General features: G+C 56.1%; 52 protein-coding genes, 1 other RNA gene and 2 pseudogenes (2 of these 55 cut by a window edge). 17 read left to right on the forward strand and 38 right to left on the reverse strand.

Annotated features, from left to right (window positions below):
* The 5 genes from HBN68_RS06690 to hmpA all read right to left on the reverse strand — a co-directional run.
* Positions 1-142, reverse strand: the 5' portion of a protein-coding gene (locus HBN68_RS06690) for a cytochrome o ubiquinol oxidase subunit III (protein ID WP_094993072.1). Its footprint begins 485 nt before the window's first position; only the first 142 of its 627 coding nucleotides appear in the window; the start codon lies at positions 140-142; its stop codon lies beyond the left edge, outside the window.
* A gap of 3 nt (positions 143-145) precedes the next feature.
* Positions 146-2,170, reverse strand: coding sequence for a cytochrome o ubiquinol oxidase subunit I (gene cyoB / locus HBN68_RS06695; RefSeq protein ID WP_094993071.1), 2,025 nt, complete (start codon positions 2,168-2,170; stop codon positions 146-148).
* Between the two features lie 3 nt (positions 2,171-2,173).
* The gene (gene cyoA / locus HBN68_RS06700; protein WP_047273807.1) at positions 2,174-3,112 is read right to left on the reverse strand and encodes a ubiquinol oxidase subunit II; all 939 of its coding nucleotides are present in this window, start codon (positions 3,110-3,112) and stop codon (positions 2,174-2,176) included.
* Positions 3,113-3,913: 801 nt separating this feature from the next.
* A complete protein-coding gene (locus HBN68_RS06705; RefSeq protein ID WP_094993070.1) occupies positions 3,914-4,423 on the reverse strand; it encodes a disulfide bond formation protein B in 510 nt (169 codons plus the stop codon).
* 245 nt (positions 4,424-4,668) lie between these two features.
* Entirely contained in the window at positions 4,669-5,850 is a 1,182-nt protein-coding gene (gene hmpA / locus HBN68_RS06710) for an NO-inducible flavohemoprotein (RefSeq protein WP_169963110.1), read from the reverse strand.
* A gap of 162 nt (positions 5,851-6,012) precedes the next feature.
* Here hmpA and norR point away from each other — a divergent pair, with 162 nt between their 5' ends.
* From norR to HBN68_RS06740, 6 genes are all read left to right on the forward strand, one after another.
* The gene (gene norR, locus HBN68_RS06715) at positions 6,013-7,560 is read left to right on the forward strand and encodes a nitric oxide reductase transcriptional regulator NorR (protein WP_169963107.1); all 1,548 of its coding nucleotides are present in this window, start codon (positions 6,013-6,015) and stop codon (positions 7,558-7,560) included.
* Positions 7,561-7,746: 186 nt separating this feature from the next.
* Positions 7,747-8,634, forward strand: coding sequence for a nitrilase family protein (locus tag HBN68_RS06720; RefSeq protein ID WP_169963104.1), 888 nt, complete (start codon positions 7,747-7,749; stop codon positions 8,632-8,634).
* A gap of 112 nt (positions 8,635-8,746) precedes the next feature.
* Positions 8,747-9,844 (forward strand): hypothetical protein, encoded by a 1,098-nt coding sequence (locus tag HBN68_RS06725; protein WP_249275340.1) that lies wholly within the window; start codon positions 8,747-8,749, stop codon positions 9,842-9,844.
* Between the two features lie 67 nt (positions 9,845-9,911).
* Positions 9,912-10,910 carry an asparaginase gene (locus HBN68_RS06730; protein ID WP_169963102.1) on the forward strand — a complete coding sequence of 333 codons (999 nt, stop codon included), beginning with the start codon at positions 9,912-9,914 and terminating at the stop codon, positions 10,908-10,910.
* A 121-nt stretch (positions 10,911-11,031) separates the two neighbouring features.
* Positions 11,032-11,934 carry a chemotaxis protein gene (locus tag HBN68_RS06735; protein WP_094993065.1) on the forward strand — a complete coding sequence of 301 codons (903 nt, stop codon included), beginning with the start codon at positions 11,032-11,034 and terminating at the stop codon, positions 11,932-11,934.
* A 4-nt stretch (positions 11,935-11,938) separates the two neighbouring features.
* Positions 11,939-12,415 (forward strand): GNAT family N-acetyltransferase, encoded by a 477-nt coding sequence (locus tag HBN68_RS06740; protein ID WP_169963100.1) that lies wholly within the window; start codon positions 11,939-11,941, stop codon positions 12,413-12,415.
* A 4-nt stretch (positions 12,416-12,419) separates the two neighbouring features.
* Here the strand turns inward: HBN68_RS06740 and HBN68_RS06745 are convergent, their stop codons facing one another.
* The 4 genes and pseudogenes from HBN68_RS06745 to HBN68_RS06760 all read right to left on the reverse strand — a co-directional run bounded on the left by HBN68_RS06745 (position 12,420) and on the right by HBN68_RS06760 (position 15,972).
* Positions 12,420-14,006 (reverse strand): PAS domain-containing methyl-accepting chemotaxis protein, encoded by a 1,587-nt coding sequence (locus HBN68_RS06745; RefSeq protein ID WP_169963098.1) that lies wholly within the window; start codon positions 14,004-14,006, stop codon positions 12,420-12,422.
* A gap of 152 nt (positions 14,007-14,158) precedes the next feature.
* Positions 14,159-14,404 (reverse strand): hypothetical protein, encoded by a 246-nt coding sequence (locus tag HBN68_RS06750; RefSeq protein ID WP_249275339.1) that lies wholly within the window; start codon positions 14,402-14,404, stop codon positions 14,159-14,161.
* A 71-nt stretch (positions 14,405-14,475) separates the two neighbouring features.
* Positions 14,476-14,811, reverse strand: coding sequence for a hypothetical protein (locus HBN68_RS06755; RefSeq protein ID WP_094993063.1), 336 nt, complete (start codon positions 14,809-14,811; stop codon positions 14,476-14,478).
* Positions 14,812-15,112: 301 nt separating this feature from the next.
* Positions 15,113-15,972 (reverse strand): annotated as a pseudogene (locus HBN68_RS06760) (IS5 family transposase).
* Positions 15,973-16,207: 235 nt separating this feature from the next.
* Here HBN68_RS06760 and HBN68_RS06765 point away from each other — a divergent pair.
* The 4 genes from HBN68_RS06765 to HBN68_RS06780 all read left to right on the forward strand — a co-directional run bounded on the left by HBN68_RS06765 (position 16,208) and on the right by HBN68_RS06780 (position 22,553).
* A complete protein-coding gene (locus HBN68_RS06765) occupies positions 16,208-18,874 on the forward strand; it encodes a hypothetical protein (protein ID WP_169963096.1) in 2,667 nt (888 codons plus the stop codon).
* A gap of 368 nt (positions 18,875-19,242) precedes the next feature.
* Complete coding sequence (locus tag HBN68_RS06770; protein ID WP_094993059.1) at positions 19,243-19,467, forward strand: hypothetical protein; 225 nt, start codon at positions 19,243-19,245, stop codon at positions 19,465-19,467.
* A gap of 189 nt (positions 19,468-19,656) precedes the next feature.
* Entirely contained in the window at positions 19,657-20,976 is a 1,320-nt protein-coding gene (locus HBN68_RS06775) for an OprD family porin (protein ID WP_094993058.1), read from the forward strand.
* Between the two features lie 83 nt (positions 20,977-21,059).
* Positions 21,060-22,553, forward strand: coding sequence for a GGDEF domain-containing protein (locus HBN68_RS06780; RefSeq protein WP_169963094.1), 1,494 nt, complete (start codon positions 21,060-21,062; stop codon positions 22,551-22,553).
* 224 nt (positions 22,554-22,777) lie between these two features.
* On the opposite strand, the gene lpxC is transcribed toward HBN68_RS06780, so the two are convergent.
* From lpxC to rsmI, 18 genes are all read right to left on the reverse strand, one after another.
* Entirely contained in the window at positions 22,778-23,689 is a 912-nt protein-coding gene (lpxC, locus tag HBN68_RS06785; RefSeq protein ID WP_047273792.1) for a UDP-3-O-acyl-N-acetylglucosamine deacetylase, read from the reverse strand.
* A 112-nt stretch (positions 23,690-23,801) separates the two neighbouring features.
* Positions 23,802-25,019 carry a cell division protein FtsZ gene (ftsZ, locus tag HBN68_RS06790; protein ID WP_094993057.1) on the reverse strand — a complete coding sequence of 406 codons (1,218 nt, stop codon included), beginning with the start codon at positions 25,017-25,019 and terminating at the stop codon, positions 23,802-23,804.
* A 65-nt stretch (positions 25,020-25,084) separates the two neighbouring features.
* Positions 25,085-26,344, reverse strand: a complete 1,260-nt coding sequence (gene ftsA / locus HBN68_RS06795; protein ID WP_094993056.1) for a cell division protein FtsA — start codon at positions 26,342-26,344, stop codon at positions 25,085-25,087.
* 15 nt (positions 26,345-26,359) lie between these two features.
* Positions 26,360-27,226, reverse strand: coding sequence for a cell division protein FtsQ/DivIB (locus HBN68_RS06800; RefSeq protein ID WP_047278891.1), 867 nt, complete (start codon positions 27,224-27,226; stop codon positions 26,360-26,362).
* A gap of 4 nt (positions 27,227-27,230) precedes the next feature.
* Positions 27,231-28,187 (reverse strand): D-alanine--D-alanine ligase, encoded by a 957-nt coding sequence (locus HBN68_RS06805; protein ID WP_094993055.1) that lies wholly within the window; start codon positions 28,185-28,187, stop codon positions 27,231-27,233.
* Positions 28,184-29,644, reverse strand: a complete 1,461-nt coding sequence (gene murC / locus HBN68_RS06810; RefSeq protein ID WP_094993054.1) for a UDP-N-acetylmuramate--L-alanine ligase — start codon at positions 29,642-29,644, stop codon at positions 28,184-28,186. The genes HBN68_RS06805 and murC overlap by 4 nt, the downstream gene beginning before the upstream one ends.
* Positions 29,637-30,707 (reverse strand): undecaprenyldiphospho-muramoylpentapeptide beta-N-acetylglucosaminyltransferase, encoded by a 1,071-nt coding sequence (gene murG / locus HBN68_RS06815; protein ID WP_169963092.1) that lies wholly within the window; start codon positions 30,705-30,707, stop codon positions 29,637-29,639. The genes murC and murG overlap by 8 nt, the downstream gene beginning before the upstream one ends.
* On the reverse strand, positions 30,697-31,908 hold the full coding sequence (ftsW, locus tag HBN68_RS06820; RefSeq protein ID WP_169963345.1) for a putative lipid II flippase FtsW: 1,212 nt from the start codon (positions 31,906-31,908) through the stop codon (positions 30,697-30,699). The genes murG and ftsW overlap by 11 nt, the downstream gene beginning before the upstream one ends.
* Positions 31,908-33,254 (reverse strand): UDP-N-acetylmuramoyl-L-alanine--D-glutamate ligase, encoded by a 1,347-nt coding sequence (murD, locus tag HBN68_RS06825; RefSeq protein ID WP_094993051.1) that lies wholly within the window; start codon positions 33,252-33,254, stop codon positions 31,908-31,910. Before murD ends, ftsW begins: the two co-directional genes overlap by 1 nt.
* Positions 33,255-33,259: 5 nt before the next feature.
* Complete coding sequence (gene mraY / locus HBN68_RS06830) at positions 33,260-34,342, reverse strand: phospho-N-acetylmuramoyl-pentapeptide-transferase (protein WP_047273782.1); 1,083 nt, start codon at positions 34,340-34,342, stop codon at positions 33,260-33,262.
* On the reverse strand, positions 34,342-35,709 hold the full coding sequence (gene murF / locus HBN68_RS06835; RefSeq protein ID WP_169963090.1) for a UDP-N-acetylmuramoyl-tripeptide--D-alanyl-D-alanine ligase: 1,368 nt from the start codon (positions 35,707-35,709) through the stop codon (positions 34,342-34,344). Before murF ends, mraY begins: the two co-directional genes overlap by 1 nt.
* Complete coding sequence (locus HBN68_RS06840; RefSeq protein ID WP_169963088.1) at positions 35,702-37,165, reverse strand: UDP-N-acetylmuramoyl-L-alanyl-D-glutamate--2,6-diaminopimelate ligase; 1,464 nt, start codon at positions 37,163-37,165, stop codon at positions 35,702-35,704. The genes murF and HBN68_RS06840 overlap by 8 nt, the downstream gene beginning before the upstream one ends.
* Positions 37,165-38,904 carry a penicillin-binding protein 2 gene (locus HBN68_RS06845; RefSeq protein WP_169963343.1) on the reverse strand — a complete coding sequence of 580 codons (1,740 nt, stop codon included), beginning with the start codon at positions 38,902-38,904 and terminating at the stop codon, positions 37,165-37,167. Before HBN68_RS06845 ends, HBN68_RS06840 begins: the two co-directional genes overlap by 1 nt.
* The gene (gene ftsL, locus HBN68_RS06850) at positions 38,904-39,197 is read right to left on the reverse strand and encodes a cell division protein FtsL (RefSeq protein WP_019823808.1); all 294 of its coding nucleotides are present in this window, start codon (positions 39,195-39,197) and stop codon (positions 38,904-38,906) included. Before ftsL ends, HBN68_RS06845 begins: the two co-directional genes overlap by 1 nt.
* Positions 39,194-40,135, reverse strand: a complete 942-nt coding sequence (rsmH, locus tag HBN68_RS06855) for a 16S rRNA (cytosine(1402)-N(4))-methyltransferase RsmH (RefSeq protein WP_094993107.1) — start codon at positions 40,133-40,135, stop codon at positions 39,194-39,196. The genes ftsL and rsmH overlap by 4 nt, the downstream gene beginning before the upstream one ends.
* A gap of 2 nt (positions 40,136-40,137) precedes the next feature.
* Positions 40,138-40,593, reverse strand: a complete 456-nt coding sequence (gene mraZ / locus HBN68_RS06860; RefSeq protein ID WP_047273774.1) for a division/cell wall cluster transcriptional repressor MraZ — start codon at positions 40,591-40,593, stop codon at positions 40,138-40,140.
* Between the two features lie 355 nt (positions 40,594-40,948).
* An RNA gene (gene rnpB / locus HBN68_RS06865) (RNase P RNA component class A) lies at positions 40,949-41,302 on the reverse strand.
* Between the two features lie 140 nt (positions 41,303-41,442).
* Positions 41,443-42,297 (reverse strand): 16S rRNA (cytidine(1402)-2'-O)-methyltransferase, encoded by an 855-nt coding sequence (gene rsmI, locus HBN68_RS06870; protein ID WP_094993047.1) that lies wholly within the window; start codon positions 42,295-42,297, stop codon positions 41,443-41,445.
* 236 nt (positions 42,298-42,533) lie between these two features.
* On the opposite strand from rsmI, the gene HBN68_RS06875 reads away from it, so the two are divergent.
* The 4 genes from HBN68_RS06875 (at position 42,534) to HBN68_RS06890 (ending at position 45,977) form a co-directional block, all read left to right on the forward strand.
* Positions 42,534-44,306, forward strand: a complete 1,773-nt coding sequence (locus HBN68_RS06875; RefSeq protein ID WP_169963086.1) for a penicillin-binding protein activator — start codon at positions 42,534-42,536, stop codon at positions 44,304-44,306.
* Positions 44,306-44,668, forward strand: coding sequence for a YraN family protein (locus HBN68_RS06880; RefSeq protein WP_094993045.1), 363 nt, complete (start codon positions 44,306-44,308; stop codon positions 44,666-44,668). The genes HBN68_RS06875 and HBN68_RS06880 overlap by 1 nt, the downstream gene beginning before the upstream one ends.
* Before the next feature lie 137 nt (positions 44,669-44,805).
* Positions 44,806-45,399, forward strand: coding sequence for a phosphoheptose isomerase (locus HBN68_RS06885; protein WP_094993044.1), 594 nt, complete (start codon positions 44,806-44,808; stop codon positions 45,397-45,399).
* The gene (locus HBN68_RS06890; protein ID WP_169963085.1) at positions 45,396-45,977 is read left to right on the forward strand and encodes a BON domain-containing protein; all 582 of its coding nucleotides are present in this window, start codon (positions 45,396-45,398) and stop codon (positions 45,975-45,977) included. The genes HBN68_RS06885 and HBN68_RS06890 overlap by 4 nt, the downstream gene beginning before the upstream one ends.
* 118 nt (positions 45,978-46,095) lie before the next feature.
* On the opposite strand, the gene HBN68_RS06895 is transcribed toward HBN68_RS06890, so the two are convergent.
* The 7 genes from HBN68_RS06895 to rplM form a co-directional block, all read right to left on the reverse strand.
* Entirely contained in the window at positions 46,096-46,509 is a 414-nt protein-coding gene (locus HBN68_RS06895; protein ID WP_094993043.1) for a ClpXP protease specificity-enhancing factor, read from the reverse strand.
* Between the two features lie 17 nt (positions 46,510-46,526).
* Positions 46,527-47,144, reverse strand: a complete 618-nt coding sequence (locus HBN68_RS06900; RefSeq protein ID WP_094993042.1) for a glutathione S-transferase N-terminal domain-containing protein — start codon at positions 47,142-47,144, stop codon at positions 46,527-46,529.
* 184 nt (positions 47,145-47,328) lie between these two features.
* Positions 47,329-48,108 (reverse strand): cytochrome c1, encoded by a 780-nt coding sequence (locus HBN68_RS06905; RefSeq protein ID WP_094993041.1) that lies wholly within the window; start codon positions 48,106-48,108, stop codon positions 47,329-47,331.
* A complete protein-coding gene (locus HBN68_RS06910) occupies positions 48,108-49,319 on the reverse strand; it encodes a cytochrome bc complex cytochrome b subunit (protein ID WP_047273766.1) in 1,212 nt (403 codons plus the stop codon). The genes HBN68_RS06905 and HBN68_RS06910 overlap by 1 nt, the downstream gene beginning before the upstream one ends.
* Positions 49,319-49,918, reverse strand: a complete 600-nt coding sequence (gene petA, locus HBN68_RS06915) for a ubiquinol-cytochrome c reductase iron-sulfur subunit (RefSeq protein ID WP_094993040.1) — start codon at positions 49,916-49,918, stop codon at positions 49,319-49,321. The genes HBN68_RS06910 and petA overlap by 1 nt, the downstream gene beginning before the upstream one ends.
* A 253-nt stretch (positions 49,919-50,171) precedes the next feature.
* Positions 50,172-50,564, reverse strand: a complete 393-nt coding sequence (rpsI, locus tag HBN68_RS06920) for a 30S ribosomal protein S9 (RefSeq protein ID WP_047273763.1) — start codon at positions 50,562-50,564, stop codon at positions 50,172-50,174.
* 14 nt (positions 50,565-50,578) lie between these two features.
* Positions 50,579-51,007, reverse strand: a complete 429-nt coding sequence (gene rplM, locus HBN68_RS06925; protein ID WP_047273761.1) for a 50S ribosomal protein L13 — start codon at positions 51,005-51,007, stop codon at positions 50,579-50,581.
* A gap of 306 nt (positions 51,008-51,313) precedes the next feature.
* Here rplM and HBN68_RS06930 point away from each other — a divergent pair.
* Positions 51,314-52,194: pseudogene (locus tag HBN68_RS06930) on the forward strand (aldo/keto reductase).
* Positions 52,195-52,418: 224 nt separating this feature from the next.
* Positions 52,419-53,339 carry a GlxA family transcriptional regulator gene (locus HBN68_RS06935; protein WP_169963341.1) on the forward strand — a complete coding sequence of 307 codons (921 nt, stop codon included), beginning with the start codon at positions 52,419-52,421 and terminating at the stop codon, positions 53,337-53,339.
* 71 nt (positions 53,340-53,410) lie between these two features.
* On the opposite strand, the gene zapE is transcribed toward HBN68_RS06935, so the two are convergent.
* The 3 genes from zapE to HBN68_RS06950 all read right to left on the reverse strand — a co-directional run bounded on the left by zapE (position 53,411) and on the right by HBN68_RS06950 (position 56,612).
* Entirely contained in the window at positions 53,411-54,505 is a 1,095-nt protein-coding gene (gene zapE / locus HBN68_RS06940) for a cell division protein ZapE (protein WP_169963084.1), read from the reverse strand.
* Between the two features lie 91 nt (positions 54,506-54,596).
* Positions 54,597-55,952 carry a tryptophan--tRNA ligase gene (locus tag HBN68_RS06945; RefSeq protein ID WP_169963083.1) on the reverse strand — a complete coding sequence of 452 codons (1,356 nt, stop codon included), beginning with the start codon at positions 55,950-55,952 and terminating at the stop codon, positions 54,597-54,599.
* A 24-nt stretch (positions 55,953-55,976) separates the two neighbouring features.
* The gene (locus tag HBN68_RS06950) at positions 55,977-56,612 is read right to left on the reverse strand and encodes an alpha/beta fold hydrolase (protein ID WP_094993036.1); all 636 of its coding nucleotides are present in this window, start codon (positions 56,610-56,612) and stop codon (positions 55,977-55,979) included.
* Positions 56,613-56,751: 139 nt separating this feature from the next.
* On the opposite strand from HBN68_RS06950, the gene HBN68_RS06955 reads away from it, so the two are divergent.
* Complete coding sequence (locus tag HBN68_RS06955; protein ID WP_047273751.1) at positions 56,752-57,186, forward strand: DUF1043 family protein; 435 nt, start codon at positions 56,752-56,754, stop codon at positions 57,184-57,186.
* A gap of 157 nt (positions 57,187-57,343) precedes the next feature.
* Here the strand turns inward: HBN68_RS06955 and HBN68_RS06960 are convergent, their stop codons facing one another.
* A protein-coding gene (locus HBN68_RS06960; RefSeq protein WP_169963082.1) for an OmpA family protein crosses the window boundary here: on the reverse strand, positions 57,344-57,671 show its 3' portion. The gene runs 389 nt beyond the window's last position; only the last 328 of its 717 coding nucleotides appear in the window; its start codon lies off the right edge, out of view; it ends in the stop codon at positions 57,344-57,346.

Genomic DNA, 57,671 nt, shown 5'->3' on the forward strand with positions numbered 1-57,671 from the left:
AGATCGACGCAAACAAGATGCAGTCGGTCATCAGGTAGAGCCAGAAACCAAATACGGTTGTCTCGCCCGAGTCGTGGTGATGGTCATCGTGCCCATGGTCGTGACCATGGGCGTGTCCAGCATGAGTCGCTAAGTTCGACATGGTTTATGCCTGTTCCAACTTGGTTTCAACACGGGTAGCCGGAATCTTGCCAGCTGCTACCAGACGCTTGTGCTGCTCGGCTTCGATGCGCTCGATGGTTTCCACCGGCACCATGTAGCCCTGGTCATCACGGGCAGCATGGATCGCGAAGTACGCCACGGTGCCAACCAGGCTGGCGATCGCCAACCACCAGATGTGCCAGATCATTGCGAAACCGAATACGGTCAGCAGTGCGCCCATCACCACACCAGTCGCGGTGTTGTTTGGCATATGGATCGGTTCGTACTTGGCAGGAGCCTGGTACGCAGTACCGTTTTCCTTGGCCTCAGTGAACGGGTCAATGCTGTCGGCTTTTGGCAGTACGGCAAAGTTGTAGAAAGGAGGTGGCGACGAAGTCGACCATTCCAGGGTGTGACCATTCCATGGATCGCCGAATTCGCAGGCGTTCTCAGGCTTGTTGCGGTCACGGATGCTGACGTACAGCTGGATCAACTGGCACGCAATACCGACGGCGATCAGTGCAGCACCGACGCACGCTACGTACAGGTAAGGCACCCACTCAGGGTTGGTAGTGGCGTTCAGACGACGGGTCATGCCCATGAAGCCCAGTGCATAGAGCGGCATGAACGCAACGAAGAAGCCGGTGATCCAGAACCAGAATGCTGCCTTGCCCCATTTCTCGTTCAGTTTGAAGCCGAACGCTTTAGGGAAGTAGAAGCTGAAACCAGCGATGTAACCGAATACAGCACCGCCGATGATCACGTTATGGAAGTGAGCAATCACGAACAGGCTGTTGTGCAGTACGAAGTCAGCACCCGGGATGGCCAGCAATACGCCAGTCATGCCGCCGATGGCGAAGGTCACCATGAAGCCAAGCGTCCACATCACCTGGCTGGTGAATTGCAGACGACCGCGATAGATGGTGAATAGCCAGTTAAATAGCTTCACCCCCGTCGGGATGGAAATCAGCATCGTTGCCAGACCGAAGAAGGCGTTGACGCTGGCACCCGAACCCATGGTGAAGAAGTGGTGCAGCCAAACCATGAAGCCCAGGATCGAGATCGCGCCGCTGGCGTAGACCATCGAGTGGTGACCGAACAGACGCTTGCCAGTGAAGGTCGAGATGACTTCAGAGAAGATCCCGAACGCCGGCAGAATGAGGATATAAACCTCAGGGTGACCCCACGCCCAGAACAGGTTGACGTACATCATTGGATTGCCACCAAGTTCGTTGGTGAAAATGTGGAAATCCAAGTAGCGGTCAAGTGTCAGCAACGCCAGGGTAGCGGTCAGGATCGGGAACGAAGCCACGATCAGAACGTTTGCCCAGGTGCAGGTCCAGGTGAAGATCGGCATGTCCATGATCTTCATGCCAGGGGTACGCATTTTCAGCACGGTGGCCAGGAAGTTAACCCCGGTTAACGTCGTACCTAACCCCGATAGCTGTAGCGCCCAGATGTAGTAGTCCACACCCACGCCCGGACTGTACGCCAGACCCGACAACGGTGGATACGCAACCCAGCCGGTCTTGGCGAACTCGCCGACGCCCAGCGACAGGTTGACCAGTACCACGCCCGACACCAGGAGCCAGAAACTCAGGGAGTTCAGGAACGGATAGGCAACGTCACGTGCGCCGATCTGCAGCGGCACTGCAAGGTTCATCAGGCCGGTGAAGAATGGCATCGCCATGAAGATGATCATGATCACACCGTGGGCGGTGAAGATCTGGTCATAGTGTTCAGGAGGCAAGTAGCCAGGCGAACCCTCAGTGGCCATGGCCAGTTGGGTACGCATCATGACGGCGTCGGCAAAGCCGCGCAGCAGCATGATCATGGCAACGATGATGTACATCACGCCAATTTTCTTGTGGTCGACTGACGTTAGCCATTCGGTCCACAGGTAGGTCCACTTTTTGTAGTACGTGAGTGCTGCAACCAACGCCAGACCACCGAGCAGGATCATAGCGACGGTCACCATCACTATCGGCTCGTGGAACGGTATGGCGTCCAGACTTAATTTACCAAACATCGTTTACTCCTCTGCCCCGGCAGCTGAATGCGAACTGGTGTCCAAACCTTCGGTCCCGGCCACTTCTTTCTTCTCGTGCTGCACCGGCTTGCCTGGTTTCATGCCTTCATACTTGTCGATGATGGTCTGGAACAGGTTCGGTTTGACCGAGGAGTAGAGCTCAACGGGATTGTTCTGACTTGGCTTGGTCAAGGCTTCGTATTCAGCTGTATCAAGCTGTTTAGGTGACGCTTTGACTTCACTTACCCATGCATCGAACTCAGCCTGGGAAGTCGCGATTGCTTTGAATTTCATGCCAGTGAAGCCCGCACCGCTGTAGTTGGCTGAAATGCCATCGAGCTCGGCGTTCTTGTTAGCAATCAAATGCAGCTTGGTCTGCATACCGGCCATGGCGTAGATCTGACCGCCCAGGCCTGGAATGAAGAACGAGTTCATGACCGTGTCGGACGTGATACGGAAATTCACCGGCGTGTTGGCCGGGAACACGATCTTGTTGACGGTGGCGATACCCTGTTCCGGGTAGATGAACAGCCACTTCCAGTCCATGGCCACTACTTCGATAGTGACTGGCTTGACGTCAGACTCAATCGGACGATACGGGTCCAGCGCGTGGGTCGACTTATACGTGATCACACCCAGCGCGATGATGATCAGGATAGGCACCGTCCAGATCACAACTTCAATCTTGGTGGAGTGCGACCATTTTGGTGCGTAGGTGGCGTTCTTGTTCGACGCGCGATATTTCCACGCGAAAACAAGGGTCATCAAGATGACCGGCACCACGACCAAGAGCATCAGCAATGTAGCAGTGATGATCAGATTCTTTTCATCGACGCCGATCTGCCCCACCGGATCGAGCAACGTCATATTGCAGCCTCCCAGCAACAACATGCCGAAAAGTGGCAATAAGCCAAAGAGTCTGGGGTACCTTTTTTTAGTCATCTCACGACCTCTAAAACAGCTTGCACAATGCAGTTGGTTTTTTCCGCCAACACTTCACCCTGCCAAGGGTTGGCAATTTTCCGGATTGAATAAGGGCCTGCTTCATCGCGGTGAAGCGACTGGGCAATTCCTGGGTTAGCAGTGATTTCTTATTCGATACTTGGTCAAAGGCCTTGTCACAGACCAATTCCATTTGGTGCGGAACTTAGAAGGGTTGCCAGTACCTTGGGAGTCGCATGGAAAGCCTGTCACAACCACCCAGGCGACCTTCAACTTCCCGCTTGGGCTCAGGGATGAGCAGGCTGGACGTTCAGTGCGGGCGATTGTAGTTAGGTAGCTCTCTATAAACCATGTCTCATCCCGAAATAATTAATCTCGGCTGTGGTAACAATCCCGCACTATTATTACGGCCCGCGTTTAAAGCCCCTCCCTGACGCGCTTGTAGCACGCCCTTCCCCCCAAGCTGTATCCGCCCCTTTTTAGCGCACGCTCAGACCTTCGCCAACACTCCAAAACGCCCAAACAAAAAGGCTTGCAGCGTTTTTCATGGTGCTTAGCGGCGGCTTTTTCAAGCCCTGCCTCAGCGTCAAAACGCCTCATGAGCGGGGACACCAGTGAGACGTTTCAGCCGTGTATTGTGAAATGAAAACATACCCTGTGACAATTTCTCCGTGACAATATGTCGCAGTCCCGAGCGCACCTTCACTGCCCCGTATCACATGCTATTCACATTTTTCGTGGGCGAAAAAAAGCCCCGCTCTTGCGCACAAGAACGAGGCCGTTGCAACCTGATTCAGTGTGTCAGGCAGGCTTGCTGCGATTGCGGTAAATGCCCAACGGTACCAGCACGGCCGTCAACACGAACGCCACCAGTGCCCATTGCGCCAGCGACAGGCCAAGCACAGGCGGGTAAGGCGTCGAACAGAAGCCATCGACTTGAAAACCCAGCGGGAATACAGCAGCCAGCGGCAAACCGTCGACAATTGGTTGCAGCGCGTCCAGGCCGCAACTGACCGCAGGGTTCGCCAGGATGTACACGTGGCGCCCCGCCGCGACCACCCCACCAATGGCGCTCAACACCACCAGCCCTTCAAACACCGTGATACTGCGCCGGGTGCGCATCGCTGCACCGATGAAAGCAAAAATAGCAATCAGCAGTAACGCATAGCGTTGCAGGATGCACAGCGGGCAAGGCGCCTCCCCCAGCACCACTTGCATATACAGCGCACCACCAATGAGGGCGAGGCAGATCAGCCCCAGCAAGACCAGAAAGCGCTTTTCGCGCCCCAGTCGCATCATGTCGTCCGTCATCGTGTTTCCTTTTGCCTGATTGTCCAAGGGCCGTCCGGCCGTCACAAAGCGCGCAGTTTACACCCAGACCTCCTGCATGGATGTAAGGCAGTTGTAGGAAGGGAATTAACAACGGGAGGGATTAAAGCGCGATTAACAAAACGCCCGCCGTGCTCTTCTGCCCGCTTTCACTCAAAGGCGCGGGAGGCAGACGAACACTGCGGGCGTAGGTGTATCAGCCGGTTAGGCGGATGACCAGAACCGCTTTATTCCAATACAGCAGCGGGGCCGAAAAACTCGTAGCGGCTTTGTTGCTCAGGAACACCCAACGCCTTGAGCTGACGTTTGATGGCGCTCATGAAACCCTTGGGGCCCAGGAAGTACGCGTCTACATCACGGTCCGCAGGCAACCATTTATCCAGCAGTTCGGCGGTCAGCAACCCCACGTGATCGGCGGTCGCTCCCTGCCCATCCTGTTCGGCGTAGCAGTAAAAACGCTGCAACTGTGGATATTGCGCCGCCAACTCATCCACCCAGCCACGGAACGCGTGCACCTCGGCATTGCGCGCGCAATGGATAAAGTGGATAGGCCGTTGAGTCGTCAACGCTTTTTCCAGCATCGGCAAGGTTGGCGTAATGCCGACGCCGCCACTGATCAGCACCAGCGGTTTGTCACTGGCGGTCAGAGTGAACTCGCCGGCTGGGGGGAACAGCTCAACAATGTCGCCCACTTGCAGGCGGTCATGCAGGTAGTTGGACACCACCCCGCCCGCCTCGCGCTTGACGCTGATGCGGTAACGACCCACCTGCGCCAGCGCCGACAGCGAGTAGTTACGACGCGCTTCCACACCGTCGATGTCCAGCTTGATGCCAATATACTGGCCCGGCTCACAGTCGAGGATCGGTTGCTGGTCCACGGGACGGAAGTAAAAAGATGTGATCTCAGCACTTTCGTCGATTCTGGCTGCCAGTTTGAACGCCCGACCACCGCGCCAGCCGCCCGGTGCAGCCGCTTTTGCGTCATAAATGGCCGCTTCGGCACCGATCAGGATATCGGCCAGTTGTCCATACGCCGCCCCCCACGCTGCCAACACTTCAGGGGTGGCGATGTCACTGCCCAGCACTTCTTCAATCGCGCGCAGCAGGCACTTGCCGACAATCGGGTAATGCTCCGGCAGAATTTGCAGCGCCACATGCTTGTTGATGATGCGGGCTACAAGGTCTCCCAACTGGTCGAGCTGATCAATATGGCGTGCGTACATCAGCACACCATTGGCCAAGGCACGGGGCTGATCGCCGCTGGCCTGATTGGCCTGGTTGAACAGCGGGCGTACTTCGGGGTATTCCGACAACATCATCCGGTAGAAATGGGTGATTAAAGCTTCACCGCCGCTTTCAAGCAGCGGCACAGTGGATTTGACGATGGCACGATCCTGAGCAGTAAGCATAAGGGTGACTCCAGAGCACGTAGGCATTGACTAACATTCGATGAGCGTTCAGGTATCAGAATCCGTGCCAACTTTAAAACCCTTTAAAAACAGCCATTTAAATCAAAAATAGTCATTTTGACTCAATCTGATCTATAGTCATTACGACTACACGAGGTCAAAATGACTGCAAAACTCCTGCTTACCACACTGTTGCCACTGGTCGACGACCTGTCTCGCGATCTGCCAGAAAGCGAGCGTTATCGCCGCCTGCTCGAAGCCATGCGCGCCCTGCTGCCTTGCGATGCTGCAGCCTTGCTGCGTCTGGACGGCGAGTGGCTGGTGCCCTTGGCCGTAGACGGCCTGAGCCTCGACACATTGGGGCGTCGGTTCAACGTCAGCGAGCACCCGCGCTTTGAGGTGCTGCTCAGTAGCCACGGGCCAACGCGTTTCCCCAGTAATTGCGAGCTACCCGACCCCTACGACGGGTTGGTCGACGGGCTGGCCGAGCATCTGGAAATCCACGACTGCATGGGCTGTCCCCTGTTCATTGACGAAAAGCCCTGGGGCTTGCTGACCCTCGACGCGCTTGATCCCAAACGTTTCGAGCCGATCGAGCTTGATGCCCTGCAAGCGTTCGCCAGCCTTGCGGCCGCCACCGTCAATGTTGCCCGGCGCATCGAACGCCTGGCTTTGCGGGTTGAAGACGAGCAGTTGAAAGTCGAGCTGTACCGTCAGGCCAACGGCACGTCCAACAAAGAGCTGATTGGCCAGAGCAAGGTTCACAAACGCCTGCTCGATGAGATCGCACTTGTGGGCAGCAGTGACCTGACGGTCCTGATCACCGGCGAAACCGGGGTCGGCAAGGAGCTGGTGGCGCAAGCGATTCATGCCGCCTCGCCCAGGGCCGACAAACCGATGATCAGCCTCAATTGCGCGGCGCTACCCGACACGCTCGTCGAGAGCGAACTGTTCGGCCACGTGCGCGGCGCCTTCACCGGGGCCACCCAGGATCGGCGGGGCAAATTCGAACTGGCCAACGGCGGCACGCTGTTCCTCGACGAAGTGGGTGAGCTTTCACTCGCGGTGCAGGCCAAACTGCTACGCGTGCTCCAGAGCGGTCAGTTACAACGCCTGGGTTCGGATCAAGAGCATCGCGTCGACGTCCGCCTGATTGCCGCCACCAACCGCGATCTGGCGGCAGAAGTGCGCAGCGGTCGCTACCGCGCCGACTTTTACCATCGCCTGAGCGTCTACCCGCTCAAAGTGCCCGCCCTGCGCGAACGCGGGCGCGACGTGCTGCTGCTCAGCGGCTTCTTCCTTGAACAAAACCGTTCACGCATGGGCCTTGGCAGCTTGCGCCTGAGCCCAGACGCACAGGCCGCGCTGGTGCATTACGACTGGCCGGGCAACGTGCGCGAACTGGAACACCTGATAGGCCGCAGCGCCTTGAAAGCCTTGGGCAATTGCCCCACACGCCCGCGCATCCTGACACTGACGGCACACGACCTTGATCTGCCTTCAACCCCCGCCACCAAGGCTGCGCCGGACACACCCGCCCAGGCTCCCGACGCCCTAGGAGATCTGCGTCAAGCGACAGAGCACTATCAACGAACCTTGATCAGCGCGTGCCTGGAACGCCATCAGCACAACTGGGCCAGCGCGGCGCGTGAACTGGGGCTGGACCGGGCCAATCTGGGGCGCTTGGCCAAGCGACTGGGGTTGAAATAGATGCAGGGCAACGCGCCATGGGCGCCCGCCGCACACTGCGCCAATACCCGTTGCAACGTAAGAAAAATGACGGATCCCACCAATTTCAGAGCAATGAACTACAGGCCGAACGGATGCGGACGATAGACCCGCAACCTTACAAATCGCCTTACTGACACCCGGTGACAATTACCTGAGGTGTCAGTCATGAGCGAAGCCATCAGTGAAGTGCGCGTTGCGGTTGTGCAATTTGATCCTCAAGTCGGCATCCAGCATCGCCAAGACAATCTGCACTACAGTCTGCGCCTGGCCATGGAGGCCGTTACGAATGGGGCGGAGTTGATTGTCCTTCCCGAGCTGGCCAACACCGGCTATTTCTTCGCCAATCGGCAGGATGCTTTTCTGCACGCCGAGATCCTTCCTGATGGTCCCAGCACCCAGGCCTGGATGGATTTTGCCGCGTTGCATCAGGTTTATCTGGTAGCCGGGCTGGCGGAGCGGGACGGCATGCAGCTGTTCGATACCGCTGTGTTGCTGGGGCCGGACGGTTTTATCGGTAAATACCGTAAGGCCCACTTATGGAATCGGGAAAAGCTGTGGTTCACACCCGGCAATCTGGGCTTCCCCGTGTTTGAAACGCCGATCGGGCGCATTGGCCTGCTGATCTGCTGGGATATCTGGTTCCCCGAAGTGCCGCGTCTCTTGACCCAGCAAGGCGCCGACATCATTTGTAGCCTGAACAACTGGGTCTGGACACCACCGCCGCTGTTCGATGCGTCGGGTAAATGCATGGCCTCCTACCTGACAATGACCGCAGCCCACGTCAATAACGTGTATATCGCGGCGGCCAACCGTATCGGCGAAGAACAGGGTGAACGCTATTTGGGTTGCTCGCTGATCGCTGGCACCAATGGCTGGCCCATTGGCGAGGTCGCACCGGCAGATACGCAAACCATCCTTTACGCCGATATCGATCTGGCTAGCGCACGCAGCGCGCCGATTTGGAACAACTTGAACGATCTGCACCGGGATCGTCGTACTGACTTGTATGACTCGATGCTCGGCTATTGCTACCACCCTTGCCTGCCACGCTGATGAGGATGCCGCCATGGACTCCTCACCTGTACGCGATACATCACGCACGGCTGCCCGCCTGTCAGGGATCATCATGGCTGCCGGGTTGGCCGTCGGGGCGTTTTCGATCTGGATGGCGCTGAGTTACACGGACTCAAATCCAGGACACTGGCCAAGATATAGCGAAATGATGGCTGAGCTGCCTTCCCCGATGTCCTGGCTGCGCTGGATACTCGGAGACATCACCGAGGTCGCGTTCTACAAGCATGAACTGGCTTCATTCGGCTTGCTGCTTGGAGCTGCCTTGGGCTACTGGACCAGTCGTTACGCACCGGCGTGGCAAGGCTTCAGCATCAGTTACGGCTCCGGACTGTGGCCATGGCTGGTGACCAGCTCCCTATTGGGGTTATTACTGAGCAATGCGTTGTGGGGCTGGACCCTGACCGCCGATACGTGGCAGCCCACATTCGCTGCATTTGTATCATTGCCCGCCGCCATGGTCCTATTCTTTGGTGGAGGCTGGAAAGTAACCCTTAACGGGGCCGTTCTGGGTGCGTTACTCGTCACTCCGGCTTGTCTGTTGTTCGTCAACTTTCTGTGCGTACCCTTGGGGTTACCAGTGGTGATTGGCAATGTGCTGGGGATGGCACTCGGTAGCGTGGCTGCTTTTATGTTGTGTCGCGCAATACCTGTTCTGGTAAGTCGCGCGCCTGGATCTGCACCTGAATGTGCTCAACCTGTCGCGACAAAAACACCGGACTACGGGCTGCTATGGACGGTACGCCGCGTTCTGGCTGACTTTTCCGAAGCGCCTTTCTTTGGCAATGAGTGGGCGAGCCTGGGTTTGTTACTGGGCGTGCTGCTCGCCTATGGACTAAACCCTCTAAGCCCCGCCTATGGCTCAGGACTCGTGCTGCAGCTGATTGCAGGGCAAGCGCTGACCTCTTTACTGGGGGTGACGATGTGGCGGCATCAATGGCAGATAAGAGGCTGGTATCCCACGTATGTCCCGCTGGTCTCAGTGGTCCCGGCAGCTGTGCTGACCTGCGGCGGCAGTGCAACAGTGGTGGTCATCAGTGCCTTTTTTGGGGCTTTAATCGCACCGCCTTTGGCCTGCGCCATTGCTCAGCGGTTACCAACGTATGTGCACCCTTACATCGGCAACGTCCTGTCGATGGCAATCAGTACTTTACTAATCGTTCCAGCCATCCGTTTTTGGCTCGTAAACTAACCTTTGCCCGGCGTGCGTGGCGGGTTTCGACCTCAGAAACCCGCACCTGCGTATCAGTGAGGACAGCATGAATCGACCGACAATTGCCATCGCAACACTGGGCGGCACCCTCAGCATGCAACGCGGTGAACCCGGTGAAGGAATTACTCCGTCGCTGGGCGGCGCTGAATTACTGGCCTCTGTACCTGAACTCGGCGCATTGGCTCACATACGGATTAAAAGTCTGAGCCTATTGCCCAGCGCCTCAGTGAATTTTGATTTTTTGCTGCAGGTGCTGGAATGGGCCAATGACCAGATCACACTGGGCGCTCAAGGCGTGGTCATTACCCAGGGCACCGACACCCTTGAAGAGTCCGCAACTTTTTTCGAGTACTTGTGGCCACACGATACCCCCTTGGTTTTAACGGGCGCGATGCGTTCAGCCAGCGAGGCAAGCGCTGACGGCCCTGGCAATCTGCTAGATGCCTGCCGTGTCGCGCTAAGTGCATCGAGTAAAGGCAGAGGCGTTCTGGTGGTCATGAATGGCGAGATTCACGCGTCACTCTCGGTTCGTAAAACCCACACCCTAGCCTTGAATGCCTTCACCTCTGCGACAGGCGGCCCAGTGGGGTTAATGATTGAAAACACGCCCCGCTTTCTGCACCCCGGGGCTCCCCGTATGACTCTGCCCATACCCTCATGCACCACGCATAAAGTCGCGTTACTGGAGGCCTCGCTATCAGCTGACACCCTGATTCTTGAGCAACTGGTGGAGATGGGTTATCAAGGCTTGGTGATCGCCGGCTTTGGTGCTGGCCATGTCAGTGAAAAGTGGTCAATTGCTTTACAGGCGATTGCAATCAACCTCCCTGTCATCGTGGGCTCACGCACGGGTGCCGGGACAACGGCTTTTCACACTTACGGATTCACGGGTGGGGAAATCGATTTAATCCGCAAGGGTTTGCACCTGAGTGGGTTTCTCTGCCCACGTAAAGCCCGGCTATTACTGTGGCTAGTTATCGGATGCGGCCAACAGTCAAAACTGAACGATTTTCTCGCCTATGGGCAAGGCTGCCAAACGTCGTAAACCCTAAACCGGTACTGATCCGGGGTTTTGTTAAAGACCGACCCAATCAGGTCGATAACCCTGTATCGCCCGCTGCTGTTGGCTTCAAGCCCGCGCGCATTTCTTTACACAGAAGGTTTTTATGTCCTCCCACAACGCCCGCGCAGACTCTCTTTCGCTTCTGCTGTTCACTTTGCGCAGCGGCAAGCTGATGGCGATTAACTTGCTCAAGGTCAGCGAAATCATCCCCTGCCCACCGCTGACGAAAATGCCCGAGTCGCATCCTCACGTGAAAGGCATTGCCGTGCTGCGCGGGGCCTCGCTGGCGGTTATCGACCTGAGTCGCGCCATCGGCGAGCAGCCGCTGGAAGACCCGAACGGCGGTTGCCTGATCGTCACGGATGTCAGCCGCTCCAAGCAGGGCCTGCATGTGCAGGCGGTGAGCAAGATCATTCATTGCCTGAGTACCGACATCCGCCCGCCACCCTATGGCTCGGGCGGTTCGCGCTCGTTCATTACCGGGGTGACGCGGGTCGACAACATGCTGGTGCAAGTGCTGGACATCGAGAAAGTGATTCACGGCATCGCGCCTTCGCAAATCGTCGAGGACCCGGACGCCGTGACCATGGAAGAAGCCGAATTACTGGCCAATGCCCGGATTCTGGTGGTCGATGACAGTCAGGTCGCCCTGCAACAATCGGTCATTACCCTGCGCAATCTGGGTTTGCAGTGCCACACCGCCCGCAGCGCCAAAGAAGCCATCGACCGCTTGCTGGAACTGCAAGGCACAAAAGATCAGATCAACCTGGTGGTGTCGGACATCGAAATGTCCGAAATGGATGGATACGCGTTCACCCGTACCCTGCGCGAAACCCCTGACTTCAATCACTTGTATGTGCTGCTGCACACCTCGCTCAACAGTGCGATGAACAGCGAAAAAGCGCGCCTCTCAGGTGCTAACGCCGTGCTGACCAAGTTCTCGTCTCCCGACCTGACCAAATGCCTGATCGAAGCCGCCCGCACCGTCGCCGCTCAAGGGTATTGAACCCGTGAGCGCGGCGTGCCTGCTGCTGCGCAAAGACTTGCGCGGCCCTTTACCGCCTGCGCGCCCGTGGCCTGAAGGCTTCACGGTGAGCACCCTGAGTGCGTCTCTGACTCAGCCGGTGCATGCCTTACTCGTAGAGGGCTACGCTGCCGGACAGGGCAGCGTGCCTTCTTTTGCGGCATGGCAGCACACCTTGGCACACGATGCCGAATACGATCCTGCGTTGTGCTTTGTGCTGCTACACGCCACACGCGTGGTGGGCGTTGCGCTGGCCTGGACCAGCGCATACCTCAAGGACTTGGTGATTGATCCCGCGTATCAGGGCCGCGGCCTGGGCAGCGCCTTGCTGGAGCACGTGTTTGCGATATTCCGGCAGCGCGGCGAACCCTGTGTCGACCTCAAGGTCATGGCACACAACCTCAAGGCCCGCGACATGTACGCCCGCCACGGCATGGCGCTGGTCCAGTACGAAACGGTTTAGCCGCTTAACGCCGGGACTGCCAGAAATCCTGAGCGAGGCTGCGCAAGGCTGCCGCCAGATCTGCCACATCCCCCGAGTTACGCTGACTTTGCTGCCCGGCGTCGACGGTAACCTCACAGGCACTGCGAATCCCGGCGATATTACGGTTGATGTCCTCACTGACCACGCTTTGCTCTTCGACGGCGGAGGCTATCTGCACGCTCATTTCGGTAATTTTCTTGATTTGCAGGCTGATGCCGTCCAGTGCACTGCTGGCCAATTGCGCTTGATTAGCACTGCTTTGCGCATACTCACTGCTTTGCTGCATTACCTGCACCGCGGCCCGCGCACCGTTTTGCAGGGTACTGATCATCTGCTGAATTTCGCAGGTGGACTGCTGGGTGCGCTGCGCAAGGCCGCGCACTTCGTCCGCCACAACCGCAAATCCGCGCCCCTGATCGCCCGCACGTGCCGCCTCAATGGCGGCGTTGAGTGCCAGCAGGTTGGTTTGCTCCGCGATGCTGCGTATCACCTCCAGCACCGATGAAATCTCACTGCTGTGGTTTTCGAGGTGATGAACCACTTCAGTGGCTCGCACCAACTCGCTGGCCAAATGCTGCGCCGAGGTGCGACTTTTGATCACCAGGTCATAGCCTTCACGGGTTTCCTGCTCGACACGATCGGCTGCTTGCGATGCCTGCTGAGCATTGCTCGCCACTTGGGCCACGCTGGCAGCCATCTCGTTGACTGCGGTGGCCACCTGATCTGTTTCTAGCTGCTGGTGCAAGGTGCTGTCATGGCTGCTTTGCAGGTGCTCGACCAGTTGACCGGCGTGCCCGGCCAAGCGCCGGGAAGCGTCACCGATGCGCCCGACCACAGCCCCAACCTGGGCTTGAAGCATAGCCAGCGCGAACTCGATCTGCCCGAACTCGTCTCTGCGGCCGGTATAGATCTGCTGGCTCAACGGGTTATCGCCCACGTCTTTGGCACGGCGCGTCAACGCGTTCAAAGGCTTGAGCATACAGATGATGGTGGCTGAACTGACTAAGCTGCCCGCCAACCAGAGCCCTAACCCGGCTTGCGGATCAAACTGTGGCATTAGCACCGCCCCCATCGCGATGACAGCACCTAGTATTGCACTGACGTATAGGGCCAATTTATTGGCCAATCCCAACCCTGGCAGACGCTTCCAGAACGGCAGCCGCCCTGCACGCAGACTTGCGTAGCACGCTTCAGCGACCGTAACGCGCTCAGGGGTTGGGTAAGTGCGCACAGATTGATACTCAACGGTTTCACCGTTTTGCATGACCGGCGTGACGTAGGCACTAACCCAATAATGGTCGCCATTCTTGCAGCGGTTTTTCACCATCCCCATCCAGGAGCGTCCGGCCTTGAGCGTCTGCCACATATGGCTGAAGGCCGCGGCAGGCATGTCGGGGTGGCGTAGCAGATTGTGGGGGCTGCCCAACAGCTCACTCAGCTCATAACCGCTGACCTGAATAAAGTCAGGGTTGGCATAGGTGATACGGCTGTCGAGGTCGGTGGTGGAGAGGATATTAGCGTCGGGTGCAAAATCAACGGATCGGCCGGTAATCGGTAGATTGATTTTCATAACAGGCGCGCTCGGAATATTGGGAGGAGTCGGCAGGGCTGTCGACTCTAAGCGCACCCATTAACGAAATACTGATCTGGCGCAGGTTCGCCGAAGTTAATCGTACAAACGCTAAAAATCAGCGATTCGCGACGGTTTTTCGACGTCAAAAATTAACGTTTACCCATGGTTTTACGGGTGCCGTGGGGTGGCGCGCCCGGGGTTTTGTCGTGACCGCCCTTGCCCGATTTCTGATACCAGGGCTGGTTGTCTTTTTTGGCTTGGGCAAATGCCGCAGGGTTGAATGGAAAGCTGAAGGCTGGAACGGCCGGTTTGTCGGCAGCGTTCGCGGTTGTTTCCAGCTCGGCCTGTTCGGCCGCCACGGTTTCTGGAGCCGTCAGTTGTTTAGAGGAAGTCATGAAAGCTCCGGAGAATGCGGGGTAGGAAGAAAGCCGCGCAGTATACCTGCCATCCTCGCCCCGCGTTGCACTCAGAGGTATGAAATAGTCACCACGCCGTTGTGCACCCCTTGTTCTTTACGGTAGGCCGGGGTGTTTAGCTTCTGATAGGACGCGACAAACGGTAGCTGCCCCGTTCGGCAGGCATTGCTCGCCATATTCACCGCCAACACTACATTGGGCGCGACATCGATCAATTGGGTTTTGTCGCCATAATCCACAGCCCCCAATCGACCATGCTCACACCCTGCTTCCACAATCTCGCCTTGAAACTTGATGACACCACTCATGGCAACCGTTTCAGACACTGCCTCATTGGAAAGCCCGCACAACACACATGCCGCCAAGCCCAGCGCGAATACTTTCATCAATAGCCCCCCGCCTAGAGACGCACGGGACGCACCTCTCTAATAACTAGGGCATCGGCCAAAAACCTGTTTTCTTTATATGTAGGGACAGGATTTTAGTACTACGGTCAGTGATCGAAATTTCGCGCGAGGGGGGGCAGGTCGCTGAATGAGGCCTCAATCAAGGGCAGGCTCGATCAGGTTGGAGCACACTGAACACGTACACACCGACTTACACCGTGACGTTGTTCACCTAAGTAAGCTCCGCTCAACTTGCCGCATGTGTGCCGCAAGTTGAAAAAACCACGGCGATCAGCACTGACTATCGCGAAACGCCCTGCGTGCAACGATTGGCTGGGCTTTTCATCAGCTCGCGAAAGTGTACTTTCACACAACCGAACTGACGTTCAATCACCCGAAATGGATGTTCAACCTTAGCCCGCGTCTGGGCGTAGAGGTACTCGATTTTGCGCTTGGCCTTTTAAAGCACGCTGCGTTTACTCAGCCTGGGATAGGTGCGGCGCCGCGCGGGGATCTGCCAAGCCACTTTGCGATTCTCATGCTCTTCACACATCTCGACACCGGTGTAGCCCGCATCGGCATAGACCGTGTTTTCCTTGCCGTGAAGCAGTTAGGCAAACTGGGTGACATCGCTTACATTCGCCGCCGTGCCGTGAACATGGTGAACCAGCCCAAACCCATCGTCGGCACCGATACGGGCCTTCACGTCAAAGAAATACTGGTTAATTTTTTGGTTTGATGGATCTCCGGATCGTGTTTACCGCGCTCGTGTTTGGTCGAGTTGGGTGCGTGAATGACCGTCGCATCGACGAGGGTGCCCTGACGTAGAGAAAGGCCCTTTTCCCGCAAATAATCGTTGATGACCGCGAGGATCGCAGGGGCCAACTTATGCTTTTCCAGCAAGTGCCGAAAGTTCTGGTCGCAGTGTTTTCGGAGATCGGCGCGATCAGGCTCAGACGCGCGAACTGGCGCATGGGCGTGATTTCATAAAGCGCCTCTTCCATCGCCGGGTCGCTCAGAGAGGATCCGCTTTTCAGCAGATGAATGCGCAGCCTGGTTACCTTGCTGCTAGGGTTTGCGACCACCGCCTGCCTTCGGGCAATAGGGTTTGATCAGCCTCAATAGGCCGCTCCAAGGCGCAACCTGATCCATCTCGGCCAGGAACTGTTCGCGGCGAGCTTACTTACTTTTCCCGACGTATTCGAAGTCGGACACGCTCATCTGACTCATGAAGGGTTCGGGTCAGGTGATTAGACTGTATTTAAGCACGCATAGGGGCCGATTCGGAGTTTCCCTGACAAGAGCTGACCAGCACGTGTACCTATCAAAACTGACAGTAGGATCATTGTGTGTTCCGTTGTAGCTTTTTGTGGCGATCAAAAGAGAGTAACGCGTCATGAATTTATTATCGGACTTGAAGGCTGATTACTCGCCATCGACCTGGATGACAGACCTAAGCTACTTTCTTGCGCCCCTAAAGTTACACCTTCTATCGCTGCCTTCTACCCATAACTCCGGCATGGATAAAAAAGCGGTCAGCGGCATAGAAGAGGGCTGGACAGCTTGCCAGAATGACACTTTTTTATTCCAGCTTTTACAAGGAGCCCGTGTGCTCGATGTACGTCTAAAGCACGGCATTGAGGGCATTTTTTTTAGCCATAATGGAGCGCTATCAAAACGTTCCCTAAGTGGGCTTATTAATGACTGCAATAATTTTTTCAGGCAAGACTACGCGACTAGAAAAAATGAAATTGTCATTCTGAATTTCCACGACCTCGACAGCTTCACAGAGAGCGACTATCTCGAAGTATTTCTACAGCTAATCAATGGCTTTACAGGTACAAACGGCACGGTAAAAATTTTGCCACGCGCCGCGCGTAATTTAACACTTGCTGAAATACAGTCTAACTACCCTGGTTGTAACATTATTATCTCGGCGTATCAATTCGGCGTTCACCCTGAGTGCTGGAATAATATTCCTCACTATAAGATAGGGAAAGAAGCACCTTCAATGAATGAACTCGACGCATTCATTGACAAGCACACCATCGAACTTTTCAAGCCTGACATGTGGTCGCTACAAGTTACCAACACCTCAGCAACCTACGCCCCCCTCAACTTATCAGGTTTTACCAATAACAAACTCCACCCCGATGAAAAAACACTCATTAATAGCAACATCGTCAACGTGGATTTTCTTGAAAAGACGCCCATCGTCTTTAACTGCATACAAGCGAATATCTACAAGGGCGAAAGAGCACGTGATACCATCCCCCCCTCCCCTCCCGAGTTTGACCATGCCTTCTATGTGAGGCCATGGATGACCTGTTTTTTCTTATTCATAAAACCCACTGATAATTACGCTGCCACTCACCACACCTACACTATCGATGACGGGCAAGAAGTAAAAATAGAAAATCAGCACACCGAACTTCAAACAATAGAACTCACCCTCATGCCGGACACCTGTTATAAATTAAAAGTCTACGGGGTCGACTTTGCAGGTAACTATTCCGCCCCGTTAACCCACACCCTTGGCACCTTCGACCCACTGACAGCGGAGGAAAAACCTGTAACGCCCGGTATAACGGGGACCCAGCGGTATGATAAGTTCGCGTGTGCAATATATTGGAATCAGGGCCAAAGGGTCGACTGTTTTGAAGTTCAAATTTTTGAAGAGAGGGATATTGTCGACGGCGTCCCTGTCAGCGAACCGCTTCAAACAAAAATTGTTACTCGCTGGGCAAATGGAACCTATTTTGAAAACCTGCCAAGCTACGATGCCTACCAGATAGCTGTACGGGCAATCAACAGTTATGAAATCTATGGCGACTATTCGATCAGGCGTGTAGAGGCCTATCGACCTATAACCTCCCCCCCTACTGCACCGTCCAAGCTCCAATACACTTACAACCCAGTCACTCAAACAGTCTATATTTCGTACATTGAAGGTGAGGCAAGGAGCGGAACCGTATTTCATACACTCTTGATCGAAACCCGTATTGAACTACATCAAGAAACCATTTACGGAAGTCATTTCACCTTCCCACTGCCTTTATCACTGGATTTCACCCTGACACTGTACTGCACAGATCAGGATAACAATCAGTCTACTGCCGTTTATTTAACAGGCAATACAAGGGGAAATGGGGGCTATACACCTGAGCCCATCGGATACCAAAAGGTCACCCGCGAATCACGCACTTCAGGCTCCACCACGTGGTCAGGTTCAAGGGATATAGTGAAGTATAAAATCCATCTTTACGACACCCAAGATGTGGAGGACGGAACCGCTCATAAGGAAGGGACAATTATCGGCCCTCCGATAAATGAAGTCTTCTATTCAGGAAGTGAACTCAAGTACACATTTTATGATTTAACACCGCAAAAGCCATACCATGTTTTCGTCTGGGGTATCAATGCCTATGGAACCGAGGGATTAAGATCTTACACCAACAATACACTGATGCACGCCAATGCTGGTGACGACCAAGAGAACCCAACGCCTCCATTACACCTCACTGCATCCTACAGTACCAGGAATGGAAATCTTCTCGTTTTTTTCAATCTGTCGTCTGACAACGTTAACATTGACCACTACATCGTTACTATCAATGATGTTGAGATACAAAAAATTGCGTATCCACTACTGGGATATCACTACATAGTCCACCCTCTGAAAAAAAACATCCCATACACTGTATCTGTGTATGCTGTCGACACAAACAACAACCTTTCGGATACTGTTTCTTTTTCAGGAGACACGTCCAAGAAAGACACACAAGACTTGCCTCCTACAAATGGCAATGTGCTCCAAGTCATTCGCACTGACTATAATACCGCCGAACTCACATGGAACTTCATACAGCACGCACGCTACATAATCATAGCGTACTTTATAGTCACAGAAGACGGCTTAATATCACACCCCTTAGTACACACTATGGGCACGAGCATTGGCGTGAACTTACATAACATCCAACCTGACAAAAACTACACAGTCGCTATTTACGGGGTAAACAGTTATGGGGCTTCGGGAGTTCCTAGGTTCAGCGTTTTTTAAACGCGGTAATACTCGACACTTAAACTTCTAAAACGGGCTTACGGCAGGCATCAACTGTTATTGTCTCCCCTCTTTTTGTCATGCCTTTACGGACAACTGAAGCAAGGGTCAGCCTGACAATGGGCGTATCTTTTGTGAAGCCGTGTTTATGTTGATACTGCTTCGCACTCAATCCCTATCTGCGCTAATCGTCAATGGCGACGAACTGTCTCAATGCAAAGAATCGAGCGGACGCTCTATCTCAACACCTCCAACGTTTGTTACTCAAAACGCAAAAGTCCTTATCCAGAGCAGGGCTTTTTCGAGGCCGGGGTTGCCTATATTTTGATCGCACCACACAGAACTTGCACAGCAAGAAGGTTTTTGAAATGTCCAGCAGTATGGGTATGGCCAGCGTTTTCGCTTTGTCGTCTTTGTTGTTGTCGCCTTTGGCCATGGCGGAAGAATCGCCGGCGTTCGTTGCACAAAATGCAGCCCGCGCAGCCGCCTTCGAGCAACACCAAAAAGAACTCACCGCCAACCACCAACATGAGGCAAAGCCTCAGCAAACACAGGTTAAAGCCAGCGACAGCGATGACGTCAAGGACAGCTGATACACCACCTGAAGTCTTCCCGACCCAATCAGCCACAGCCTTTAGATGTGACTGATTGTTTCAAAAGCCGCTACTATAGCGGCTTTTTTTGTTTGAAAAAAACCGTCGCAGCGCATGACGTGTTTGAACAAGAACGCGAATTTCTGAAGAAAATAAAAACTGCCGTCACCCAAAAGGAGCAATTTACCGGTGAAGAACGCACTCAAGTTTAGTCCGCTATTCCTCGCGCTGGCTGCAACGATCCCTGCGCTGGCTCAAGCAGAGGACGAAACGTCCAAAGACGGGTTTATCGAAGGCTCAAGCCTCAAGCTGCATTTTCGCAACTACTACATGAACCACGATATTCGCAGCCCGAAGGCGGATGACAGCAAAGAGTGGGGCCAAGGGTTTATAGGTCGGTTCGAGTCGGGCTTTACCCAAGGTGTCGTGGGCTTCGGACTGGACGCCTATGGCATGCTCGGCCTGAAACTCGACGGCGGTGGTGGCACCGACGGCAGCAGCATCCTGCCGGTCAGTGACGGTAATGGCAAAGCGCCTACCGCGTTTTCATCTGCCGGTGCAGCGCTCAAGATGCGCGCGTTTGACACTGAGCTGAAAGCGGGCGACATGTTCCTCACCAACCCGGTAATCGCCGGTGGCGAGACCCGCATGTTGCCGCAGACCTTCCGTGGCGTGACATTAACCAATCGCAGCATTGACGGCTGGATGTTCGAGGGCGGCCAGGTCAGCTTCGAAAAACCTTACAACCAGAGCGGCATGCGTCGCCTGACAACCATGTATGGCAACCTCGACGGCCAGAGCAGCAAGCACATGAACTGGGCGGGTGCCTCGTGGAGCGGCGTACCAGAGCTCACCAGCAACCTCTATGCAGCCGAGTTGCAAGACATCTGGAACCAGTACTACTACGATCTGGATTACACCTACGCCCTGAACGAAAGCATCAGCCTGAACCCCGGGCTGCACTTCTATCACACGCAGGACACAGGCAAGGCACTGCTAGGTGACATCGACAACAACACCTTCAGCCTGCACTTCGCGGTGGCAGTCGCCGGCCATACAGTCACGGCCGTCTACCAACGGGTCAATGGCAATACGCCGTTTGACTACATCTATCAAGGCGACAGTGTTTATCTGGATAATTCGCAGCAGTATTCGGACTTCAACGGCCCGAATGAGCGCTCGTGGAAACTGCAATACGAATATGACTTTGCTGGCGTGGGCGTGGCGGGGCTAACCTCCATGATTTCGTATTCGCGTGGTGAACTCGACCTGACCAAGGTCGACCCCAACAGCGTCGGCTATGGCAACTGGTACAACGCTGACGGCAAGCATGCCAAACACTGGGAGCGCGACCTGACCATCAAGTACGTGCTGCAGGAAGGCCCGGCGAAAGACCTGGGCGTTGCCCTGCGCTGGTCGGCCAACCGCGGCAACGATGCGTATCAGGCGGTCGATAGCAATGTCGATGAATACCGCGTGATCATCGACTATCCTCTTGATGTGTTCTAAAGCCTGAATTAAAGCCAGCCTTCATGCTGGCTTTTTTGTGGGCAGTACGCCCACTCACAGGCTGTATCGAGGGTGACAGAAGCATGGCAACAACCCGTTTACCGCCTGAGCGTCTGATCACCCACCGCTGGTTATCGATTGCCATGACGGTGTGCGTCCTCGCCATTTTGAGCATCAATGCGATTTTGTTAATACGTGAACATCGCAGCATCGAACTGTCGGCCATCCGCACCTCGCTTAATATCGTGCGCCTGATTGACCGCGACGTTCAAAACACGGTGGATCAGTATGACTCGGCATTGAGCGCATTGATTCGCGTGTCTAAGCGCCGTGACTTGAACGACCTTCCCCAGCCTCTTAAGCAAATGTTGCTGTTCGATAAAGCTGAGGACACCCCGGATAACGACGGATTTTTCCTGCTAAACGCTCAGGGCGATCTAGTTGCCAGCTCCCGGACAGATTACGCGCCCGGTAAAAACCTCAGCCACTGGAAAAGCTTCATAGAGCATCGCGACTCAAAGAGTGCAGCTCTGTTGATCTCCGATCCCTTCCCTTCTAACGAAAATAAGGGGTTTTGCTGCGTCAGCTTCAGCCGACGTATTTCTGCTGCCGATGGCACCTTCCAGGGGGTGGCGATCGCACAAATGAAAGTGGACTATTTCCAGTCACTGTTTCAAAAACTGGACTTGGGTGACCACAGCACCATCAGCCTGATCAATACCGATGGCACGCTGCTCACTCAGCAACCCCGCCGTGAACGCACCCACGTTGACCTCAGCCAGGATCCGATTTTCAGCCGTTTGTTGAGGGAACATAAAGGTAGCTTTATCGCGGTTTCTGGCAAGCACGGGCAAGAAAAGCTCTACAGTTTCTCGGAAGTCGGGCAACTGCCGTTGGTGGTAGTGGTTTCGCTGGCCACTGAAGATGTATTTGGCAGTTGGCGGCGCAACGCCATTCTGGTCGGTGGCGGCACGCTGGGGTTGGGCATCACGTTGTTGGTCCTGACCTTGCTGCTGGGGCGCGAGCTGCGTCTGCGGCGCAACGTTGAACAGGAATTGGAGGCGCTGATCCGAACGGACCCGCTCACTGAGCTGGCCAACCGCCGCAAGCTGGACGAAACACTCAATAGCGAATGGAAACGGGCGCAACGTACCGGCAATCCGCTGTCATTAATTATGATCGACGTCGATCATTTCAAATCTTTCAATGACACGTACGGCCATCAGTGCGGTGATGAAGCATTGCGGTTGGTCGGCAAGACACTCAAGACGTTCGTGCGCCGCTCCACCGATCTGGTGGCACGCTATGGAGGCGAAGAATTTGCCATGGTGCTGGCTGACACTCACCCGGAGGGCGCCGTGCAACTGGCTGAACACATCCGTCGCAGCATCGAACAACTGCCCTCCATCACCCCCGATGGTATGCGGCTCACGGCCAGCCTCGGCACCTGTACACAATGGGTAACCCCCGATGACTCTCAGGCCCAATTTCTACGCTGTGCCGATCAGGCGCTGTATCAAGCCAAGAAAAATGGTCGTAACTGTGTGGTCAGTGGCCATACCGCTGGCGGCTCTTGAACCCACCCTGCCGCACGCTGGGCATGCGGTCACGTATTCCTTTAAAAGGTATTGAAGGCCTCTAAGCCGCACCTATGCGCGTAAATACCGAAAGCCCGCAACCCCAGTTGAACACATGGCGTCACTGGCAACACCTTCCGGCCATTCGGTCTGTGCACCCGGTTCAGGCGCATAAAAAAGGCCACCCGAGGGTGGCCTTCAAAAACTAGAGAAAGAAGTTTTACTTAAACTGCCGCAACCGGACGCATATACGAAATCGGTGCTGTGCTGGCATCTTCAAAGGTCACGACTTCCCATGCATCTTTCTGCTCAATCAGCTTGCGAAGCAGCTGGTTGTTCAGTGCATGGCCAGACTTGAAGCCCTTGAACTCGCCAATCAGGCTATTGCCCAACAGGTAGAGGTCGCCAATGGCGTCGAGGATCTTGTGCTTCACGAACTCGTCTTCATAGCGAAGACCGTCTTCGTTCAGTACACCGTCCGCGTCGACAACGATTGCGTTTTCCACGCTGCCACCGAGTGCGAGGTTGTGCTTGCGCAGGTACTCAATGTCACTCATGAAGCCAAAGGTACGGGCGCGGCTGACTTCTTTAACAAACGAAGTGCTTGAGAAATCCACGCTTGCACTTTGTGTGCGATTACGGAAAACCGGGTGATCGAAATCGATCTCGAAAGTCACCTTGAAGCCTTCGAAAGGGACGAAAGTGGCGCGCTTGTCGCCATCTTCCACTGTCACTTCACGCAGGATACGGATGAATTTCTTCGGCGCGTCCTGTTCTTCCAGGCCGGCAGATTGAATCAAAAATACGAAAGGTCCTGCGCTACCGTCCATGATAGGGACTTCAGACGCGGAGAGTTCGACGTAGGCGTTATCGATCCCCAGGCCAGCCATGGCCGAGAGCAAGTGCTCTACCGTGTCTACTTTGGTATCGCCGTTGACCAACGTGGTCGACATGGTTGTCTCGCCGACGTTTTCCGCGCGAGCAGGAATCTGCACCACAGGGTCAAGGTCTGCACGACAAAACACGATGCCGGTGTCCACAGGCGCAGGCTTGAGGGTCAGGTAGACCTTCTCACCGGAGTGCAGGCCGACACCTGTGGCACGGATAATATTTTTCAGGGTGCGTTGTTTAATCATGGCATTGGCCGCTTCAGCGCAAATTGCGAACTGGTATCAACAAAGGCTGGCGATAATAGCAGACCGAGCCTTTGCTGAACACCAATCACCTTAATCCCCCTGATTGATTTCATTAATCAGCCTGTCGACGCAGGAAAGCCGGGATGTCCAGGTAATCCAGATCGTCTTGAGGATTGAGCTTGGCAGCGGTTGTCGCGCCTTGCTGGGCCTGATTACGCATCACGGTCGGACGGTCCAGGTCACGGTAGTTAACCGTTGGCAGCTCCTGGCGGGTTTCTTGACGAACGTCCTGACGTGCAGCAGCGGCTTGAGCCGAAGAAGCGGCGTACGACGCTTGAACCGTGTTGTCGATCACCTTGACCGGCTTCTCGATTTTCGCACCCAGACCGGTCGCAACAACGGTCACGTGCAGTTCGTCGCGCATGTCAGGATCAATTACGGTACCGACCTTGACCATCGCGTGCTCGGAAGCGAACGCTTCGATGATGCTACCCACGTCAGAGTATTCACCCAGCGACAGGTCTGGACCGGCAGTGATGTTCACCAGAATGCCACGAGCGCCTTCCAGGTTCACGTCTTCGAGCAACGGGTTACGGATGGCCGCTTCGGTCGCTTCGCGTGCACGGTTAGGACCGCTGGCGCAGCCAGTGCCCATCATTGCCATGCCCATTTCGCTCATCACAGTGCGCACGTCGGCAAAGTCGACGTTGATCATGCCCGGACGCTTGATGATGTCGGAGATACCGCGAACGGCACCCGCCAGTACGTCATCGGCCTTGGCGAAAGCCGACAGCAGGCTGGCGTCCTTACCGAGGATGGTGAGCAGTTTTTCGTTCGGAATCGTGATCAACGAGTCAACGCTTTCGGACAGCAGACGAATACCTTCGTCAGCGATCTGCATGCGCTTGCGGCCTTCGAACGGGAATGGACGGGTCACCACCGCAACGGTGAGAATCCCCATTTCCTTGGCTACTTCGGCAATGATCGGTGCAGCACCGGTACCGGTACCGCCGCCCATGCCCGTGGTGATGAACACCATGTTGGTGCCCTGCAGCACTTCAGCGATGCGCTCGCGGTCCTCAAGAGCAGCCTGACGGCCAACTTCAGGGTTCGCACCGGCACCCAGGCCTTTGGTTACGCCTGTGCCCAATTGCAGGATGGTACGGGCGCCAATGCTTTTCAGCGCTTGGGCGTCCGTGTTGGCGCAGATGAATTCAACGCCTTCGATGTTGCTCTTAACCATATGGTTAACAGCATTGCCACCGCCACCACCAACACCGATAACCTTGATTACCGGGCTTTGCGGGATGTTGTCTACGAGTTCGAACATTTTCCCTCTCCTTACCTTCTCTAGTTTTTTTCGCCTACTTCTACTGCTGGTAAATCGTTTGTTGCTTAGAAATTGCCCTGCACCCAACGCTTAAGGCGCTCAAGGACAGGGGCTTTCTGTTCTTCACTGCTGTAACTGTCGCGGCTGCCTAATCCCGACAGAGAAATGCCATCGGACTGTTTTTGCAGCCCGTATTGCAGCAAGCCCACAGCCGTGGAGTAAATCGGGTTACGCACAACATCGGCCAACCCTTTGAAACTGTGTGGCACGCCCAGACGCACAGGCATGTGGAAGATTTCTTCGGCCAGCTCGACCGCGCCTTCCATCTTCGAAGTGCCTCCTGTCAGGACGATGCCCGCCGGGATCAAATCTTCGTAACCGCTGCGGCGCAGTTCGGCCTGAATCAGGCTGAACAGCTCTTCGTAACGGGGCTCGACCACTTCGGCCAGGGCCTGGCGCGACAGCTCGCGCGGTGGACGATCACCCACGCTTGGCACTTTGATGGTTTCACCGGCGCCTGCCAGCTTGGCCAGCGCGCAGGCGTAGCGGATCTTGATTTCTTCGGCGTACTGGGTCGGTGTGCGCAACGCCATCGCGATGTCGTTGGTCACTTGATCGCCAGCAATAGGGATCACCGCAGTATGACGGATCGCCCCTTCGGTGAAGATCGCGATGTCCGTGGTGCCGCCGCCGATATCGACCAGGCACACGCCCAGCTCTTTTTCGTCATCGGTCAGTACTGAGTAAGCCGACGCCAATTGCTCAAGGATGATGTCGTCCACCTCGAGGCCACAACGACGTACACACTTCTCGATGTTTTGCGCCGCATTCACGGCGCATGTCACCACGTGGACCTTGGCTTCCAGACGCACGCCCGACATGCCCAGTGGCTCACGAACGCCTTCCTGGTTATCGATCACGTAGTCCTGCGGCAAGGTGTGCAGTACGCGCTGGTCTGCCGGAATAGCCACTGCCTGGGCAGCATCAAGCACGCGCTCAAGGTCGGCCGAACTGACTTCACGGTCCCGGATTGCCACGATGCCGTGGGAGTTCAGGCTGCGAATGTGATTGCCCGCCACGCCGACGAACGCCGAGTGGATACGGCAGCCCGCCATCAACTGCGCTTCTTCCACTGCGCGCTGGATCGACTGCACGGTGGATTCGATATTCACCACCACGCCCTTCTTCAGGCCACGGGATGGATGGGTGCCGATACCAACGATTTCGAGTTGGCCGTCGGCCGCGACTTCGCCTACCAGCGCAACCACCTTGGAGGTGCCGATATCCAGGCCGACGATCATTTTGCCGCTTTGCACATTTGCCATGGGTCCTGCCTCTTCTTAATTCTTCGCGACAGCGGGTTGGGCTATCGTGGGTGCCACAGGTTCCCGCCAGCCGACGGCCAATCCGTTGGCATAACGCAAATCAATGCGCGCTATGTTCGTAATCTGTTCTTTCAGCGTTTTTTCATAGATGGCTATGAAGCGACGCATTTTCTCTACCAAGTGATCGCGCCCCAACAGCAGCTCGATCCCTGGCCCTGCACTGCCGGCCCCTGTTGTCAGGAACCAGCTACCGCGTTCACGCAGTTCCAGCCGGGCTATGGAGAAGCCCATCGGACGCAGCATCTGGCTCAACACCTGATACTGCTGCATCACTTGCTGCTGAGCCCGCTGAGGGCCGAACAGCTGCGGCAAATGTTCGTAATTGGCCAACTCACGCGGGGTGAAGGCCTGCCCCTGGTTGTTCAGCAGAGCTTCATCGCCCCACCGCGCCACCGGCAATTGCTCTTCAAGACGGATCACCACTTGATCCGGCCAGACCCGTCGCACTTCGGCATGGGCAATCCACGGCATCTGTTCCAGCTCGGTGCGCATGGCTTCAAGGTCGACCGTGAAAAAGCTCGCCGCAATGTAAGGTGCGATGCGCTGTTGCACGGCCTGCTGGCTGATGTAGGTCAGGTCGCCCTGCACGTTGACGTTAGTAATCGGCCGGTCCGCGTACGGCATGAGCCGTTGTGCGCCTTCGTAAGTACCGAAACCCAACGCCACCAGCAACACCGGCCAGAACAGCGCCTTCAAAAAGCCGAAATTGGCTTTTGGCAGGCGCGCCGACATCGGCTCTTTCGCCACCATTCGGCTCGCGCCACGCGGCACCGGCTTGCGGCCGGGAGCGAGGGGTGGCTGGCGATGCTGGGCGCCTTGCATGGACTTAACCTCGCGGCTCTACACTGGCTGCCAGAATCGACAGCACCAACTGTTGAAAATCGAGACCGGCAGCCTTGGCCGCCATCGGCACCAAGCTGTGATCGGTCATGCCCGGCGCGGTGTTGACTTCCAGCAGCCAGAATTGACCGTCGGTGTCCTGCATCACGTCCAGGCGTCCCCAACCGGCAATACCGATCGCCTCACAGGCTTTTGCCGTGAGGTCCATGAGTTCTTGCTCCTTGGCACTGTCGAGACCGCATGGCACGCGATACTGGGTATCGTTGGCCACGTATTTGGCGTCGTAGTCGTAGAACGTATGCGGGGTGCCCAAGGCAATCGGAGGCAACACTTGGTCACGCAGGGTGGCGATGGTGAACTCGGGACCCGAGATCCATTGTTCAACCAACACTTGCGAATCGTACTTACTGGCGTCGGCCCAAGCGCTGATCAATTCCTCAACGCTGTTCACTTTGGCCATACCGATACTTGAACCTTCATGGGCCGGTTTGACGATCAAAGGGAAGCTCAGTTCCTTCGCTGCAGAAATACAATCGGCTTCGGTGCTTAATACGGCATGACGCGGGGTCGGAATACCGAGGCTGTGCCACACCTGTTTGGTGCGCAACTTGTCCATCGCCAGGGCAGACGCCAGGATACCGCTGCCGGTGTAAGGAATGCCCAGGCATTCCAGCAGGCCCTGCATGCTGCCGTCTTCGCCGCCACGGCCGTGCAAAATGATGAACGCACGGTCGATTTTTTCTTGAGTGATACGGCTGATGAAATCATCACCCACGTCAATGCCGAACGCATCCACTCCGGCGCTTTGCAGCGCGCTCAATACGGCATTGCCTGACTTGAGCGAAACTTCACGCTCAGCGCTTTTGCCGCCGAACAGCACCGCTACGCGGCCGAAGTCTGCGGGTGCAATGGTCGAAAACAGGTTGGCGTAGGCTGCAGTCATTTCAACTTCCCTTCGCTGGCTGCCACGGTGGCACCGGCAAACAACGGACTTTTAATTAGTTGCGGTGCCAGACGCCCGATATCGCCCGCGCCCTGGCACAACAGAATGTCGCCCGCGCGCAACAGCGGCTTGACGATCGGCGCCAGCTCAACGCCGCGCTCAATGTAGATCGGGTCTAACTGACCGCGTTGACGGATGCTGTGGCACAACTGACGACTGTCAGCACCCGGGATCGGTTCTTCGCCCGCCGGATAGACTTCCATCAGCAACAGCACGTTGGCATCGGCCAGCACTTGCACGAAATCGTCGTACAGGTCACGGGTGCGGCTGAAACGGTGTGGCTGGTAAACCATCACCAGACGACGCTCAGGCCAGCCGCCACGAACGGCTTTGATCACGGCGGCAACTTCAGTCGGATGGTGGCCATAGTCGTCGACCAGCATTACGCTGCCGCCTTCAACGGGCAGCTCGCCATAGACTTGAAAACGGCGGCCCACACCCTGGAAGCCCGACAGCCCCTGAACAATGGCGTCATCGCTGATGCCTTCATCGCAGGCAATGCAGATGGTTGCCAGCGCATTCAGCACGTTATGGTTGCCCGGCATGTTGACCGAGACATCCAATGGCTCACGGTCCGGGCGCAGTACGGTGAAGAACGTCTGCATGCCCTGCTGGCGCACATTGATTGCACGCACGTCAGCGGTTTCACTGAAGCCATAAGTCACGGTCGGACGCTTGACCAGCGGCAGGATTTCACGCACGACCGGGTCGTCCAGACACAGCACCGCCAAGCCATAAAACGGCAGGTTGTGGAGGAATTCGACGAAAGTTTTCTTCAGCTTGTTGAAGTCACCCTCGTAGGTCGCCATGTGGTCAGCATCAATGTTGGTGACCACAGCGACCAGCGGCTGCAAATGCAGGAAGCTGGCATCGCTTTCGTCCGCTTCAGCAATCAGGTAGCGGCTGGTGCCCAATTGTGCATTGGTGCCAGCTGCATTCAGCCGACCACCGATCACAAATGTCGGGTCCAGCCCACCGGCGGCAAACACAGAGGCCAACAGGCTGGTGGTGGTGGTTTTGCCGTGCGTACCGGCAACGGCAATGCCGTGACGGTAGCGCATCAGTTCAGCCAGCATCTCGGCACGCGGCACGACCGGAATACGACGCTCAAGCGCGTTCGCCACTTCCGGGTTTGACGTATTGACGGCACTCGACACCACCAGTACATCGGCGTTGGCCGCGTTTTCAGCGCGGTGGCCGATAAAAATGTGTGCGCCAAAAGATTCAAGGCGTTCGGTCACAGGCGATGCATTCAGGTCGGAGCCTGACACCTGATAGCCCAGGTTCAGCAACACTTCAGCGATACCGCACATGCCCACGCCGCCGATACCGACAAAGTGGATACGCCGGATACGGCGCATTTCCGGTTGCGGCATGGCTTTTTGATTCTCAACCATGGGCCACCTCCAGGCAGATATCGACAACATTGCGGGTCGCATCAGGTTTGGCCAAGCGGCGAGCATTGGTCGCCATGCTGTTCAGTCGTTCCGGTTGCATCAAAACCTCTGTCAGGCGTGCAGCCAGATCGGCTGCGCCAGTCGTCGCTTGTGGCATCAGGAAAGCCGCGCCTTCCCGAGCCAAAAAGTCGGCATTACGGCTCTGGTGGTCGTCGATCGCGTGGGGCAAGGGCACCAGCAGCGAGGGCAGACCGGCCGCAGCCAGTTCACTGACGGTCAACGCGCCTGCGCGACAAACCACCAGGTCGGCCCAGCCATAAGCGTGGGCCATGTCTTTAATAAAAGGCTGAACTTGAGCCTCCACGCCGACCGCGTGGTAACGCTCGGCGGTCAGTTGGTCGTGTTGTTTACCGGCCTGATGGAACACCTCAGGGCGCACCTCGGCCGGTACGAGAGCCAGCGCTTCAGGCAGCAATTTGTTCAGCGGCTCAGCCCCCAAGCTGCCACCCAAGACCAGCAAACGCGCCTTGCGCCCGTGCAGTGGCGCGCGCGGGGCCAGTGAAAACAGTTCAGTACGCACCGGGTTGCCGGTGGTGCGGCGTTTGTCTGAAGGCTCAAAGGTTTCCGGGAAGGCTTCGAGCACGCGCTGCGTCATCGGTAACAGCAGGCGGTTAGCGGTGCCGGCCACAGCGTTTTGTTCGTGGATGATCACAGGAACGCCACACGTTTTGGCGGCCAGGCCGCCGGGGCCGGTCACATACCCGCCAAACCCCAGCACGCACACCGGCTTTAGCTGGCGAATGATGGCGCGCGCTTGCATCAATGCCTTGAGCAACACAAATGGCGCTTTGAGCAACGACAGCTTGCTCTTGCCACGCAGGCCGGTGACGTTGATCCGGTGCAAGGTGAAACCGGCGGGTTCTACCAGTTCGTTTTCGATACCGCGCGGTGTACCGAGCCAGTGCACGGTGTAACCACGGGCTTCAAATTCGCGCGCACAGGCCAAAGCCGGGAACACGTGTCCGCCGGTGCCGCCCGCCATGATCAGCACATTAGCGCCCATGGTTCGGTTCCTCTGCGAAGTCGCTTTCTTTAAACTCGGTGTCTTCGCTGCCCAAGTGGGTACGACTTTCCCACTCAATACGCAGCAACAATCCCATGCACACGCAGCAAATCACCAATGAACTGCCGCCATAACTGAGGAACGGTAGCGTCAACCCTTTGGTTGGCAGCAAACCAACGTTCACCCCGATATTGATCAGGAATTGTCCGATCCACAGGAAGGACAAACCGTACGCCATATAAGCAGCGAAATATTGCTTGGCGCGCTCGGCCCACATCCCGATGTACATCCCGCGCACGCAGACAAACACGAACAAGGCCACAGTGAGGAGCGAACCGACCACGCCCAGCTCTTCGGCCAGTACCGAGAACACGAAGTCCGTATGGGCTTCGGGCAGGTAAAACTGCTTCTGAACGCTGTTGCCCAGACCGACGCCGAACCATTCGCCACGACCAAATGCAATCAGCGCCTGTGTCAGCTGGTAGCCCGAGCCAAACTGGTCAGACCAGGGGTCGGTAAAGGTGATCAAACGTGCCATCCGGTAGGGTTGCGCCTGAACCAGCACGAACACCGCCCCCACCGCGAGTGCCACCATCAGGGCAAAGCGGAAAAGACCAACGCCACCCAAAAACAGCATGGCGGCAGCTGCCCCCATCATCACGACGGTGGCACCGAAGTCGGGTTCCATCAGCAACAGGCCAGCCATAGGCAGCAGCACGATGAACGGTTTGAAAAAGCCCATCCAGCTTTCGCGGACTTCTTTCTGTCGGCGTACCAGGTAACCGGCCAGATAAATCACAACGAAAACCTTGGCAATTTCAGAAGGCTGAACGTTGAAAAAACTGAACCCGATCCAGCGCATGGAGCCGTTGACCTCACGGCCAATTCCGGGCACCAGCACCATGACCAGTAGGCCAAACGCACCAACCAACAACATCCAGCCCCAACGCTGCCATGTCGCAATCGGGACCATCATGGTCAAGATGCAGGCGCCGAGCCCGAGTACGATGTAAAACAGGTGGCGAATCATGTGGTAGAGCGTGTTGCCCGATTGCAACGCTGCCACTTCGGACGATGCCGAGGTGATCATGACCAGACCCAGGCCCAGCAATGCCAGGCAACCGGCAAGCAGCGGGAAGTCGAGGTCAATGCCACGGCCCGTGATCAGCGGTGAAGGATAGGGTTTGAGGACGCCGAAGATCATGCCAGGGCCCCCACTGCGCGGGCGAACAACTGCCCGCGCTCTTCGTAGTTCTTGAACATGTCGAAACTGGCGCAGGCTGGCGATAACAAAACAGCATCACCGGATTGGGCCAGGGCGCGGGATTGGGCGATCGCCTCATCCAGCGAAGCGGCACGCACCTGGGGAATGGCATCGCCCAGCGCATCGGCTATCAGGCTGGCATCACGCCCGATCAGGACCACGGCACGGCAGTATTTGGTCACGGAGTCACGCAAACCGCTAAAGTCGGCACCTTTGCCGTCGCCCCCGGCGATCAGAACGAGCTTGCCGTCCATGTCCATGCCCAGACCATCGATAGCGGCCAACGCAGCGCCGACATTGGTAGCCTTGGAATCGTTGTAGTAACTCACGCCCTCAAGCTCGCGTACCCACTGGCAGCGATGCTCAAGGCCGGTGAAATTACGCAAGCTCGACAGCATCGCGTCGAACGGCAGCCCCACTGCGTGGCCCAGTGCCAAAGCAGCAAGCGCGTTTGCCTGATTGTGCGCACCGCGCACTTTCAGTTCACGCACAGGCATGAGGTTTTGAAATTCGAACGCGAGGTATTTTTCGCCGTTTTCTTCACGCAAACCGAACGCTTTGAAGTCCGGCGCGCCCAGACCGAACGTCCAGCACGGCAGGCCGTCACTCATCAACGGGCGGGTCAGCGCATCCTGACGATTGACCACCACTTGGCGAGCACCCCGGAAGATCCGGTGCTTGGCCAAGTGATACGCGGGCAAGCCGCTGTATCGGTCCATATGGTCTTCGCTGACATTGAGCACGGTGGCCACTTCAGCCCCCAACTGATGGGTCGTTTCAAGCTGGAAGCTCGACAGTTCCATCACGTACAACTCAACGTCGTCGCTGAGCAGGTCGAGTGCAGGCATGCCGAGGTTGCCGCCGACCGCCACGCGCTTGCCTGCCGCTGCAGCCATTTCGCCAACCAGCGTGGTTACCGTGCTCTTGGCGTTGGAGCCACTGATTGCAACGATGGGCGCTTTTGCGTTACGCGCGAACAGGTCGATGTCGCCCGACAACTTCACGCCCCGTGCAGCCGCTGCTTGCAATGCCGGGGTGGCCAGTGCCAGACCGGGGCTGACGTACAGCTCATCCGCCCGGCACAGGAACTCGACATCCAACTCGCCACAACGCACTTCCACTTGCGGGTAGTCACGGCGCAACGTGGCCAGCTCCGGTGGATTTTCCCGCGTGTCGGCAACGGCAAATGACACGCCCTGACGCGCCAGGAAGCGCACCAGGGACATGCCGCTCTTGCCGAGGCCGACAACAATGCGGAAGTGGTCAGAAGCGATCAGAGACACAGGTTCTACCTCAGCTTCAATGTGGCAAGGCCGATCAACACAAGAATCACGGTGATGATCCAGAAACGGACGATCACGCGCGGCTCAGGCCAGCCTTTGAGTTCAAAGTGGTGGTGAATCGGCGCCATGCGAAATACACGTTTACCGGTCAACTTGAAGGACGCGACCTGGATCACCACGGACAGGGTTTCCATCACGAACACCCCGCCCATGATGAAGAGCACGATTTCCTGACGCACAATCACGGCGATGGTCCCCAGTGCGGCACCCAGCGCCAGTGCGCCGACGTCGCCCATGAAGACTTGGGCCGGGTACGTGTTGAACCACAGAAACCCAAGACCGGCGCCGATCAATGCGCCGCAGAATACGATCAGTTCACCGGCCCCCGGCACATAAGGGATCAACAGGTAATCGGCAAATTTCACGTTACCCGACAGGTAGCAGAAGATGCCCAGTGCACCGCCCACCATCACCGTCGGCATGATTGCCAGGCCATCGAGGCCGTCAGTCAGGTTGACGGCGTTGCTGGAGCCGACGATCACGAAATACGTCAGCACCACAAAGCCAATGCCCAGCGGAATGCTGGCATCTTTGAGGATCGGCAAGATCAGGGTAGTTTCGACCGCGCTTGGTGCCGTCATATACAGGAAGATCGCTGCACCCAGACCGAATACCGATTGCCAGAAGTACTTCCAGCGGCTCGGAAGGCCGCGGGAGTTTTTCTCGATCACCTTGCGGTAGTCGTCGACCCAGCCAATGGCCCCGAACAGCAGGGTGACCAACATCACGACCCACACGTAACGGTTGCTCAGGTCTGCCCACAGCAAGGTGCTGATGGTGATGGCGGACAGAATCAACGCACCGCCCATGGTCGGGGTGCCGGATTTCGACAAATGCGATTGCGGCCCGTCGTTACGCACAGATTGGCCGATTTGGCGGTTTTGCAGGGTGCGGATCATCCACGGCCCAAGGCACAGTGACAGAGACAGCGCGGTCAGTACGCCCAGAATTCCCCGCAGGGACAAGTACTGGAAGACCGCGAAGCCCTTGTAGAACTGTTGCAGATACTCCGCTAGCAGCAGCAGCATTAATGTTTCTCCCCGCTGGAACCGCACAGCGCCGCAACGACGTTTTCCATCGCAGCGCTACGCGAGCCCTTGATCAAAATAGTGGTGTTTGTTTCGTGCTCAGCGCGAAGCGCCTTGATCAGGTCAGCCTGATTGGCGAAGTGACGAGCCTGGTGTCCAAATGCAGCGACGGCATGAGCCATCATTGGCCCCACCGCATAGAGCGCTGAAACCTTGTCGGCGGCATAAGCGCCTACTTCACGATGTCCTTGCTCCGCCCACTCACCCAGCTCGCCAATATCTCCGAGCACCAGAACGGTGCGGCCGGAAAAGGCGGCGAGTATATCAACGGCAGCGCACATTGAGGTGGGGTTTGCGTTGTAAGTGTCATCAATAATTCGTAGTCCGGCAGGGGTCAGTTGAGCCACTGCTCGCCCCTTGACCGGTTGCACCGCGTTTAACCCGGAAACGATGCCAAACAGTGAAACGCCCAACGCATAAGCGGCTGCCGCTGCAGCCAGGGCATTGGCTACGTTATGACTGCCCAACAGGTTGAGCTGAACCTGCTCCACGCCCGCCGGGCTGTGCAAAGTAAACCCTGGGCAACCACGCGCATCACGGGTCAATTGGCTGGCATGGAAATCCGCTTGAGCATTGCTCAAGGCGAACGTGAGAACCTTGCGCTCACCGGCACGGGCCTTCCAGATGCCGAATGCCTTGTCATCAAGATTGAGCACCGCGACGCCATCGGCCGCCAGCCCTTCGATGATTTCGCCTTTGGCTTCGACAATTTTATCCGGGCCGCCAAATTCACCGACATGGGCTGTGCCAGCATTGTTAAGCACGGCCACGTGGGGGCGGGTCAAGCTGACGGTGTAGGCGATTTCGCCCAGACGCGATGCGCCCAGTTCGATCACTGCCGCTGTGTGCTCGGGCGCCAGCTCCATCAAGGTAAGCGGAACGCCGAGGTCGTTATTCAAATTACCTTTGGTTGCCAACACCGGCCCGCGCGTGCGCAGGATGCACGCGAGCATTTCCTTGACCGTGGTTTTGCCGCTGGAACCTGTAATCGCTGCCACCGGCTTGTCGTAGCCAGCACGGTTCAACGCACCCAATTGACCCAACGCGACGCGTGTGTCTCTAACGATCAATTGGGGCAAGGCTGACTCAGGTACTTCCCGCTCGACCAGTGCGGCTACAGCGCCCTTGGCCGCCACTTCGTTCAAGTAGTCATGCCCGTCAAAACGCGGGCCCGTTAAGGCAATAAACAACTGCCCTCTGGTAATTGCACGACTGTCAATGCTGACACCGTTAAAGGTCGCATCAGCCTCAACCAGACGACCGTTAAGTGCCGCACAGACTTCGCTCAACAATAGAGGCTTAAGCATGGGCGGCCTCCCAAGCGAGCAAGGCATTTTCGGCTTCTACAAGATCGGAGAAATCATGACGTTCGCCATTGATTTCCTGATAGTCCTCGTGACCTTTACCCGCCAGCACGATCACGTCATCAGCACTGGATTGAGCAATGATCTGCGCAATGGCTTCAGCACGCCCGGCAACGAAGGTGACGTTGGCCTCATCGGCAAATCCGGCGCGGATGTCATTGAAAATCTGCGCGGGGTCTTCAGTACGCGGGTTATCGTCGGTGACCAGAACGGTGTCAGCCAAACGCTCTACCACCTCAGCCATCAGCGGCCGCTTGCCGCGATCGCGATCACCGCCGCAGCCAAACAGGCACTGCAACTGCCCTTTTGCGTGAGGACGCAGGGCCAGCAGAACTTTTTCCAGCGCGTCAGGGGTATGTGCGTAATCAACCACGACCAATGGCTTGGAACCACCGCCCAAACGCTGCATACGGCCTACCGGACCTTCCAGTTTTGGCAGCACGTTAAGAATTTCATCCAGCGGATAATCCAGGCCCATCAAAGCACCGATAGCGGCCAGCACGTTGCTCAGGTTGAAGCGACCGAGCAGCGTACTGCGCAGTAAATGCTCACCTTGAGCGGTTTTCACCGTGGCACGCACGCCGTCATCGTCAAACGTAGCGTCGTAGCAATACAAAGAAGCACTGCTGTCTTCGAGGCTATAGCTAATCAGTCGGGAATCATGCTTTTCAGCGGCGAGTTCACGACCAAATGCATCATCCAGATTCAGTACCCGGCACCGCAGGTTCGGCCATGCAAACAGCTGGGCTTTTGCCTGCGCATACGCTTGCATGGTGCCGTGGTAGTCAAGATGATCGCGCGACAGATTAGTCAGGACTGCCACATCAAATGCCAATGCACTGACCCGCCCCTGATGCAAACCATGGGAGGAGACTTCCATCGCTACCGCTTTTGCACCGGCTTTTTTCAGATCAGCCAGCATGGCCTGCACGGCAATCGGATCGGGCGTTGTGTGCCGTCCGCTTTGCAGCGCGCCATAAAAGCCAGTGCCCAATGTACCGACGATTCCGCAATGCTGGCCCAACAAATCCAGCGCCTGCGCCACCAATTGAGTAACGCTGGTTTTACCGTTGGTACCGGTGACGCCCACCAGGTTGAGGTGATGGCTTGGCTCGCCATAAAAGCGCCCGGCGATATCTGACAATTGTGCAGCAAGACCTTTGACCGGAATCAGCGGCACCGAGGTGATTGGTAGCACTGAAGCGCCATCCACTTCATACGCCACAGCAGCTGCGCCTCGGCTTAAGGCATCCGCGATGTGTTCGCGGCCATCGAGCTTGCCGCCTGGCACAGCAAGGAACAGGTCGCCTGCGCGTACGTTCCGGCTATCAAGGGTCAGCTCGCGGATCAGCAAATCGTGACCAGCGTGGGGGAATATTTTGTTCAGGCTCAAGGACATTAGCCGCGCCCTCCTTTGGCTGCCGCAGCGGCCGCCGCTGCTTGTTGCTCTGCCGCAGTCGGCAGGTTATCCGGCGTGACGTTCATCAGGCGCAGGGTGCCAGACATGACTTTGCTGAATACCGGCGCCGATACCAGACCACCGAAGTAGCCTGCCTTGCTCGGTTCGTCGATCACTACCACGATGGCGTAACGCGGGTCGTTCATCGGGCCGAAACCTGCGAACAGTGAGCGATAGGAATTCACGGCATAGCCTTTGACGCCGCCAGAAGACGTTTTGCGCGCCGTACCTGATTTGCCGCCCACATGGTAAGCCGGCACTTTGGCACGCCACACACCACGCGGGTTTTCGATCACTTCTTGCAGCATGCCCTGCACGGTTTTTGCGACTTGCTCGGGCATCACCTGCGTGGCCTGTACCGGTTTGTCAGTTTTGAGCAGCGTCAGCGGCGCGAGTTTGCCGTTGTTGGCCAATGCCGAGAACGCATGCACCAGCTGGATGGCTGTCACCGAAACCCCGTAGCCATACGACAAAGTAGCGGTTTCAGCTTTGCGCCATTCGCGGTAGTTGGGCAGGTTACCGACACGCTCGCCGGGGAAGCCGAGCCCGGTGTCTTGCCCCAGCCCCATTTTCGCCATCTGACGGAAAATAGCTTCTCCGCCGATATCGAACGCGACTTTACTCATGCCCACGTTACTGGAATTGATCAGAATGCCGGTCAGGTCGAGGATCGGGCCTTCGGTACGTGATACGTCACGAATGGTGTATTTGCCCAACTGCAGTGTGCCGGGATAGACCTCGACCTTGTCCGTCGGCTTCCAGCGGCCGGTTTCCAGTGCAGCACTCATCGAAATCGGTTTCACTGTCGAACCCGGCTCGAACACGTCGATCATGGCGCGGTTACGCATCATCGCCGGTTGCAGGTTGCGACGATTGTTAGGGTTGTACGTAGGCTGATTGACCATGGCCAGAATCTCGCCGGTCTTGACGTCCATGATCACCAGGCTGCCTGCCTTGGCACCGTTTTCGACCAGTGCGTTGCGCAGTTCACGGTTGGCCAGGTATTGAAGGCGCAGGTCAATCGACAACGCCAAGGTCTTCCCTGCCTTGGCGTTTTTGGTCACTTGCACGTCTTTGATCAGTCGCCCACGTCGGTCCTTGATGACCTGTCGCTTGCCCGCAACACCTGCCAGCCACTCGTCATAAGCCAACTCGACACCTTCACGGCCTTTGTCGTCGATATCCGTAAAGCCGACCATGTGCGCAGTCACCTCTCCCGCCGGGTAGAAGCGACGGAACTCTTCAATGCCATAAACACCTGGCACCTTGAGGTCGAGAACGGCTTGCCCCTGCTCCGGGGTCAGGCCCCGCACCAGGTAGATAAATTCTTTGTTGGCTTGCTGTTCAAGACGCGCAGCCAGGACCTTTGGATCCTGGCCCAGGGCATGGGCCAGAGCCGGCCAGCGATCTTTGGCAACCTGCATTTCCTTGGCGTTGGCCCACAACGTGGTCACTGGCGTACTGACCGCCAACGGCTCGCCATTACGATCGGTAATCAGGCCACGGTGAGCAGGTATCGGAATATGACGAACACTGCGCGCGTCGCCCTGACCTTTAAGGAAGTCGTGGTCGATCACTTGCAGGTAGATGATCTGGCAAGCGATCGCGCCTACCAACAGTGCCAGCAAAGCCAGCACCAAGCGAAAACGCCACGGGAAGAGTGCGCCTTCGAGTTTGATCATGGCGCCACCATCCGAACTTCTGCTGCGCCAGGAATGCGCATTTTCAGTTGTTCGCTGGCCAGGGTTTCGATACGGCTGTGGGCCGTCCACGTGCTTTGCTCAAGGATCAGACGGCCCCATTCGGCCTGCGCTTTGTCACGCACACTCAATTCGCCATACAGGGTGTTGAGCAATTGCCGATTCCAGTGCGCGCTGTAAGAAACGCCGACAGCCGAAACCAGCACGCCAATAAACAGCAGCAGCATGAAGAAACTTCCGCCGGGAAGTGGCTTGGCAAAGAGCTTGTTCAACGAAGCTTCTCCGCAACGCGCATGACAGCGCTGCGCGAGCGCGGATTGGCTTTTAGCTCTTTATCGGAGGCAGTCAGTGCCTTGCCATGAATTTTGATTTTCGGAACAAATGCAACGTGCTGAATAGGCAGGTCGCGAGGAAGGTTGTCTGACTCGCCCTTGACCAGCTTGCGCATGAACTGCTTGACGATGCGGTCTTCCAGGGAATGAAAACTGATGACGACCAGACGGCCGCCAATTTCCAGCGACTCCAGTGCCGCCTCAAGGCCCGCTTCCAGATCACCCAACTCGTTATTGACGTGAATGCGCAAGCCCTGAAACGTACGGGTTGCCGGGTTCTTGCCCTTTTCCCACGCAGGGTTGGCTACCTTCAGGACTTCTGCAAGGTCAGCCGTACGCTCGAATGGCTTGCTTTCACGTCGATCCACAACTGCGCCTGCCATGCGCCATGCGTGACGCTCTTCACCATACTCTTTGAAGACGCGGGCTATTTCTTCACGGGACGCAGTGTTGACGAATTCAGCCGCGCTTACACCTTGGGAAGGGTCCATGCGCATGTCCAACGGACCGTCGTTCATGAAACTGAAGCCACGCTCCGGATCATCAAGCTGAGGCGATGACACGCCCAGGTCCAGCAAGACACCGCTGACTTTACCGGCCAGCCCACGCTCGGCAACCTCAGCACCCATTTCGGCAAAGCTACGCTGCACAATGACAAAGCGGCCGTCTTCGGCCGCCAGCGCTTGCCCTGTGGCAATCGCTTGTGGATCTTTATCAAACCCGAGCAGGCGACCCTGAGGACCGAGATGCTGGAGTATCAGACGGCTATGTCCGCCGCGACCGAAGGTGCCATCCAGATAGCATCCATCAGGACGTACGGCGAGAGCCTCTACGGCTTCGTCGAGCAGTACGGTGATGTGGTTGAAGCCGCTATCTATAGTCACAGAATTAAATCACGCAGTTCGTCAGGCATCGCGCCCGGTTGTTGAATAGCTGCAAGGTCAGCGGCAGAAACAGCTTCCCAGGCATCCTCGTCCCACAGTTGAAACTTGTTCAGCTGGCCCACCAACATCGCGCGCTTTTCCAACTTGGCATATTCACGCAAGCGCGGCGGCACCAGAAAACGACCACTGCCATCGAGCTCAAGGTCGACGGCATTACCAATCAGCAAACGTTGTAGCCGGCGGTTCTCTTCACGCAATGAAGGCAGTGCCCTCAGCTTCGTTTCGATCAACTCCCACTCATCTAGCGGGTACACACATAAGCAGGGATCTACCGCATCAATGGTCACGATCAGCTGCCCGGAGCTCCGCGAAATCAACTCGTCACGGTACCGGCTCGGCATTGCGAGACGGCCCTTTGCATCGAGACTGATTGCATTGGCTCCACGAAACACGGCTGCGTTTCTCCAAATATTAGCGTTTTACGTCTAGAAAACCCACTTTATGCCACTTTTCGCCACTTGCGCACACTATAGGAATGCGCCCACCACACCGTCAAGGCGCGACCCGAAGGAAAACCCTTACAGAACTGAGATTTAGGTGGGGAATTAGACGTACAGAAGCAAGCCGAAGAAATAATTGACGATTGATAGCCAATAAACTCAAAGCCCTGGACTTCAAACTTAAAGTAGTTTGTTAAGACTAAGAACTTTTTGTCATTACTTCGTGAAATTTTCGTGTGTTTGTTGCGAGGGGGTAGAGCGCGTCTTGATTATTGCTAGCTGCCTGCAGGGCAAGCAGAAGAAAAAGGTGGAGAGTCGATCTGTAAGCCGGGTTCTGTCGTGAACAGTCATTCGTCTACGATGGCCATCACTGGACATCTTTAGCAACCTACCCGGTTCCAGCGCGGGCCACGCCTTGGAACCCTATTTGGTCTTGCTCCAAGTGGGGTTTACCTAGCCACGAACTGTTACCAGACGTGCGGTGCGCTCTTACCGCACCTTTTCACCCTTACCGGCGCCGAAGCGCTTAGGCGGTTATTTTCTGTGGCACTTTCCGTAGGCTCACGCCTCCCAGGCATTACCTGGCACTTCGCCCTATGGAGCCCGGACTTTCCTCCCCCCCCTAATTTTCATAGAGGGCAGCGACTGTCCAATCGACTCTCCGCCGCGAAGATTAACGGCACAAAGCGTATAGGACAAGCTTTAATAGCCGTATGACACCCTCAACCGCCGATCCGAAAACCACGCACGCACCGGCAAAACAGCAAAAACCCGCTATGGGCTACCAGACACGCGGGGTATTCAATCGGTTTTTTGCTTCTCAAGCGCCACTTGATAAAGCACGTTCTTGCGCTCGCCGGTAATTTCAGCTGCCAATGCCGCCGCACGCTTAAGGGGCATTTCCTTGAGTAAAAGATCGAGAATACGCATGGCTTCACTGCTGATTGCATCTTCGCTTTCTGGCGCAGTCCAACCGGCCACCAGCACGACACACTCACCGCGCTGTTGATTGCTGTCACTTTCAACGAACTCTCGCAGCTCAGCCAATGGCAAGCCTTTGAGTGTCTCAAAAGTCTTGGTCAACTCACGGGCCAACAACGCCGGACGCTCTGGACCGAACACCAGCTCCATATCTTGCAGGCACTCAAGAATGCGATGCGGCGCCTCATAAAAAATCAAAGTACGCGGTTCTTCTTTCAGCAGCTCAAGCCGCGTCCGACGACCAACCGCCTTGGCAGGCAGGAAGCCTTCGAAGATAAAACGATCAGAAGGCAGCCCGGCAGCCGATAAAGCCGCAATCAAAGCACAGGCTCCCGGCACGGGAACGACAGGTATGCCAGCAGCTCGCGCTTGACGAACCAGGTGATAGCCCGGGTCAGAAATCAACGGCGTTCCGGCATCGGAGATCAACGCGACGTCCTCGCCCGCCAACAACCGCTGAATGAAGCGACTGCCTTCATCACGCTCGTTGTGTTCGTGACACGCACCCAACGGCGTGGAAATACCGAAATGCTGCATCAGGCGTAGCGAATGACGCGTGTCCTCCGCAGCAATAAGCGAGACATCACGCAATACTTTAAGCGCACGCGCACTGATATCGTCCAGGTTACCGATGGGCGTGGCCACCACATAAAGTGAGCCAACAACGGAATTCACAGCACCTGGAGCAGTCAAAACGCACACCTCAAAAGAGTTAAAGGCGCCATTGTAGCGCGTAGAGCCTTACTCGCAGCACCCCTGAGGCATGACGTAAAAGACAGATACAGAAAAGATTGTCCGCCACAGACGCCTGAAGTCATCTAAATTTAGGCTTTATGGTCTGTAACATCGCACCCCGGCCAGTGCTTGGGTACACTTCGCCACCTTATTTGATCGAGTATCAGGAACACTACATGATCGCTTGCCTGCGGCTGTTCACTGCCCTCTGCCTCGCTGCCCTGTTGACAGCTTGCGCCAGCTCGCCCTCCTCCAGCCTCGGCGAACTTCCCCGGACGCCGGATGCCAGCCTTGAGCAGTTGCTCCAGCAGGCAGCGCAAAGCCAAAATCCGGAACAGGCTGCCTTGCTGAGACTTTCTGCCGCTGACCTGGCGTATAAACAGCATAACTTTGATCGAGCCAAGCAGATCCTTGCACAGGTGCCGCTGGATCAGCTAAAACCTGCCCAGCAAGTATTTGCCAGCACGCTGTCAGCCGAGCTGGCCATGAGCCGCAATCAAACCAAAGAAGCGTTGACAGCCCTAAGCCATCCAAGCGTAGCGCGACTTAATGAAATGCCTGCCGATTTGCAGGTACGTAGCCACACTGTCTACGCGCGCGCACTGGAAGCAGACGGCCAGACACTGGCAGCCGCTCGCGAACGCGCGGCAATGAGCCCGCTACTGACCGGTGATGCCGCCAACAGCAACAACGATGCGATTTGGTCGCTGGTGGCAGCACTGCCGGTGGATCAGTTGCAAAACCGAAGCGACGACGTGTTGGGCGGCTGGATGTCACTTGCACTGGCCGTTAAAAGCGCAGGCACGCTAGCAGATCAGCAAAACGCAATCGATCAATGGCGCGCCCAAAATCCGGCTCACCCTGCTGCGATCCAATTGCCGACCCCGCTGGTCAAGCTTAAAGAGCTGGCCAACCAACCATTGACCAAAATCGCTCTGCTGCTGCCTCAGGATGGACAACTGGCTTCGGTGAGCAAGGCATTGCGCGATGGTTTCGTGGCCGCCCACTATCAAGCTCAGCAAGCAGGTCAAAACCCGCCTGAAATTCTGTTCTACGACAGCTCGCGCATCGGCTCACTCGACAGTTTCTACAGCAAAGCCCAGGCTGACGGCGTCCAACTGGTCGTCGGCCCACTGGAGAAGCCGCTAGTCAAACAACTGAGTGCACGCGCACAACTCCCCATTACCACCCTCGCACTCAACTACAGTGAAGCCCCTCAAACACCACCCCAACTGTTCCAGTTCGGACTGGCCGCTGAAGATGAAGCCCGCGAGGTTGCTCGTCGCGCCCGGGCAGACGGCCTGACTCGCGCAGGTGCCATGGTTCCGCAAGGTGAGTGGGGCAACCGCGTACTCAAGGCCTTCCGTCAAGAATGGGAAGCCAATGGCGGCACCATCGTTGGCGTCGAGCACATCGACAAGCCGGTTGCGCTGGCCCAGCAAGTGGCCGATCTAGTGCAACTGCGCAAAAGCGGCAACTCGAGCGATCCTTCCCGACGTCAGGACATGGAGTTCATTTTTCTGGCTGCCACGCCGCAACAGGCACAACAGATCAAACCCACGCTCAACTACCAATATGCTGGTGACCTGCCTGTATACGCCACGTCCCACGTGTTCAGCGCCAGTGGCGATCAGAACCAGTACAACGACATGAATGGCATCCGCTTTTGCGAGACACCATGGCTGCTAACCCCTTCCAATCCTTTGCGCCAGCAAGTAGCCACCCAGTGGCCGCAAGCAGGCGGTAGCCTGGGACGCCTGTATGCAATGGGTGTTGATGCCTATCGCCTGACACCCAGCCTGGGTCAGTTGAAAGCATTACCGGACAGCCGTATTGACGGCCTTTCAGGTAGCTTGAGCATGAGCCAGAGCCAACGAATTGAACGCCAGCTGCCTTGGGCTGAATTCGTCAATGGCCAAGTTCAGAATCTGCCAGATACTCGTAACTGATGCCCCAGCCCTCACGCCAACAAACGGGCAAAAATGCCGAGCGCCTTGCATTGCGGCACCTTGAGCAACACGGATTACGCTTGCTGGCACAAAACTGGCTGTGCAGGCGCGGGGAGCTGGATCTGGTCATGCTCGACGGCGATACAGTAGTATTCGTCGAAGTTCGTTACCGGCAACATGCGCAATGGGGTGGAGCGCTGGCCAGCATTGATGCACGCAAGCGACAAAAGCTGATCCTGGCCGCTCAAACTTTTTTGCAGCAAGAAGCCCGATGGGCCAATTACCCTTGCAGGTTTGACGTCATTGCCATCGACAGCTCAACACCCGACATGAACTGGCTACGGAACGCCTTTGACAGCTGAAGCGCTGTCGGGCCGACCCACGCACCCTTTACTCAACGATTTTGCTTTGCTTGGCAGGCTGTACATTTTTGTACCGGAAAGTCACTCAGGAATACCTGGATCACGCCCGCACTGCCGCCCTACTTAAGGTCACATAGATGGACATGCAATCCCGGATTCGCCTGCTTTTTCAGGCCAGTATCGATACCAAGCAGCAGGCGATGGAAGTGCTTGCACCGCACATCGAACTAGCCAGCCAGGTGATGGTTAATGCCCTGCTAAACGAAGGCAAAATGCTCTCATGCGGCAATGGCGGCTCTGCGGGTGATGCTCAGCACTTCTCATCCGAACTGCTTAACCGGTTCGAGCGCGAACGCCCGAGCCTGCCCGCCATCGCATTGACCACCGACAGCTCGACCATTACCTCAATCGCCAATGACTACAGCTTTAACGAGATTTTTTCCAAGCAGATACGCGCCCTGGGCCAACCAGGTGACGTACTGCTGGCAATCTCGACAAGCGGCAACTCAGCCAACATCATTCAGGCCATTCAGGCCGCGCACGACCGAGAAATGACGGTGGTGGCCTTGACCGGTCGAGATGGCGGAGGCATGGCCTCGCTGTTGCTACCGGAAGACGTGGAGATCCGCGTACCCTCTCTGGTCACCGCACGCATCCAAGAAGTCCACCTGCTGGCGATCCACTGCTTGTGCGATCTGATCGACAGCCAACTGTTCGGGAGTGAAGAATGACTTTTAACCGCCTTGGCTTAGTAGCCCTGACCTTATGCCTGGGTTTGACTGCCGGCTGCAGCTCGGTGCTGACGGCGACACGCGACAAACCTATCGAAGATGATCGAGGCACGCGCACCTTCGGCAGCAAGATCGACGACTCACTGATCGAAACCAAAGTGGCTGTGAATATCGCTAAAGCCAATCCCGACCTGGATAACGGCTCGCACATCGTTGTGACCAGCTACAACGGTATCGTTCTACTGGCAGGGCAAACCCCGCGCGCCGATCTCAAGGCGCAGGCCGAACAGGCCGCTGCTGCTGTCCAGCGTGTCAAAAAGGTCAACAACGAATTGCAGGTCATGGCCCCCTCTTCGATCCTGGCCCGCAATAACGACGCCTGGCTGACCACCAAGATCAAATCGCAAATGCTGACTGACGGCGCAATCCCGGGGTCACGAATCAAGGTCGTAACTGAAAATGGCATTGTTTACTTGCTGGGCCTGGTAACCAAACAGGAAGCCACCCGCGCTACAAACTTGGTTCAAAGCGTCTCCGGCGTTCAAAAAATCGTCAAGCTGTTCGAATACATCGACTGATTCAGCTCCAAGACAGGCGCCGATCCGCCAATCAAGCAACGGGGCAGTACCCGCCCAACGACAAAGATCACACGCTAATCACGCACAAAAAAGGCGACCCCTCGAGGTCGCCTTTTTATTACTTCACCACTTTCAGACTCGGCCGTCCGCTAGGACGCGGTGGCTCGCTGCCCGGAGGCGGCAAATCATCATCCGGCTCAATCTCGTCATCAGCTTCAAGAGCCTCTTCCAGATCAAACACCATGCCTTGGCCATTCTCACGGGCATAAATCCCCAAAATGGCTGAAATTGGCACATACAGTGTGTGAGGCACACCCCCGAACCGCGCTTCGAAGCTGACCGCCTCGTTGTCCATGTGCAGATGACGCACAGCAACAGGCGCAACATTCAACACGATCTGCCCTTCACTGGCGAAGCCTTGCGGCACTTGCACACTCGGGTATTCGGAATTTACCAACATGTGCGGCGTGCAGTCGTTATCTACAATCCACTCATAGAGCGCACGCACCAAATAAGGTCGACTTGAATTCATCAAGGGCTCCTAAAGCCTTAGCGCATATCGCGTTCGACACCAGACAAGCTTGCCTGGAAAGCCTCACGCGCAAACTGGCGCTCCATATAATCAAGCAGCGGCTTGGCAGGCCGCGGCAGTTCAATACCCAAAACAGGCAAACGCCAGAGTATCGGTAATAGACAGCAGTCGACCAGACTTTGCTCGTCGCTGAGGAAAAAAGGTTTGTCAGCAAATAACGCCGAGACACCCGTTAAACTCTCGCGCAGCTCTTTGCGCGCCTGCACACGCGCAGGCTCTTTAGTGCGCGAGTCCAGAATCAGGTCAACCAATACGCACCAGTCACGCTGGATTCGATGGATCAGTAGACGACTGTTTGCACGTGCGACCGGATAGACCGGCAGCAAAGGCGGATGCGGATAACGCTCATCCAGGTACTCCATCACCACAGTCGATTCCCACAACGCAAGGTCGCGGTCGACCAGGGTTGGCAAACTGCCGTATGGGTTCACTTCGATCAGCTTTGGCGGTTGACGACCCGCCTCCACACTAATGATCTCGGCGCTGACACCCTTCTCCGCGAGCACAATGCGCACTCGATGGGAATAGTGGTCGGCGGGGTCGGAGTAACAGGCCAACCGATTGGTCACGCCCATGGCGGTCCTCCTCGCTTGTTGAAATGATCAGAAGCAGAAAAACGAAAGCGCCCGAGGTGCGTCTCCAGCAACCGTAAATCGTGGCACACATGATCAAAACGACCTTGTGTACCACAACCAGCACGGCTACCTGTTCAGAGACACCCTCGGGCGCACACGTTAAACAGCAATGCGTGTAACGATATCAGTGCACGTCTTTCCAGTATTCACGCTTGAGCAAATAAGCGAACACAAAGAAGAACGCCAGATAGAGCAATACGTACGTGCCGATGCGCTGATGCTCCAGCTTCACCGGGTTGGCCGAATAGGCCAGGAAGGTCACAAGGTTCTTGATCTTCTCATCGAACTGCTCTTCAGTCAGCGTGCCGGTTTTTGGCAATACTGTTAGCTGGTCGCACGCTTCATGTGTCAAAGGCGTGCCGGTGAGCGGATCATACTGCTTCTTGCCGTCTTCGACGATCTGAACTTGCTTGCAGCCAATCACCTGACGACCCTGTAGCGGCGCCAGAACGTTTGGCATGCCCACGTTCGGGAAGACCTTATTGTTCACACCCCAAGGGCGCGACGGGTCTTCATAGAACGAACGCAGGTAGCTGTAGAGCCAGTCAGTACCACGTACACGTGCTACCAGCGTCAGATCAGGCGGTGCCGCACCAAACCAGGCCTTGGCGTCTTCAGGCTTCATGCCGATGTTCATGTGGTCACCGATCTTGGCGCCAGTCATTACCAGATTATCGAGCATGACGTCGTGAGGGATGCCCAGATCATCAGCAACACGCTCATAGCGCTGGAATTTGGCACTGTGACAGCCCATGCAGTAGTTGGCGAACGTACGTGCGCCGTCTTGCATGGCAGCCTTGTCAGACACATCGATATCGACTTTGTCGAGCTGGACACCCTGCTCCGCAGCGAAAGACAGTGCAGGCATCACAGCAAGCATCAATACAGCAAATAGCTTTTTCATCAGCCAGTCACCCTTTCCGGAACCGGTTTGGTCTTCTCAAGCCTGGTGTAGAACGGCATCAAAATGAAGTAGGCGAAGTACAGGAACGTACACACCTGCGACAACAGCGTGCGGCCCGGGGTCGGCGCCAATACGCCCAACACACCCAGAATCACGAAGGAGATACAGAACACCCACAGCCAAATTTTGCTCATCCAGCCTTTGTAACGCATGGATTTGACAGGGCTACGGTCCAGCCATGGCAACACGAACAGCACTGCAATCGCTGCCCCCATGGCGATAACGCCCATCAACTTGTCAGGAATGGCGCGCAAGATCGCGTAGAACGGTGTGAAGTACCAGACAGGCGCAATATGCTCCGGCGTTTTGAAGGCGTTAGCTTGTTCAAAGTTCGGCTTTTCGAGGAAATAACCACCCATTTCCGGGAAGAAGAACACGATCGAACAGAAGACAAACAGGAACACCACTACGCCGACAATGTCTTTCACGGTGTAGTACGGATGGAAAGGAATGCCATCCAGCGGGATGCCGTTTTCGTCTTTGTGCTTCTTGATATCCACGCCATCCGGGTTGTTCGACCCGACTTCGTGCAAGGCAAGAATGTGCAGCACCACCAGCCCCAGAATCACGATCGGCAAGGCTACAACGTGCAAGGCAAAGAAGCGGTTCAGGGTAATACCGGAGATCAGGTAGTCACCACGAATCCACTGAGTCAGGTCGTTGCCAATTACAGGGATTGCGCCAAACAGCGAGATGATCACCTGGGCGCCCCAGTAGGACATTTGCCCCCAAGGCAGCAAGTAACCCATGAAGGCTTCAGCCATCAGGGCCAGATAAATCATCATGCCGAACAGCCAGACCAGCTCACGTGGCTTCTGGTATGAACCGTAGAGCAAACCACGGAACATATGCAGATAAACCACGATAAAGAACGCAGAAGCACCGGTAGAGTGCAGCAGGCGCAAGATCGAGCCGTATTCAACGTCACGCATGATGTATTCGACAGAGGCGAAAGCTTCCTCTGCAGACGGCGTGTAACTCATGGTCAGCCACACACCCGTTACGATCTGGTTAACCAGAACCAGCAACGCGAGGGAGCCGAAAAAGTAGAAAAAGTTGAAGTTCTTCGGTGCGTAGTACTTGCTGAGATGGTCTTCCCACATCTTTGTGGCCGGGAAGCGTGCATCTACCCAATCCATGAACTTGCTCATTACGCGTTCTCCCCTTCGAGACCAACGACAATGATGTTGTCACTGCCCTCTACGTAGTAGTAAGGCGGCACTGGCAGGTTCAGTGGAGCAGGCTGTGCCTTGTAGACGCGACCGGCCAGATCATAGTGCGAACCATGACAAGGACAGAAATAACCCCCGACCCAGTCTTTACCCAGGTCAGCAGGTGCGACTTCAGGACGGAAAGTCGGCGAGCAACCCAAGTGCGTACAGATGCCGATCAACACCAGAATTTCCGGCTTGATGGAACGGTACTCATTGGTTGAGTTTTCGGGCTGGTCGGATTGCTTGGAATCCGGGTCAGCAAGCTGGCCTTCAATCTTTTTAAGATTCGCGAGAATCTCATCAGTGCGGCGGACAATGAATACCGGCTGACCACGCCACTCAGCAATCATCTGCTGACCTGGCTCAACCTTAGCAATATTGACCTTCACCGGTGCGCCAGCGGCTTTCGCCTTGGCACTGGGGAACCACGACCCCACAAACGGGACTGCCGCCCCCACCGCTCCTGCAGCACCCACCACGGATGTGGCTGCTACGAGGAAGCGACGCCGGCCGACATTTACGCCGTCATTGCTCATTCAGTCCTCTCCCATCAGCTTTGTGGCCTGTTAAATCAGGCATCTACTAAGTAAAAATCTGAACTTATAAAAATTTTGCAGAATGGTAATGAAAAGCCCCTACTCTGACAAGGTAATTACCGCTCTCGGTCGGCTACAAGCCTTGTAGTATAGGCATTTGCTGGATGTGGCAAGTTGTCACACGCATAAATCATTACCCATAAAAAACGCCCAGCTCCTAAGGAGACTGGGCGCTTTTGAACGAAGCTGCGAATTAACGCTTCGAGTACTGCGGACGCTTACGCGCTTTACGCAGACCGACTTTCTTACGTTCAACTTCACGAGCATCGCGAGTTACGAAGCCTGCTTTGCGCAGAGCGCCACGCAGAGTTTCGTCGTATTGCATCAGTGCGCGAGTGATACCGTGGCGGATTGCGCCAGCTTGACCACTTACACCACCGCCGATCACGGTAACGAAGATGTCGAATTTCTCAACAGTCTCAGTCAATTCCAGCGGCTGACGAACTACCATGCGGGCAGTTTCGCGACCGAAGAAATTATCCAGGGAGCGGTTGTTGATGGAGATGTTACCAGTACCCGGACGCAGGAAAACGCGTGCGGTTGCAGTCTTACGACGGCCAGTGCCGTAGTTTTGAGTCGCCGACATAATGAACTATTCCGTTAAAACTTCAGTTCTTGGGGCTGCTGAGCAGTATGAGGGTGAGCAGCGCCCGCATAGACTTTCAGCTTACGGTACATGTCGCGACCCAGCGGGTTTTTAGGCAGCATGCCTTTAACCGCGGTCTCGATCACGCGCTCAGGAGCTTTGGCGATCAGCTTTTCGAAGTTGATCGACTTAATCCCGCCCGGGAAACCGGAGTGAGAGTAGTACATTTTGTCAGAGGTTTTGGCACCAGTGACACGGATTTGCTCAGCATTGATAACAACGATGTAGTCACCGGTGTCAACGTGCGGAGTGTATTCCGGCTTGTGCTTGCCACGCAGACGGCTCGCGATCTCGGTGGCCAGACGACCCAGGGTCTGACCAGCAGCGTCGACGACAAACCAGTCGCGCTTTACTGTTTCTGGTTTAGCAGTAAAAGTTTTCATTCTTTATAGCCTCAGGGGCCGCCCTGTAAATTAGACGGCGGATCTTACTGAATAGTGCGTACTTTGACAAGTCAAAGGCAGCCGGGTACAGACGCTATCGGGGGCTCGGGTCAGCGCGTCCGTTCAACGGCAAGATTCTTCGGCAGGCGGCGCATCACTTCCACTGCAGAAAGAGGTCGGCAATTATCCAGATTGCGAAAAAAATTACAACCTGCTTTTATGATTCTTTCCCCCAAGGAGCACCCTATGGATTACCGCCAGCTAGGCCGAACCGATCTCAAAGTCAGCACAATTGGCCTCGGAACCATGACCTGGGGCGAGCAGAACACCCAGGATGAAGCCTTCGCGCAAATTGAGTACGCAAAAAACGCAGGCATCAATTTCATCGACACCGCTGAAATGTACCCGGTACCACCCAAGGCCGACACTTACGCCACCACCGAGCGTTACATAGGCAATTGGTTCAAGGCCCGCGGTGATCGGGCGGACTGGATACTGGCCAGCAAGATCGCCGGCCCGGGCAATGGCATCGACTACATTCGCGACGGCCAGCTCAAACATAACCGAACCCATATCGTCCAGGCACTGGATGCCAGCCTCAAGCGCCTGCAAACAGACTGGATCGACCTGTACCAACTGCACTGGCCGGAACGCAGCACCAATTTCTTCGGTCAACTCGGCTACACCCACCACGCTGACGAGCAATTCACTCCACTCGAAGACACCCTCGAAGCCCTCGACGAACAAGTCAAAGCAGGCAAAATCCGCCATATCGGCCTGTCCAACGAAACCCCCTGGGCCTCGCTGAAATTGCCATTCGCGAACAATGCGGCCTGCTCGCCTACTCCCCGCTGGCGTTCGGGATGCTTTCGGGCAAGTACAACGGGGGCGCCCGACCTCCAAAGGGCCGCTTGAGCCTCTACAGCCGCTTCTCGCGCTATTCCAACCCGCAGGCCGTGGCTGCCAGCGAGCGTTATGTGGCACTGGCCCACCAACACGGCCTGGACCCCGCTCAAATGGCCCTGGCTTATGTGACGCAACAGCCGTTCGTCACCAGCAATATCATTGGCGCAACCACGATGGCGCAACTTGAGAGCAATATCGCCAGCATCGAAGTAGAACTCTCGGACGAAGTACTGGCAGGCATCGAGGCCATTCACAAGGAGCAGCCAAACCCCGCACCTTGACATGATTGCGTAGCAGCTGTTTGCGACGGCCTGCGCCTCGATCGGCAGCTGCTACGGCGCTCACTGAATCCCCCCCTAGACACACAGGACAAAAAATAAGACGATCCAGCCGCAAGTTGACCAATTTCACCTATAAGAATAATCAAATCATGTCTACTCATCTCTCCGCGCCCTTGCGGCGCGTCAGCATATTGGCTATCGATCGGGTTTTTGCCTCGACACTGATGCAGGCCAAAGATTTCTTCCACCTCGCCAGCCTGCGTCATGGCAAACAGTTAGGCCAAGGCCTTAACGCCAGCTTCGAAACACGCCTCGTCAGCCCTGACGGCCTGCCTGTCAGCAGTTTTAGTAACGTGATGCTTCCGGTGGATGGCAGCCTCGAAGACACTGACATCATCATCCTCCCGGCCTTTTGGGACGACTTCGACACGCTCTGTCAGCGCTACCCGCAAATACTGCCCTGGTTACGCGCACAACACGCACGCGGCGCCGTACTCTGCGCTGAAGCCACTGGCGTCTTCTGGCTGGCAGAAGCCGGCCTGCTGGACGGTAAGGAAGCGACAACCTACTGGCGTTTTTTCAACAGCTTCGCCGAACGCTTTCCGAACGTTCATCTCAATCAAGACAAACACCTGACGGATGCTGACAACCTGTATTGCGCGGGAGGCCCCACCTCGGCCTGCGACCTTTACATTTACCTGATCGAACGCTTCTGTGGCGCCAATATCGCCCAGGCCGTGGCACGTGACATTCTTTATGAAGTGCAACGTAACTACGCACCCGGTCGCATCGGGTTTGGCGGACAGAAGCTGCACCAGGACGTCATCATTCTGCAAATACAGCACTGGCTCGAAGAACATTTTGCCGACAAGTTCCGCTTCGAGGATGTGGCTCGCGAACATGGCATGAGCATTCGTAACTTTATGCGTCGCTTCCAGATGGCGACAGGCGACAAGCCCTTGCATTACCTGCAACGTCTGCGCATAGAGACCGCCAAAGGGCTACTTTCAGCCACCCGTAAAAGCATCAAGACCATCAGCTACGACGTTGGCTACGACGACGCCAGCTTCTTCGCGCGCTTGTTCCGGCAACACACCGAGCTGTCACCCAACCAATACCGCCAGCAATTTCAACAAGCCGCCTAACCAGCCGTAACATTCATGACCAGCCAAAAAAAAAGGCCTGCATAAGCAGGCCTTTCTCATGAAACGCTCAACTAAGGCTTATGCGCCCGCGTCAGGTATTCATGGGATTGCATCTCCAGCAAACGGCTCAGCGTGCGCTGGAATTCAAAGTTCAGACGCCCGCCCGTGTATAAATCCTTGAGCTCGACTTCTGCCGAAATGATCAGTTTGACGTTACGGTCGTAAAACTCGTCGACCATGTTGATGAAACGGCGCGCAATATCGTCCGTTTTCACGTCCATCTGTTCAACACCGCTCAGAATCACCGCATTGAAAATTTTGCCCAATTCAATGTAATCGTTCTGGCTACGCGGGCCATCACACAGCTCGCGGAAATCAAACCAGGCCACGTCATCGCATGTCCGCAAGGCGCGAATGGTACGGTTCTCGATGATCAAATCATCGTTTTCCACTGCACGCGTCGAGTTGTGTGTGAGCGCTTTAAAGCTTTCGCGCAAGGACTTTTCCGAGGCTTCATTGAGCGGAAAGTGGAACAGCTCAGCCTGCTCCAGATGGCGCAGGCGGTAGTCCACGCCACTGTCAACGTTGACGATCTCAGTGTTCTGCTTGATCAATGCAATAGCGGGCAAAAAGCGCGCGCGCTGCAGGCCGTCTTTGTACAAACCATCGGGCACGATGTTCGAGGTCGCAACCAGAGTGACACCGTTTTTGAACAGCTCTTCCATCAACGTCCCGAGAATCATGGCATCGGTAATGTCCGACACAAAGAACTCATCGAAACAAATCACCCGAGCCTCATCGGCAAAACGCTTGGCGATGATGGTCAACGGGTTTTTTTCGCCATTCAGGGTGCGCATTTCTTCATGCACACGCTTCATGAAACGGTGGAAGTGCGTACGAACTTTCTGCTTGAACGGCAGAGCATCAAAGAACGTATCAACCAGATACGTCTTGCCCCGCCCTACTCCACCCCAGAAATACAGGCCTTTGACCGGTGTCTGGTCCTTTTTGCCGAAGAGCTTGCCGAACAGCCCCGGCTTGCTCTGCGAAGAAGCAACCAGATCGTCGTACAGACGCTGCAAATGGCGTACAGCGTTTTCCTGCGCGGCATCGTGGAAGAAGTCCGGGCGTTTCAGATCAGCTTGATATCGTTCTAAAGGCGTCATAATTCGTTAGCAAGGCAACAAAAACGGGCCGTCACTGTAGCGACGGCCTTGGGGAATGGCAATCGGACCTGAGGCGAATCGCCGCACTTTCTTAGTCCTGTGCAGGCACCAGCGACAAGCGCAGGGTCTCAATAGCAGCATCCCGTGCCGCGCTGTCGGCAAATTCCGAACTGTCCGCCACGCACTCTCCTGCCAGCCATACACTGAAACGCGAGTCCTGGGTGCGCACGTCAAGCGGTTCACCGGATTGCAGTTGCTTGGTCACTTGCCCTGCCGCCTTGCCATCGCTGAAGCTGCGCGACAGCAGCAATTGTTCGCCGTCGGTTGCCAATAAGCGGAAGCGGAAGCTGCCGTCTTCGTCACGGAAGCTGACAAAGCGTGGGCCTTTGGTCGCTTTCTTTTTGGTCGCGGTAGTGGCCTGCGCCGCACTGACAAACGAACGCAGACCGACGGCTTCGCGCAACTGCGCCAGGAAAGGCGTCGCGATTGTGCGAGCTTTATGGGCTCCGGCCAACAAGATGTCTTCCATGTCGGATGGGCGCGACATCAGCTCGTGATACCGCTCGCGGGCCTCACCCAGTTCGGCATCCAGCAGCTTGAACAGACGTTCTTTCGCCTCCCCCCATCCCAAGCCCTGCAACAGGTCATTGCGGAACTCTGCGGTCTGCGCAGGCGTTGAGAATGCCTGATACAACGTGAACAGGTGCGAGTTGTCAGGATCCTTGGCTTCGCCCGGCGCACGGGAGTCAGTCACGATGCGCGAAATAGCGCTTTTCATGTCTTTGGCGCTGGTGAACAGCGGGATCGTGTTGTCGTAGCTTTTGGACATCTTGCGACCATCAAGACCGGGCAAGGTGGCAACGCTTTCTTCAATCAGCGCTTCCGGCATCGCGAAAAAGTCTTTGCCGTTGCCAAATAGATGATTGAAACGCTGGCCGATGTCACGGGCCATTTCAACGTGCTGGATCTGGTCGCGACCGACCGGCACCTTGTTGGCATTGAACATCAGAATGTCGGCAGCCATAAGCACCGGATAGCTGTACAAGCCCATGCTGATGCCCGCGTCCGGGTCTTCGCCGTTTTCCAGGTTTTTGTCCACCGACGCCTTGTAAGCGTGGGCGCGGTTGAGCAGGCCTTTAGCCGCGACACAGGTCAGCAGCCAGGTCAGCTCAGGAATCTCGGGGATGTCTGACTGACGGTAAAAAGTCACTCGCTCGACATCCAGACCGGACGCTAGCCAAGTTGCTGCGATTTCCTGACGCGAGCGCTGGATGCGCTGCGGGTCATCGCATTTGATCAGCGCGTGATAATCCGCCAGAAAGTAAAACGAGTCGGCATTGCTGTCACGGCTGGCTACGATGGCCGGGCGAATCGCACCGGCATAGTTGCCCAGATGCGGCGTCCCGGTCGTGGTAATACCGGTGAGGATTCGAGTACGAGTGGTCATAGGTAATCGCTTATCAGACTGCAATCAATTCGAAAGGCGTGGCTGCACCAACTCTTTGAGGTCAGTCAGCTTGCCGTGAAAAAAGTGTCCGCATTCTGCCACTTTCAGCAGCTCATGGGGGCGAGAGAGGTGTTCTGACCAGTCGTAGACCAACTGCGGATCGATCACTTCATCAGTTTCTGGCTGAATCACGGTCAATGCGCATTGGTGCGCCAATGCATCTTCGTCACGCAGGCGCATCACCGCCGGTGCAATCATGAACACATGCTTGAGCGTTTCGCCCTGAGCCTCAAGGCGTCCGCCCAAGCTGGCGGCCACAAAACCACCAAACGAAAACCCAAGCAACGTGATCGGCAGATCTGGGTGTTTGGCGCGCAGCCAACGAGCTGCCGCCAGTGCATCATCGACTTCACCGGTGCCCATATCATGGCTCCCCTCACTCTGGCCTGTGCCACGGTAATTAAACCGCAAGGTAATCAGGCCAGCATCGCGGGCAGTGCGCTGAAGGGTTGAAACAACTTTATTCAACATTGTCCCACCCTGTACCGGGTTGGGATGGCACAGCAGTGCAAGGCCTTTTGCTTCGGGGTGATCGAGGTATAAAGCTTCCAGACGGCCCACGGGGCCATCAATCAAAAGAGGGGTTTCGCGGGTAAGCAAGAAGGAACTCCGTGACCTCAAATTGGGTCGACTCGTCTAGCTGATAGATTCTGTCTGACATATTTGCGAGTGCATCGCGGTATACAGCGCAGGTCCGAGCCGTTAACGTAAAGCAAAGCCGTTTATAGAGGAAGGACTCGTGGAACACTCGCTCTTGATTTGGTTGTTGCCGACTCTAGCCTTGGTTGCAGGTGTCGCCATTGGTTTTCTGGTCGCTCGTCTGCTGCCCAATGCCGCGCCTAACCGCACGCAGCGCCAGCTAGATGACATCCAGGAACGTTTTGACAGTTATCAGAATGAGGTGGTCACCCACTTCAACAGCACCGCCAATCTGGTGAAGAAACTCACTCAGAGCTATCAGGATGTGCAAGACCATCTCGCCGAGGGCGCCAACCGTTTGGCCCTTGACGAGCAGACTCGCCAACGCCTGCTGGCCGCACTGCATTCAGAAGCGCCTCAACCGCACCGCGAGCGCCTTACCCCGCCGCACAGCTCTGAGCCGCCATTGGACTACGCGCCAAAAACCCCGAACGCACCCGGCATGCTCGACGAGCATTACGGCCTGAAGAAGTAACACTTTCAGTAAAGCGTTCAGCAAAAAGCCCCGCGACCTGATAAAGATCGCGGGGCTTTTTGTTATGCGTCTTGCTGTGACCGCTGCAGGAGGATCGTGCGGTAACCGGTCTTACAAACCTTGCACAACCTGCGTCAGCAACGGCAAAGCACGAGGCTTACGGGTACTGTTGAACCTGACCTTGTTGCTGATAGTTCATGCCCGGAATCGGCGCCAGGGTGATCTGCACTCGACGGTTTTGAGCTCGGCCATCAGGGGTCGCGTTGCTAGCAATCGGGTCCACAGGCCCCTTACCGGTGACAGACAAGTACTGACCACTGACCCCCTGAGACGTCAGATAGGTGGCAACGCTCTGCGCACGCTGCTGCGACAGCTTCAAGTTGTATTCGTAGTTACCGGTGCTATCGGTGTAACCCACAATTTGAATCTGTTGCTGGTTATTGAGTTGCTTCAGCGAGTTGGCCAGGCTGTTGAGCGGTTGATAG

This window comes from Pseudomonas sp. WS 5078, from assembly GCF_012985745.1.
GTDB classification, from domain to species: Bacteria; Pseudomonadota; Gammaproteobacteria; order Pseudomonadales; family Pseudomonadaceae; genus Aquipseudomonas; species Aquipseudomonas lundensis_A.

Coding starts and splice junctions, on each gene's coding strand:
- murG (WP_169963092.1), bottom strand. CDS start 30,707: ATGGGCGCTAATGTGCTGATCATGGCGGGCGGCACCGGCGGACACGTG.
- HBN68_RS06730 (WP_169963102.1), top strand. CDS start 9,912: ATGAATCGACCGACAATTGCCATCGCAACACTGGGCGGCACCCTCAGC.
- murC (WP_094993054.1), bottom strand. CDS start 29,644: ATGGTTGAGAATCAAAAAGCCATGCCGCAACCGGAAATGCGCCGTATC.
- HBN68_RS06750 (WP_249275339.1), bottom strand. CDS start 14,404: ATGACTTCCTCTAAACAACTGACGGCTCCAGAAACCGTGGCGGCCGAA.
- mraY (WP_047273782.1), bottom strand. CDS start 34,342: ATGCTGCTGCTGCTAGCGGAGTATCTGCAACAGTTCTACAAGGGCTTC.
- HBN68_RS06735 (WP_094993065.1), top strand. CDS start 11,032: ATGTCCTCCCACAACGCCCGCGCAGACTCTCTTTCGCTTCTGCTGTTC.
- norR (WP_169963107.1), top strand. CDS start 6,013: ATGACTGCAAAACTCCTGCTTACCACACTGTTGCCACTGGTCGACGAC.
- HBN68_RS06805 (WP_094993055.1), bottom strand. CDS start 28,187: ATGACTGCAGCCTACGCCAACCTGTTTTCGACCATTGCACCCGCAGAC.
- HBN68_RS06945 (WP_169963083.1), bottom strand. CDS start 55,952: ATGACCACTCGTACTCGAATCCTCACCGGTATTACCACGACCGGGACG.
- ftsA (WP_094993056.1), bottom strand. CDS start 26,344: ATGGCAAATGTGCAAAGCGGCAAAATGATCGTCGGCCTGGATATCGGC.
- HBN68_RS06705 (WP_094993070.1), bottom strand. CDS start 4,423: ATGACGGACGACATGATGCGACTGGGGCGCGAAAAGCGCTTTCTGGTC.
- cyoA (WP_047273807.1), bottom strand. CDS start 3,112: ATGACTAAAAAAAGGTACCCCAGACTCTTTGGCTTATTGCCACTTTTC.
- HBN68_RS06890 (WP_169963085.1), top strand. CDS start 45,396: ATGACTTTTAACCGCCTTGGCTTAGTAGCCCTGACCTTATGCCTGGGT.
- HBN68_RS06800 (WP_047278891.1), bottom strand. CDS start 27,226: ATGCAAGGCGCCCAGCATCGCCAGCCACCCCTCGCTCCCGGCCGCAAG.
- murF (WP_169963090.1), bottom strand. CDS start 35,709: ATGCTTAAGCCTCTATTGTTGAGCGAAGTCTGTGCGGCACTTAACGGT.
- rpsI (WP_047273763.1), bottom strand. CDS start 50,564: ATGTCGGCGACTCAAAACTACGGCACTGGCCGTCGTAAGACTGCAACC.
- HBN68_RS06910 (WP_047273766.1), bottom strand. CDS start 49,319: ATGAGCAAGTTCATGGATTGGGTAGATGCACGCTTCCCGGCCACAAAG.
- rplM (WP_047273761.1), bottom strand. CDS start 51,007: ATGAAAACTTTTACTGCTAAACCAGAAACAGTAAAGCGCGACTGGTTT.
- HBN68_RS06885 (WP_094993044.1), top strand. CDS start 44,806: ATGGACATGCAATCCCGGATTCGCCTGCTTTTTCAGGCCAGTATCGAT.
- HBN68_RS06895 (WP_094993043.1), bottom strand. CDS start 46,509: ATGAATTCAAGTCGACCTTATTTGGTGCGTGCGCTCTATGAGTGGATT.
- HBN68_RS06770 (WP_094993059.1), top strand. CDS start 19,243: ATGTCCAGCAGTATGGGTATGGCCAGCGTTTTCGCTTTGTCGTCTTTG.
- HBN68_RS06875 (WP_169963086.1), top strand. CDS start 42,534: ATGATCGCTTGCCTGCGGCTGTTCACTGCCCTCTGCCTCGCTGCCCTG.
- HBN68_RS06755 (WP_094993063.1), bottom strand. CDS start 14,811: ATGAAAGTATTCGCGCTGGGCTTGGCGGCATGTGTGTTGTGCGGGCTT.
- HBN68_RS06905 (WP_094993041.1), bottom strand. CDS start 48,108: ATGAAAAAGCTATTTGCTGTATTGATGCTTGCTGTGATGCCTGCACTG.
- HBN68_RS06725 (WP_249275340.1), top strand. CDS start 8,747: ATGGCGCTGAGTTACACGGACTCAAATCCAGGACACTGGCCAAGATAT.
- HBN68_RS06935 (WP_169963341.1), top strand. CDS start 52,419: ATGCAGGCCAAAGATTTCTTCCACCTCGCCAGCCTGCGTCATGGCAAA.
- ftsZ (WP_094993057.1), bottom strand. CDS start 25,019: ATGTTCGAACTCGTAGACAACATCCCGCAAAGCCCGGTAATCAAGGTT.
- zapE (WP_169963084.1), bottom strand. CDS start 54,505: ATGACGCCTTTAGAACGATATCAAGCTGATCTGAAACGCCCGGACTTC.
- petA (WP_094993040.1), bottom strand. CDS start 49,918: ATGAGCAATGACGGCGTAAATGTCGGCCGGCGTCGCTTCCTCGTAGCA.
- hmpA (WP_169963110.1), bottom strand. CDS start 5,850: ATGCTTACTGCTCAGGATCGTGCCATCGTCAAATCCACTGTGCCGCTG.
- HBN68_RS06880 (WP_094993045.1), top strand. CDS start 44,306: ATGCCCCAGCCCTCACGCCAACAAACGGGCAAAAATGCCGAGCGCCTT.
- HBN68_RS06720 (WP_169963104.1), top strand. CDS start 7,747: ATGAGCGAAGCCATCAGTGAAGTGCGCGTTGCGGTTGTGCAATTTGAT.
- cyoB (WP_094993071.1), bottom strand. CDS start 2,170: ATGTTTGGTAAATTAAGTCTGGACGCCATACCGTTCCACGAGCCGATA.
- HBN68_RS06900 (WP_094993042.1), bottom strand. CDS start 47,144: ATGGGCGTGACCAATCGGTTGGCCTGTTACTCCGACCCCGCCGACCAC.
- HBN68_RS06765 (WP_169963096.1), top strand. CDS start 16,208: ATGAATTTATTATCGGACTTGAAGGCTGATTACTCGCCATCGACCTGG.
- HBN68_RS06840 (WP_169963088.1), bottom strand. CDS start 37,165: ATGTCCTTGAGCCTGAACAAAATATTCCCCCACGCTGGTCACGATTTG.
- HBN68_RS06780 (WP_169963094.1), top strand. CDS start 21,060: ATGGCAACAACCCGTTTACCGCCTGAGCGTCTGATCACCCACCGCTGG.
- lpxC (WP_047273792.1), bottom strand. CDS start 23,689: ATGATTAAACAACGCACCCTGAAAAATATTATCCGTGCCACAGGTGTC.
- HBN68_RS06745 (WP_169963098.1), bottom strand. CDS start 14,006: ATGAAAATCAATCTACCGATTACCGGCCGATCCGTTGATTTTGCACCC.